50 protein-coding genes and 1 tRNA gene (2 of these 51 cut by a window edge) are annotated in these 57,671 nt (G+C 70.8%); 39 read left to right on the top strand and 12 right to left on the bottom strand.

Annotated elements, in window-relative coordinates; all coding sequences use genetic code 11:
* On the bottom strand, positions 1 to 504 hold the 5' portion of the coding sequence (locus HF995_RS10960) for a GDSL-type esterase/lipase family protein (protein WP_350308854.1). It extends 102 nt beyond the left edge of the window; 504 of the gene's 606 nt are visible here — the first part of the coding sequence; the start codon lies at positions 502 to 504; the stop codon falls past the left edge of the window.
* A gap of 98 nt (positions 505 to 602) precedes the next feature.
* Here HF995_RS10960 and HF995_RS10965 point away from each other — a divergent pair, with 98 nt between their 5' ends.
* Positions 603 to 1,583, top strand: a complete 981-nt coding sequence (locus tag HF995_RS10965) for an aldo/keto reductase (RefSeq protein ID WP_168447831.1) — start codon at positions 603 to 605, stop codon at positions 1,581 to 1,583.
* A 76-nt stretch (positions 1,584 to 1,659) separates the two neighbouring features.
* Here the strand turns inward: HF995_RS10965 and HF995_RS10970 are convergent, their stop codons facing one another.
* The 5 genes from HF995_RS10970 to HF995_RS10990 all read right to left on the bottom strand — a co-directional run bounded on the left by HF995_RS10970 (position 1,660) and on the right by HF995_RS10990 (position 9,620).
* Entirely contained in the window at positions 1,660 to 5,487 is a 3,828-nt protein-coding gene (locus HF995_RS10970; protein ID WP_350308855.1) for a multifunctional oxoglutarate decarboxylase/oxoglutarate dehydrogenase thiamine pyrophosphate-binding subunit/dihydrolipoyllysine-residue succinyltransferase subunit, read from the bottom strand.
* 343 nt (positions 5,488 to 5,830) lie between these two features.
* Positions 5,831 to 6,622, bottom strand: coding sequence for an ABC transporter permease (locus tag HF995_RS10975; RefSeq protein ID WP_168447833.1), 792 nt, complete (start codon positions 6,620 to 6,622; stop codon positions 5,831 to 5,833).
* The gene (locus HF995_RS10980) at positions 6,619 to 7,584 is read right to left on the bottom strand and encodes an ABC transporter ATP-binding protein (RefSeq protein ID WP_168447834.1); all 966 of its coding nucleotides are present in this window, start codon (positions 7,582 to 7,584) and stop codon (positions 6,619 to 6,621) included. The genes HF995_RS10975 and HF995_RS10980 overlap by 4 nt, the downstream gene beginning before the upstream one ends.
* Positions 7,585 to 7,627: 43 nt before the next feature.
* A complete protein-coding gene (locus tag HF995_RS10985) occupies positions 7,628 to 8,860 on the bottom strand; it encodes a HAMP domain-containing sensor histidine kinase (RefSeq protein WP_168447835.1) in 1,233 nt (410 codons plus the stop codon).
* Positions 8,861 to 8,864: 4 nt separating this feature from the next.
* The gene (locus HF995_RS10990) at positions 8,865 to 9,620 is read right to left on the bottom strand and encodes a response regulator transcription factor (RefSeq protein WP_168447836.1); all 756 of its coding nucleotides are present in this window, start codon (positions 9,618 to 9,620) and stop codon (positions 8,865 to 8,867) included.
* 140 nt (positions 9,621 to 9,760) lie between these two features.
* Here HF995_RS10990 and HF995_RS10995 point away from each other — a divergent pair, with 140 nt between their 5' ends.
* The 3 genes from HF995_RS10995 to HF995_RS11005 all read left to right on the top strand — a co-directional run bounded on the left by HF995_RS10995 (position 9,761) and on the right by HF995_RS11005 (position 14,010).
* A complete protein-coding gene (locus tag HF995_RS10995; RefSeq protein ID WP_350308856.1) occupies positions 9,761 to 11,116 on the top strand; it encodes a hemolysin family protein in 1,356 nt (451 codons plus the stop codon).
* Positions 11,113 to 12,177: a hemolysin family protein gene (locus tag HF995_RS11000; protein ID WP_168447837.1), complete on the top strand. Its 1,065-nt coding sequence runs from the start codon at positions 11,113 to 11,115 to the stop codon at positions 12,175 to 12,177. Before HF995_RS10995 ends, HF995_RS11000 begins: the two co-directional genes overlap by 4 nt.
* A 219-nt stretch (positions 12,178 to 12,396) precedes the next feature.
* Positions 12,397 to 14,010 (top strand): D-alanyl-D-alanine carboxypeptidase family protein, encoded by a 1,614-nt coding sequence (locus HF995_RS11005; protein ID WP_168447838.1) that lies wholly within the window; start codon positions 12,397 to 12,399, stop codon positions 14,008 to 14,010.
* Between the two features lie 124 nt (positions 14,011 to 14,134).
* On the opposite strand, the gene adhE is transcribed toward HF995_RS11005, so the two are convergent.
* The 3 genes from adhE to HF995_RS11020 form a co-directional block, all read right to left on the bottom strand.
* Positions 14,135 to 16,888: a bifunctional acetaldehyde-CoA/alcohol dehydrogenase gene (gene adhE / locus HF995_RS11010; RefSeq protein WP_168447839.1), complete on the bottom strand. Its 2,754-nt coding sequence runs from the start codon at positions 16,886 to 16,888 to the stop codon at positions 14,135 to 14,137.
* Positions 16,889 to 17,056: 168 nt separating this feature from the next.
* Positions 17,057 to 17,455 (bottom strand): hypothetical protein, encoded by a 399-nt coding sequence (locus HF995_RS11015; RefSeq protein WP_168447840.1) that lies wholly within the window; start codon positions 17,453 to 17,455, stop codon positions 17,057 to 17,059.
* A gap of 87 nt (positions 17,456 to 17,542) precedes the next feature.
* Positions 17,543 to 18,934 carry a TrkH family potassium uptake protein gene (locus tag HF995_RS11020; RefSeq protein ID WP_168447841.1) on the bottom strand — a complete coding sequence of 464 codons (1,392 nt, stop codon included), beginning with the start codon at positions 18,932 to 18,934 and terminating at the stop codon, positions 17,543 to 17,545.
* Positions 18,935 to 19,140: 206 nt separating this feature from the next.
* Here HF995_RS11020 and HF995_RS11025 point away from each other — a divergent pair, with 206 nt between their 5' ends.
* The 4 genes from HF995_RS11025 (at position 19,141) to HF995_RS11040 (ending at position 22,654) form a co-directional block, all read left to right on the top strand.
* Entirely contained in the window at positions 19,141 to 20,286 is a 1,146-nt protein-coding gene (locus HF995_RS11025) for a sensor histidine kinase (protein WP_350308857.1), read from the top strand.
* Complete coding sequence (locus tag HF995_RS11030) at positions 20,283 to 20,957, top strand: response regulator (protein ID WP_168447842.1); 675 nt, start codon at positions 20,283 to 20,285, stop codon at positions 20,955 to 20,957. The genes HF995_RS11025 and HF995_RS11030 overlap by 4 nt, the downstream gene beginning before the upstream one ends.
* A gap of 265 nt (positions 20,958 to 21,222) precedes the next feature.
* Entirely contained in the window at positions 21,223 to 22,179 is a 957-nt protein-coding gene (locus tag HF995_RS11035; RefSeq protein WP_286189535.1) for a metalloregulator ArsR/SmtB family transcription factor, read from the top strand.
* Positions 22,180 to 22,207: 28 nt separating this feature from the next.
* A complete protein-coding gene (locus HF995_RS11040; RefSeq protein WP_168447844.1) occupies positions 22,208 to 22,654 on the top strand; it encodes an arsenate reductase ArsC in 447 nt (148 codons plus the stop codon).
* Positions 22,655 to 22,828: 174 nt separating this feature from the next.
* Here the strand turns inward: HF995_RS11040 and HF995_RS11045 are convergent.
* Positions 22,829 to 22,904 (bottom strand) — tRNA-Arg (locus HF995_RS11045).
* Positions 22,905 to 23,013: 109 nt separating this feature from the next.
* Positions 23,014 to 23,670, bottom strand: coding sequence for a FadR/GntR family transcriptional regulator (locus HF995_RS11050; RefSeq protein WP_168447845.1), 657 nt, complete (start codon positions 23,668 to 23,670; stop codon positions 23,014 to 23,016).
* A 155-nt stretch (positions 23,671 to 23,825) separates the two neighbouring features.
* Between HF995_RS11050 and HF995_RS11055 the strand changes: the two genes are divergently transcribed.
* The 7 genes from HF995_RS11055 to rho all read left to right on the top strand — a co-directional run bounded on the left by HF995_RS11055 (position 23,826) and on the right by rho (position 33,389).
* Entirely contained in the window at positions 23,826 to 24,500 is a 675-nt protein-coding gene (locus HF995_RS11055; RefSeq protein ID WP_168447846.1) for a hypothetical protein, read from the top strand.
* A gap of 29 nt (positions 24,501 to 24,529) precedes the next feature.
* Positions 24,530 to 26,209 carry an arginine--tRNA ligase gene (gene argS / locus HF995_RS11060; protein WP_168447847.1) on the top strand — a complete coding sequence of 560 codons (1,680 nt, stop codon included), beginning with the start codon at positions 24,530 to 24,532 and terminating at the stop codon, positions 26,207 to 26,209.
* Entirely contained in the window at positions 26,206 to 27,612 is a 1,407-nt protein-coding gene (gene lysA / locus HF995_RS11065) for a diaminopimelate decarboxylase (RefSeq protein ID WP_168447848.1), read from the top strand. Before argS ends, lysA begins: the two co-directional genes overlap by 4 nt.
* A 198-nt stretch (positions 27,613 to 27,810) precedes the next feature.
* Positions 27,811 to 29,100 carry a homoserine dehydrogenase gene (locus HF995_RS11070; RefSeq protein ID WP_168447849.1) on the top strand — a complete coding sequence of 430 codons (1,290 nt, stop codon included), beginning with the start codon at positions 27,811 to 27,813 and terminating at the stop codon, positions 29,098 to 29,100.
* Complete coding sequence (gene thrC / locus HF995_RS11075; RefSeq protein ID WP_168447850.1) at positions 29,100 to 30,170, top strand: threonine synthase; 1,071 nt, start codon at positions 29,100 to 29,102, stop codon at positions 30,168 to 30,170. Before HF995_RS11070 ends, thrC begins: the two co-directional genes overlap by 1 nt.
* Positions 30,171 to 30,173: 3 nt before the next feature.
* Positions 30,174 to 31,094, top strand: a complete 921-nt coding sequence (gene thrB / locus HF995_RS11080; protein ID WP_168447851.1) for a homoserine kinase — start codon at positions 30,174 to 30,176, stop codon at positions 31,092 to 31,094.
* A 312-nt stretch (positions 31,095 to 31,406) separates the two neighbouring features.
* Entirely contained in the window at positions 31,407 to 33,389 is a 1,983-nt protein-coding gene (gene rho / locus HF995_RS11085; RefSeq protein WP_168447852.1) for a transcription termination factor Rho, read from the top strand.
* Positions 33,390 to 33,466: 77 nt separating this feature from the next.
* Here rho and HF995_RS11090 read toward each other — a convergent pair whose 3' ends face one another.
* Positions 33,467 to 34,603: a glycosyltransferase family 4 protein gene (locus tag HF995_RS11090; RefSeq protein ID WP_168447853.1), complete on the bottom strand. Its 1,137-nt coding sequence runs from the start codon at positions 34,601 to 34,603 to the stop codon at positions 33,467 to 33,469.
* Positions 34,604 to 34,807: 204 nt separating this feature from the next.
* Here HF995_RS11090 and rpmE point away from each other — a divergent pair, with 204 nt between their 5' ends.
* The 24 genes from rpmE to HF995_RS11210 all read left to right on the top strand — a co-directional run.
* Complete coding sequence (rpmE, locus tag HF995_RS11095; RefSeq protein ID WP_168447854.1) at positions 34,808 to 35,023, top strand: 50S ribosomal protein L31; 216 nt, start codon at positions 34,808 to 34,810, stop codon at positions 35,021 to 35,023.
* Positions 35,024 to 35,168: 145 nt separating this feature from the next.
* The gene (gene prfA / locus HF995_RS11100; protein WP_168447855.1) at positions 35,169 to 36,272 is read left to right on the top strand and encodes a peptide chain release factor 1; all 1,104 of its coding nucleotides are present in this window, start codon (positions 35,169 to 35,171) and stop codon (positions 36,270 to 36,272) included.
* A complete protein-coding gene (prmC, locus tag HF995_RS11105; protein WP_168447856.1) occupies positions 36,272 to 37,195 on the top strand; it encodes a peptide chain release factor N(5)-glutamine methyltransferase in 924 nt (307 codons plus the stop codon). The genes prfA and prmC overlap by 1 nt, the downstream gene beginning before the upstream one ends.
* Positions 37,192 to 37,884: an L-threonylcarbamoyladenylate synthase gene (locus HF995_RS11110; RefSeq protein ID WP_434060857.1), complete on the top strand. Its 693-nt coding sequence runs from the start codon at positions 37,192 to 37,194 to the stop codon at positions 37,882 to 37,884. Before prmC ends, HF995_RS11110 begins: the two co-directional genes overlap by 4 nt.
* Positions 37,881 to 39,017: an MraY family glycosyltransferase gene (locus HF995_RS11115; protein ID WP_168447857.1), complete on the top strand. Its 1,137-nt coding sequence runs from the start codon at positions 37,881 to 37,883 to the stop codon at positions 39,015 to 39,017. The genes HF995_RS11110 and HF995_RS11115 overlap by 4 nt, the downstream gene beginning before the upstream one ends.
* On the top strand, positions 39,007 to 39,453 hold the full coding sequence (locus tag HF995_RS11120) for a Cg1360 family ATP-synthase-associated protein (RefSeq protein WP_168447858.1): 447 nt from the start codon (positions 39,007 to 39,009) through the stop codon (positions 39,451 to 39,453). The genes HF995_RS11115 and HF995_RS11120 overlap by 11 nt, the downstream gene beginning before the upstream one ends.
* A gap of 276 nt (positions 39,454 to 39,729) precedes the next feature.
* Positions 39,730 to 40,512, top strand: coding sequence for a F0F1 ATP synthase subunit A (atpB, locus tag HF995_RS11125; RefSeq protein ID WP_350308858.1), 783 nt, complete (start codon positions 39,730 to 39,732; stop codon positions 40,510 to 40,512).
* Between the two features lie 96 nt (positions 40,513 to 40,608).
* Positions 40,609 to 40,830: an ATP synthase F0 subunit C gene (gene atpE, locus HF995_RS11130; protein WP_434060860.1), complete on the top strand. Its 222-nt coding sequence runs from the start codon at positions 40,609 to 40,611 to the stop codon at positions 40,828 to 40,830.
* A gap of 2 nt (positions 40,831 to 40,832) precedes the next feature.
* Positions 40,833 to 41,393 (top strand): F0F1 ATP synthase subunit B, encoded by a 561-nt coding sequence (locus HF995_RS11135; protein WP_350308860.1) that lies wholly within the window; start codon positions 40,833 to 40,835, stop codon positions 41,391 to 41,393.
* Positions 41,393 to 42,208, top strand: coding sequence for a F0F1 ATP synthase subunit delta (locus HF995_RS11140; protein ID WP_168447860.1), 816 nt, complete (start codon positions 41,393 to 41,395; stop codon positions 42,206 to 42,208). The genes HF995_RS11135 and HF995_RS11140 overlap by 1 nt, the downstream gene beginning before the upstream one ends.
* Before the next feature lie 97 nt (positions 42,209 to 42,305).
* Entirely contained in the window at positions 42,306 to 43,937 is a 1,632-nt protein-coding gene (gene atpA, locus HF995_RS11145; RefSeq protein WP_168447861.1) for a F0F1 ATP synthase subunit alpha, read from the top strand.
* A 4-nt stretch (positions 43,938 to 43,941) separates the two neighbouring features.
* Positions 43,942 to 44,838, top strand: coding sequence for a F0F1 ATP synthase subunit gamma (locus HF995_RS11150; RefSeq protein ID WP_168447862.1), 897 nt, complete (start codon positions 43,942 to 43,944; stop codon positions 44,836 to 44,838).
* 76 nt (positions 44,839 to 44,914) lie between these two features.
* On the top strand, positions 44,915 to 46,396 hold the full coding sequence (gene atpD / locus HF995_RS11155; protein WP_168447863.1) for a F0F1 ATP synthase subunit beta: 1,482 nt from the start codon (positions 44,915 to 44,917) through the stop codon (positions 46,394 to 46,396).
* 46 nt (positions 46,397 to 46,442) lie between these two features.
* Positions 46,443 to 46,712 carry a F0F1 ATP synthase subunit epsilon gene (locus HF995_RS11160; RefSeq protein ID WP_168447864.1) on the top strand — a complete coding sequence of 90 codons (270 nt, stop codon included), beginning with the start codon at positions 46,443 to 46,445 and terminating at the stop codon, positions 46,710 to 46,712.
* Between the two features lie 21 nt (positions 46,713 to 46,733).
* A complete protein-coding gene (locus HF995_RS11165; protein ID WP_168447865.1) occupies positions 46,734 to 47,147 on the top strand; it encodes a DUF2550 family protein in 414 nt (137 codons plus the stop codon).
* 31 nt (positions 47,148 to 47,178) lie between these two features.
* On the top strand, positions 47,179 to 47,874 hold the full coding sequence (nucS, locus tag HF995_RS11170; RefSeq protein WP_168447866.1) for an endonuclease NucS: 696 nt from the start codon (positions 47,179 to 47,181) through the stop codon (positions 47,872 to 47,874).
* A 207-nt stretch (positions 47,875 to 48,081) separates the two neighbouring features.
* Positions 48,082 to 49,101 (top strand): LacI family DNA-binding transcriptional regulator, encoded by a 1,020-nt coding sequence (locus tag HF995_RS11175; protein WP_168447867.1) that lies wholly within the window; start codon positions 48,082 to 48,084, stop codon positions 49,099 to 49,101.
* Positions 49,102 to 49,174: 73 nt separating this feature from the next.
* A complete protein-coding gene (locus HF995_RS11180; RefSeq protein WP_168447868.1) occupies positions 49,175 to 50,482 on the top strand; it encodes an ABC transporter substrate-binding protein in 1,308 nt (435 codons plus the stop codon).
* A gap of 102 nt (positions 50,483 to 50,584) precedes the next feature.
* Positions 50,585 to 51,562 carry a carbohydrate ABC transporter permease gene (locus HF995_RS11185; protein ID WP_168447869.1) on the top strand — a complete coding sequence of 326 codons (978 nt, stop codon included), beginning with the start codon at positions 50,585 to 50,587 and terminating at the stop codon, positions 51,560 to 51,562.
* A gap of 1 nt (position 51,563) precedes the next feature.
* On the top strand, positions 51,564 to 52,439 hold the full coding sequence (locus HF995_RS11190) for a carbohydrate ABC transporter permease (RefSeq protein ID WP_168447870.1): 876 nt from the start codon (positions 51,564 to 51,566) through the stop codon (positions 52,437 to 52,439).
* A 151-nt stretch (positions 52,440 to 52,590) separates the two neighbouring features.
* On the top strand, positions 52,591 to 53,811 hold the full coding sequence (locus HF995_RS11195) for an N-acetylglucosamine-6-phosphate deacetylase (RefSeq protein ID WP_168447871.1): 1,221 nt from the start codon (positions 52,591 to 52,593) through the stop codon (positions 53,809 to 53,811).
* 188 nt (positions 53,812 to 53,999) lie between these two features.
* Positions 54,000 to 55,028: a LacI family DNA-binding transcriptional regulator gene (locus tag HF995_RS11200; RefSeq protein ID WP_168447872.1), complete on the top strand. Its 1,029-nt coding sequence runs from the start codon at positions 54,000 to 54,002 to the stop codon at positions 55,026 to 55,028.
* A gap of 43 nt (positions 55,029 to 55,071) precedes the next feature.
* Entirely contained in the window at positions 55,072 to 57,336 is a 2,265-nt protein-coding gene (yicI, locus tag HF995_RS11205; RefSeq protein WP_168447873.1) for an alpha-xylosidase, read from the top strand.
* Positions 57,337 to 57,537: 201 nt separating this feature from the next.
* Positions 57,538 to 57,671, top strand: partial view of a GH1 family beta-glucosidase gene (locus HF995_RS11210; RefSeq protein WP_168447874.1) — the beginning only. The gene runs 1,312 nt beyond the window's last position; only the first 134 of its 1,446 coding nucleotides appear in the window; it begins with the start codon at positions 57,538 to 57,540; its stop codon lies off the right edge, out of view.

A 57,671-nucleotide genomic window follows, 5' to 3' on the forward strand; every position in this document is an offset into this window, starting at 1 on the left:
CCGCGTCGCGAGGTCGGCGTGCCACTGGTCGTGCGTCTCGAGGGGGGCGAACGTCTCGACGTAGGTGACGCGGCGGCGGTGGGTCACGTCGGCGAACGCGCGGGAGAGCTCGCCGAGGCGCGCGTTGTCCGTGCGTTCGCCCGGCGGAGGCCCGACGACGAGGGTGGGCAGGTTGCGGGACTCGGCGACGTCGAGGATGTTCGCGAGGTTGAGGCGGCTCCGCGCGACGGAGAGGCCTGCTGCGACGTCGTGCCGTCCGAGCGCGACGACGAGGCGGTCGTCGACGTCGGGGGAGTGGGCGAGCCGCCGGTCGACCTCGCCCTCCCAGCGTGCGCTGAGCGCGGTCGTGGTCTCGCCGGGCACGGCGAGCACGTGGTGCGAGAGCGTCCCGGGCGCCTGCGTGCGCGCGACGACGCGGCCGACCCAGCCGAGGGCCTTGGGGTCTCCGGTGCCTGCCGCCAGCTCGTCGCCGACGACGCAGATCCGCACTTCCTGCCCGCTCACGTGTCCTCGTTCCTCTGGTGGTGCATCCTGCCCATTGTCCGCCACGTCGCTCACGCGGAAGGGCAACACGCCGGGGTTTCGATGGCTAGGCTGGGGCGATGGACATGAAGCGATGGAGCGACGGACGCACGGTGTCGTGCGTCGGGCTCGGGACGTGGCAGCTGGGTGCGGACTGGGGCGAGGTCAGCGAGGCTGACGCCCACGCGGTGATCGACGCCGCGGTGGGGGCGGGCGTGACCTTCCTCGACACCGCGGACGTGTACGGCGACGGGAGGTCCGAGCAGATCATCGGGTCCTACCTCGAGGAGAACCCTGGGCTGGACCTCTTCGTCGCGACGAAGATGGGCCGCCGGGTCGACCAGGTGCCCGAGGCGTACAACCTCGAGGCGTTCCGTGGGTGGACGGACCGCTCACGTCGGAACCTCGGCGTCGAGCGCCTGGACCTCGTGCAGCTGCACTGCCCGCCGTCCGCCGTGTTCGAGGACGACGAGGTGTTCGACGCGCTCGACACCCTCGTCGAGGAGGGGGTCATCAAGCAGTACGGCGTGAGCGTCGAGAAGCGCAGCGAGGCGCTGCGCGCGCTCGAGCGCCCGGGCCTGGCGAGCATCCAGATCATCGTCAACGCGTTCCGGCTCGCGCCGCTCGACGACGTGATCCCGGCGGCAGCCGAGCGCGGCGTGTCGATCATCGCGCGGGTCCCGCTCGCGTCGGGGCTGCTCTCGGGCCGGTACACGCTCGACACGACGTTCGCCGCGGACGACCACCGCACGTACAACCGGCACGGTGAGGCGTTCGACGTCGGCGAGACGTTCGCGGGCGTCGACTACGCACGCGGGGTGGCCGCAGCGCAGGAGCTCGCGGCTGCGGTGCCCGCAGGGATGACGCTCGCGCAGGCGTCGATCGCATGGCTGACGGAGCAGGCAGGCATCACGACGGTCATCCCGGGCGGGCGTTCGCCCGAGCAGGTGCGCGCGAACGCTGCGGCGGGCGAGCTCGGACCGCTGCCGACGTCGTTCGACGCCGCGGTCCACGACGTCTACGACCGGCTCATCCGGGCTGACGTGCACGACCGCTGGTGAGCATCTCGCAGCGCTGACAAGACACGGAGGGCCGCCCGATCTGGGCGGCCCTCCGTGTCTTGCGCGTGCGTGACGCTCAGCGGGCGAAGGCTGCCGTGAGCAGCTCTTCCTGCTGGCGCAGGTGCTTCTTGGACGTGCCGGCCGACGGCGACGCGGACGCGGGCCGGGAGACGACCCGGATCTCGCGGCCGAGCTCACGGGTGGCGTGCACGTGCATGAACGGCCACGGGCCCTGGTTCTCGGGCTCGTCCTGGACCCAGACGACCTCGGCGTCCCCGAATGGCGCGAGCGCCTCACGCAGGGCGTCGCCCTCGAGCGGGAACAGCTGCTCGACGCGCACGATCGCCGTGCGGTCGTCCTCGAGCTTCGTGCGGCGCGCGAGGATGTCGTAGTAGACGCGACCCGAGCAGAGGATGACGCGGTCGACGCCGCCGCGAGCGGCAGCCTCGGCGTCGCCGATGACTGGCTGGAACGAGCCCGTCGTGAACTCCTCGACGGGCGAAGCCGCGGCCTTGAGCCGGAGCAGCTGCTTGGGCGTGAACACCACGAGCGGGCGGCGCGGCCGGAAGTACGCCTGGCGGCGCAGCAGGTGGAAGTGCGACGAGGGCGTCGATGGCTGCGCGATGAACATGTTGTCCTGCGCGGCGAGCTGCAGGAAGCGCTCGATGCGGGCCGACGAGTGGTCGGGTCCCTGGCCCTCGTAGCCGTGCGGGAGCAGCATGACGAGCGACGAGCGCTGGCCCCACTTCTGCTCGGACGAGGAGATGAACTCGTCGATGACGGTCTGCGCGCCGTTGACGAAGTCGCCGAACTGCGCCTCCCACAGCACGAGCGCGTCCGGGCGCTCGACGGAGTAGCCGTACTCGAACGCGAGGGCCGCGTATTCGCTCAGCGAGGAGTCGTAGACCCAGAACTTCGCCTGGTCACCCGTGAGGTAGAGCAGCGGGGTCCACTCGGCGCCCGTCTCGCGGTCGTGCATGACGGCGTGGCGCTGCACGAACGTGCCGCGACGGGAGTCCTGGCCGGCGAGACGCACCGGTGTGCCCTCGACGAGGAGGGAGCCGAACGCGAGCAGCTCGCCGAAGCCCCAGTCGATGCCTCCCTCGCGGGACATCTGCTCCCGCTTGGCGAGCAGCTGCTTGAGCTTGGGGTGGACCGTGAACCCCTCGGGCGGGTTGACGTGCGAGCGGCCGATGAGCTCGACGATCGACGACGGAACCGCGGTCTGCCAGCCGACCATCGTGCCGGCGTCCTCGCGCTGCGACTCGGGGCGCTCGAGGCCGCGGACCGACTCGGTGTCGGTGGGCGGCATGAAGCCGCCCTCCTTGGTCTCGGTAAAGACGCGCTCGAGCTGCGACTGGAAGTCCTGGAGGACCTGCTCGGCCTCCTCGAGCGTGATGTCGCCGCGGGCGACGAGGTTCTCCGTGTAGATCTTGCGCACGGAGCGCTTCGCCTCGATGAGGTTGTACATGAGCGGCTGCGTCATCGAGGGGTCGTCACCCTCGTTGTGGCCGCGGCGGCGGTAGCAGACGACGTCGATGATGACGTCGCGGTCGAACTCCTCGCGGAACGCGAACGCGAGCTCGGCCACGCGGACGACAGCCTCGGGGTCGTCGCCGTTGACGTGGAAGATCGGGACCTGGAGGCCCTTGGCGACGTCGGTCGGGTAGAGCGTCGAGCGCGACGACGCCGGGCCGGTCGTGAAGCCGACCTGGTTGTTGATGATGACGTGGATCGTGCCGCCGGTGCGGTACCCGCGCAGCCCTGCGAGGTTGAGCGTCTCGGTGACGACTCCCTGGCCCGCGAAGGCCGCGTCTCCGTGGATGAGGATCGGCAGCACGGAGAAGCCGTCGCCGCCGAGGTCGATGCGGTCCTGCTTGGCGCGGACGACGCCCTCGAGGACGCCGTCGACAGCCTCGAGGTGGGACGGGTTCGCAGCGATGTAGACGCTCGTCTGCTCTCCGGTCTCCGACGTGAACGTGCCCTCGGTGCCGAGGTGGTACTTCACGTCGCCGGAGCCCTGGACGGTGCGCGGGTCGAGGTTGCCCTCGAACTCGGCGAAGATCTGCGCGTAGCTCTTGCCCGCGATGTTCGCGAGGACGTTGAGGCGGCCGCGGTGGGCCATGCCGATGCAGACCTCGTCGAGGCCGCTCTTGGCGGCCTTGTTGAGGACGGCGTCGAGCAGCGCGATGACCGACTCGCCGCCTTCGAGCGAGAAGCGCTTCTGGCCGACGAACTTCGTCTGCAGGAACGTCTCGAACGCCTCGGCGGAGTTGAGGCGGCGCAGGATGCGCAGCTGCTCCTCGCGCGGGGTGCGCTCGTAGCCGGCCTCGAGGCGCGCCTGGAGCCACTTGCGCTGCGTGCGGTCGGCGAGGTGCATGTACTCGGAGCCGATCGAGCGGCAGTACGAGTCGCGCAGGAGGCCGAGGATGTTGCGCAGCGTGTCCTTCGGCTTGCCACCGAACCCGCCCGTGGGGAAGGTGCGGTCGAGGTCCCACAGCGTGAGGTCGTGCGTCTGGACGTCGAGGTCCGGGTGCCGGCGCACGCGGTACGCGAGCGGGTCGGTGTCAGCCATGAGGTGGCCGCGCGAGCGGAACGAGTGGATCAGCTCGGCGATGCGGGCGGGCTTCGCTGCCTCGACGTCGTCGTCGACCGTGTTGTCCTGGACCCAGCGCACGGGCTCGTACGGGACGCGCAGAGCCGCGAAGATGCGGTCGTACAGGCCGTCGAGACCGAGGAGCTTGTTGGCGAGGATCCGGAGGAACTCGCCCGAGTGCGCGCCCTGGATGATGCGGTGGTCGTAGGTCGAGGTGACCGTCAGGACCTTCGAGATGCCCATGCGTGAGAGTCGCTCGGGGGATGCGCCCTGGAACTCGGCCGGGTAGTCCATCGCGCCGACGCCGATGATCGCGCCCTGGCCCTGCATGAGGCGCGGCACGGAGTGCACCGTGCCGATCGTGCCGGGGTTGGTCAGGGAGATGGTGACGCCCGCGAAGTCCTCGACGGCGAGCTTGCCGCCGCGTGCACGGCGCACGACGTCCTCGTAGGCGGCCCAGAACTGCGCGAAGTCCATCGCCTGAGCGGCCTTGATCGCCGGGACCAGGAGCTGGCGCGTACCGTCCGGCTTGGGCAGGTCGATCGCGAGGCCGAGGTTGACGTCCGCCGGGTGGTGGACGCTCGGCTTGCCGTCGACGAGCGTGTAGGCGGCGTTCATCGCGGGCATCTCGGCGAGGGACTCCACGAGCGCGAAGCCGATGATGTGCGTGAAGGAGATCTTGCCGCCGCGCCCGCGGGCGAGGTGGTTGTTGATGACGATGCGGTTGTCGACCATGAGCTTGGCCGGGACCGCACGCACCGAGGTCGCCGTGGGGACCTCGAGGCTCGCTTCCATGTTCTTGACGACGCGCGCGGCGGGGCCGCGGAGCTTCTCGACGTTCTCGGTGCCGCCGGCGACGGCGGCGTCGGTGCGGGTCGCGGGCTTCTGTGCGTAGACGGCGGTCGGTGGCTGCGCGATGACGGCGGGTGGCGGCGTGTGCGTGCCGTGGCCGCCGGGCGCTGCCGGCGCGGGAGCGACGGGCGGCGTGGCCTTCGGCGTCGGCTGGGCGGCGGCTGCGCGCGGTGCGGGAGCCGGGGCAGCAGCGGGCGTGGCCTGTGGCGCAGGCTGCGCGGCGGCGGGCTGCGCCGCAGGCCTCGCGGCGTCGGCGGGCTTCGCGGCGTCGGCGGGCTTCGCGGTGGCGTCGTCGGTCTCGGCCGGCTTGTAGTCGGCGAAGAAGTCCCACCACGCAGCGTCGACGGAGTTCTTGTCCTTGAGGTACTGCTCGTAGAGCTCGTCGACGAGCCACTCGTTCGCCCCGAAGGACGCGTTCGCGGGGCTGATCGGCTTTGATTCAGCGTTCGGGGCCACTCGGCGCTCGCCTCTTTCACACGATGTTCGTGATCTTGGTGATGTGATCGGGTTCCTCGACCACCTCAACCCTACGGTGCTAGAGCCTCCCTGGGGGCTCGGATCAGGCCGTTGGACCCAGGTGCTCCCGGCATCGTCGTGCCCCGCCCCGGGGATGGCAAACGACGGGCAAGGAGGTGGCCGTCGGGCACCCAAAGAGGTCTGACGAACTGCCATCAAACGGTAGAGGCGGGACGTCACTGTGACGAACATCACTCCCAGGTGTGGTGTGTGCCTCGACACCCATCGTCGTGACGCTGGGGGACGGCGGCCCGCACCCGCCGGGCCGCCGTCCTCGCGCAGGTCAGCCGACGTCGCGCCGGAAGGTCGTCACGCGGCCGACCACGGCGAACAGGAGCGCATAGCCGACAAGGACGAGCGCGCCCTGCCACCACTCGAGGATCCCGCCCATGGACAGGGCGTTGAAGAGGCTCGCACCCGTCATCGCCTCGCCGGCCGCGCCGGGGAGGAAGGACGCGACGCGCGAACCGGCGTCGTCGAGCACGGCCGGCAGCGCCATGCGGGCGACCGGTTCGACGAACTGCGTGAACGCGAGGAGCGTCACGAGCGACGCGACCTGGTTCGGCAGCATCGCGCCGAGACCGACGCCGACGACCGACCACACGGTCAGCGCGGCGACCGACAGCGCCGCAGACCGCCACACCTCGGGCGAGCCGAGCAGCGGGTCGACGTCGCCGAGAGCGAACGCGCCAGCGCCCGCGCCGAGGCAGGCGACCGTGCCGACGATGCCGAAGAGGAGGCCGATCGGCACGGCGGCGATCATCTTCGCCGTGAGCAGGCGCGTCCGGCTCGGATCTGCGAGAAGGGTCGGCACGATCGTGCGGTGCCGGAACTCGCTCGTCACCGCGAGCGTCCCGACGATCGCGGGGAAGACGTACCCGAGCGACGTCGCGACCGTGTAGATCGAGCGGACGACGTCGATCTTGTCGCCCTGGAACTCTTGCGGCGTCGCCGTGATCGAGAAGGCGAGGACCGCGGCGAGGAACGCCATGTAGCCCGCCATGATGAGGAGCAGGACCCACCAGAGCCGGGTCGAGAAGAACTTGCGCATCTCGGTGCTGACGGCGGTGCTCATGAGCGGCCCTCCTGGTCGGTCGTCGGCGCGGCGGCGTGGCGCTGGAGCGGGGGAGCCTCGCCGACGAGGCTCAGGAAGACGTCCTCGAGACCCGGGGACTCGCCCCGCAGCTCGTGAAGCTCGAGGTGTGCTGCGTGGGCCGCAGCGCCGACGGCGCTCGTCGTCGTACCGACGAGCGTGATGCTCGCGCGGGTCTCGTCGGCCGTTGCGGTCGGGGTGGCTGGCCAGCCGTGGGCGGCGACGAGCCGGGCGAGTCCCGCGGCGTCGGGGCTCGTCACGTGGACGGCAGGGGTCGCGAGGTCGGCGAGCGCCGCGAGCGGCGAGGCGTGGACCATGCGGCCGCGCGCGATGACGACGACGTCGTCGACCGACTGCTGGACCTCGGACAGGACGTGGCTCGACACGAGGACGGTGCGGCCGTCGGCCGCGAAGCCGCGCAGGAAGGACCGCAGCCAGGCGATGCCGCCGGGGTCGAGGCCGTTGGTCGGCTCGTCGAGGATGAGGACCTGCGGGTCGCCGAGCAGGGCGGTCGCGAGCCCGAGGCGCTGGCGCATGCCGAGCGAGAAGCCCCCGACGCGACGGCCGGCGGCCTCGGTCAGCCCGACGAGGCCGAGCAGCTCGTCGCACCGCGCCCGAGACGCGCCTGCGGCCGGTGCGAACAGGAGGAGGTGCTGGATCGCGGTGCGTCCGGGGTGGAAGCTCGAGGCCTCGAGGACGGCGCCGACCTCGCGGGCGGGCTGGGGGATGTCCGCGTAGGCGCGGCCGCCGATCGTCGCGGTCCCCGCGTCGGGGCGGGCGAGGCCGAGGATCATCCGGAGCGTCGTCGTCTTGCCTGCGCCGTTCGGCCCGAGGAAGCCGGTGACGCGGCCGGGGGCGACGTCGAAGCTGAGGTCGTCGACGGCGAGCACCTGGCCGAACCGGCGGGTCAGGCCGTGGACGGTGATGGGGGTTCCTGGGGTCATGTCCTCACCCTACTTCCCCCCATAGTTCTAGATCAACTAGAACTTATGCACCGCCCGCGGTGGGAGGCGTGACCGCCGTCGGCGCCGTACCCCGCACGTCGGGATCGACCTCGTCTTCCTCGCGCACCTCCGCGGTGTCCACGCGCGGCGTCCCCTCAGGTGCGGGGACCGCCGGGGTGGGGCCCGTCGCCGGGCGGCCGAGCCCACGCACGCCAGGCTGCGGCGCCGGGAGCGTCACCCGGAACGTCGCGCCACGCTCGGAGTCCACCACCTCGACGTGCCCGCCGTGCAGCGCCACCGCCCACCGCACGATCGCCAGCCCGATCCCCGTGCCACCGCCAGCCGTCCCCGGCCCGACCTGCACCGGAGACGTGCCGTGCACGAAGCGCGCGAAGATCCGCTCCCGGTCCTCCGGGGCGATACCCGGCCCCTCGTCCGCGACCTCGACGAGGACCTTGTCCCCGCGGCGCCGCGCGCGCAGCCGGATCGTCGACCCGTACGGAGAGTGCCGGATCGCGTTGTGCAGAAGGTTCAGCACGACCTGCTGGAACCGGTCACGGTCGAGCGCGACCGTGAGGTTCTCAGGGTGCACGTCCACGACGAACTCGAGCTGCTTGCCAGCCTCGAGCATCTCGACCTCGTCGACCGCGTCGTCCAGGAAGTCCTGCAGGTTGACGGGCGTCGGGCGCAGGTCCGTCGCACCGGCCTCGATCCGCGAGAGGTCCAGCAGGTACGTCACGAGACGCGTCAGACGCTCCGTCTGGTGCAACGCCGAACCGAGCGCCGCAGGCGTCGCGGGAGTCACGCCGTCCACCAGGTTCTCGAGCTGTGCCTGGAGCGCAGCGACGGGCGTGCGCAGCTCGTGGGACACGTTCGCGATCAGCTCGCGACGCTGGAGGTCGCCCGTCGCGAGGTCCTCCGCCATCGAGTTGAACGTCGCCGCGAGCTGCCCCACCTCGTCGCGGCTCGTCGCCCTCACGCGGCGCGTGTAGTCGCCGTCGGCCATCGCACGAGCCGCGCTGCGCATCTCGCGCAGGGGAGAGGTCATGCCCTTGGCGAGCAACCACGTCATCGCGATCGACAGGACGATCGCGAACGGGAACGTTCGGGTCGGCCCGAACCCGATCTGCAGACCGGTCCACGTCACGAGGACGGACAGGAAGTTCGTCGCGACGACGAGGACGCCCAGCTTGATCTTGAGCGACCGGAACCGGTCGAGCGGGCGCACGTCGGGTAGGTGCGGACGCGGGATCGACCCGTGCCGGGGCTGGTCCACGTGCTCAGGCGCCTGCAGCCTCGTCGGGCGGGGTCGGGGGCTCGAAGGCGTACCCGACGCCGTGGACGGTGCGGATCAGCTCCGGACCGAGCTTGCGTCGCACCGCCTTGATGTGGGAGTCCACCGTGCGCGTGCCGCTCGCGTCAGCCCAGTCCCACACCTCGGCGAGCAGCCGCTCGCGGGTGAGCACCGTGCGCGGGGTGCTCGCGAGCATGACGAGGAGCTCGAACTCGGTCGGAGTGAGGTGCACCTCCTCGCCGGCGCGCATGACGCGCCGCTGGGCGCGGTCGATCACGACGTCGCCCGCGACGATCGGCGGCTCGCTCGACGGCGTCGCCGCCGCCTGCGCGGCACGGTCGACGCGCCGCAGGAGCGCCTTGAGCCGCGCGACGAGCTCACGCATCGAGAACGGCTTCGTCATGTAGTCGTCGGCGCCGACGCCCAGACCCACGAGCATGTCGGTCTCGTCGTCGCGCGCCGTGAGCATGAGGACAGGGACCGGGTTCTCCGCCTGGAGCCGGCGGCACACCTCGAGCCCGTCGATGCCCGGGAGCATGACGTCGAGCACGACGGCGTCCGGGCGCAGCCGCTCGGCGGCGCTCACGGCGGTCAGGCCGTCGCGAGCGACCTCGACCTTCCACCCCTCCGCCGTCAGACGCTGCGCGATCGCGGTCGCGATCGTCGACTCGTCCTCGACGACGAGCACCGTGGTGGCTCGCGGCGCGGCGCCGCCTGTCGTTGCTGGTGACGTGTGTGCCATGCGTCAAGCGTGGCACACGCCACCTCCCCGGGCACCTGACATCGGCGACCTGTGCTGTGGAGAGAAGGTGGGGAGAGCGCGACGACGATACGATCCGAGACGATGAGACCTCGACGAACCCCGACGGCGGTGGCCGAGACGTGCTAGCCGACTGGCTGATGATCCTCCTCGGTGTCGCCCTCACGGCGGGCACCGCAGTCTTCGTGGCGAGCGAGTTCGCGCTCGTCACTCTCGACCCGGGCGTCATCGAGGGGGGCTCCGGCGACGGCGGGCCGACGAAGGTCCTCGACCGCCGCACCCGCTCGGTGGTGCGTGCGCTGCACGAGCTGTCGACCGAGCTCTCGAGCGCGCAGGTCGGCATCACCGTCACGACGATCCTCCTCGGGTACACGGCGCAGCCTGCGCTCACGCGGATCTTCGAGGGCCTCCTCGAGAACCGTGCGTGGGCCGCGGCGGCCGGGTCCGCGCTCGCGGTCACCCTGACGCTCGTCGTCGTCAACGTCTTCTCGATGCTCTTCGGCGAGCTCATCCCCAAGAACTTCGCGCTGAGCCGGCCCCTCGAGACCGCTCGCCTGGCGGTACCGCTGCAGCGCGTCTTCACCATGGCGCTGCGGCCTGTGATCACCGTGCTCAACGGTTCCGCGAACGCGCTCCTGCGCCGCATGGGCATCGAGCCGCGCGAAGAGCTGTCGGGGGCCAGGTCGGCACCCGAGCTCGCGGCGCTCGTGCGGCGCTCGGCCGAGCAGGGGACGCTCGAGGCGTCGACCGCGCGGCTGCTGACGAACTCGCTCGAGCTCGAGGACCTCTCGGCCGTCGACGTCATGACGGACCGCACGCGGCTCGCGGTCGTCGACCGCGACGACACGGCGGCAGACGTCGTCGCGCTCGCCCGCCGGACCGGTCATTCGCGGTTCCCCGTGATCGGGGACTCGCGCGACGACATCATCGGGTTCGTGCACCTGCGCCGGGCCGTGGGCGTGCCGCGCGAGCGGCGTGGCGACGTCCCCGTGGTCGCACTCATGGTCGAGGCGCCGACGGTCCCCGAGACCGTCCGCCTGGGACCTCTCCTCGTGACGCTGCGCGGCCTCGGGCTGCAGATGGCTGTCGTGCTCGACGAGTACGGCGGCACGTCCGGCGTCGTCACGCTCGAGGACGTCGTCGAAGAGCTCGTCGGCGAGGTCGCCGACGAGCACGACACCCGCCGCGTGGGCGCCGCGCGCCAGACCGACGGCTCGTGGACGCTGCCGGGCCTCCTGAGGCCCGACGAGCTGACCGAGGCCACCGGGCTCGCGGTCCCCGACTCGCCCGCCTACGAGACGCTGGGAGGCCTCGTGATGGCACGCCTGGGGCGCGTGCCCGAGGTGGGGGACACGGTCCACGTCGACGACGTCGTGCTCACCGTCGTCGCGATGCAAGGCAGGCGCGTCGACCGGCTTCGGCTGGAGCAGGCCGGCGACCGGCCTGACGGTGACGAGGACCCGGAGGTGAACCGATGAGCACCGGGACGGCACTCGTCGTCGGGCTCGTGCTGCTGCTCGCCAACGCATTCTTCGTCGGAGCGGAGTTCGCCGTCCTCTCCGCGCGGCGCAGCTCGATCGAGCCTCTCGCCGAGGCCGGCGACCGCCGCGCGCGCACGGTCCTGTGGGCGATGGAGCACGTCTCCCTCATGCTCGCGGCAGCCCAGCTCGGCGTCACGGTGTGCTCGATCGGGCTCGGAGTCGTCGCCGAGCCTGCGGTCGCGCACCTGATCGAGGTGCCCTTGCGCGCCGCAGGTGTCCCCGACGGGTGGCAGCACCCGATCGCGCTCGTCGTCGCCCTGTCGATCGTCGTCTACCTGCACGTCGTGCTCGGCGAGATGGTCCCCAAGAACATGGCGGTCTCCGGGCCCGACAAGGCTGTCATGTGGTTCGGCCCACCGCTCGTGTGGGTCGGGCGCGTCCTGAAGCCGGTGATCGTCGTCCTCAACTGGATCGCCAACCAGGCGGTGCGGCTGTCCGGCGTCGACCCGAAGGACGAGGTCGCGTCCGCGTTCACCGCCGCCGAGGTCCAGTCGATCGTGCTGCGCTCCCAGAAGGAGGGCGTGCTCGTCGACGAGCAGGGCCTGCTCTCCGGAGCGATCGAGTTCTCGGAGCGCCTGGCCGGCGAGGTGATGGTCCCCCTCGAGGACCTGGTGACGACTGCGCCGGACGCGACGCCCGACGACGTGGAGGGCCTCGTCGCGCGGACAGGCTTCTCCCGGTTCCCCGTCGCGTCCCCCGGCGTCGGGGCGGACGGCGAGGCGCGGCCGAGAGTCGTGGGCTACCTGCACCTCAAGGACGTGCTCTATGCGCACGGCCCCGAGCGGGCGACGCCCGTGCCGGGCTGGCGCGTGCGTGCGCTCGCGGGCGTCGGGCCGCACGACGAGATCGAGGCGGTGCTCGCCGCGATGCAGAGGTCGGGCGCGCACCTCGCGATCGTCGAGGAGGGCGGGGAGCAGCAGGGCGTCGTCTTCCTCGAGGACATCCTCGAGGAGCTCGTGGGCGAGGTGCGCGACGCGATGCAGCGGCGCGGGATCTGAGCCGCGACCTGTGACACCTGGTGACAAATGAGACATACGTCGTACTTCCTGGCCAGGTCTTGGATCCGGACCCCGGGTGACGTTATGGTTCCGTTATCGTCCATGAGGTGAACGGACGATCCCGTCCTGCCGACACACAAGAGACAGGACGTTTCTGTGCCCGCTCGGCTTGCGCCGACGGGACCTGAGTCAGGCAGTGCGAGGACGCGAGGAGGTGTGATGGAGTCGCAGGACCAGGCCACGGCGCCGACCCTCCAGACGCGCCGCGCACGCCGCGAAGCGGCACTTGCAGCCCTCGAGTCCTCGCCCGTCACGATGTCGGTTCCCGACAGCTCCGTCCCTGGAGCTGTCCGCACACCCGCCCCCCACGCCGCTCCGTCACGGCCCGACGGCACGTTCCCGCCGGCGCTCGACGCGCGCCGCGAGTCGACCGTGTCGCCGCTGCGCACGACCAGCGGTTCCCGGATGACCGGACCGGCCCCCCACGCTGCGCTTGGGCGCCCCGCACAGCGCGCGGCCGCGCCGCACGCCTCGTCGCCGTCCGTCGTCGCGGACCCCGAGAGCCTTGCTCGGCTCGCGGCGTTCAGCGAGATCGCCGAGCTCCGCCGTGCGCGCGAGAGCCGGACCCGCGACCTCGCGCCTGCGGCCCACCAGTCCACGCCGCGTAGCAGCGCGGCCTCGCGTCCCGGTGTTGCGGCAGCGGCACGTCCCGTCGTTCCGCAGCCCATCGTCGTCCCGTCGCTCGAGCCCGACGAGCAGCCGGTCGCCCTGCGCCCCGCTGCTCCCGTCACGCAGTCCCGGCCGACCGCGCCAGCCGCCGCCCCGCTCGCCCGGCCGCAGGTCGCCGCGACCTTGGCGCAGCCCGTCCTCGCGGACCCGGTAGCAGCGGCCCCGGCGAGCGGTGCCCTCGCGGCCCCGGTCCTCGCAGCAGCCACCCCCGCAGCAGCGACCACGTCCGATGTCCCGGCCGGTCCGCTCGCCGCGCCTGCCGAGACGCCGGGCGATCCGGTGGTCACCCCCAGCGCCGCCGCCTGTGCGCCGATGAGCCGGCGGGCGACCGTCGAGGCACGTCGCGCTGCCGCGGGCAAGAAGCCGCGCTCCGCAGGGTCGTCGTTCCACCGGCCCGCTGGACGCGCGCACAAGGGCGGCTGGGTCGCTCGCGCAGGCATCCTCGCGGCACTGGGGATCACGACGATCGCCGTGCCCCTCGCGAACGCCTCGCAGCAGGGCGCTTCGGCGACGTCCGTCCCGCTCGTCGCCGAGGGGCGCAGCACGCTCGACGTCATCACCTCGAGCTCGAGCTCCGCCGCCGCGACCGAGGCGGTCATCGTCGCCGAGGGCGGCACGCTCGCCGGGCGCGACGCAGCTGTCGCCTCACGCGCCTCCGCCCGTGACACCCTGGCGGGTTGCGACCTGACCACGACGGTCCGCAGCGAGAACGGTCACCTGCGCAACGACGAGCTGTGCGACCTGACGCAGTCCGGACACCGTCTTCAGCCGTACGCAGCCGTCGCGTTCGACGCGCTCAACGAGGCCTACCGCGCGAAGTTCGGCACGGACATCTGCCTGACCGACTCGTACCGCAGCCTCGCGGGCCAGTACTCGGTCGCTCGGACCAAGCCGGGCTTGTCGGCCCGCCCGGGCACCTCGCAGCACGGCCTCGGCCTCGCGGTCGACATGTGCAAGCCGGCGTACTCGTCGACCCAGCGCTGGAACTGGTTGAAGGCCAACGGCCCGACGTACGGCTGGGACAACCCGGCATGGGCCCGGGCCGGATCTTCCGGCAAGTACGAGCCCTGGCACTGGGAGTACTTCCCGCTCGTCGAGTACTGAGCACCCCCACACCTCACGAGAGGCCCCGCCCGATGGGCGGGGCCTCTCGTCGTCGTGGGGCACGGCGCGTCCCGGGTACGCAGAAGGCGCCCCGTCGGTGACGGGGCGCCTTCTGGTGCGCGAGCTACTTCTTGGCGGCCTTGCGGGGCGCCTTGCCCTTCGGGGTCTCGTCAGAGCCGCTCTCGACCGCAGCAGCGGTCACGGAGCGACGTCCGGCGCGGACCTCCTCGAACGAGGTGCCGTAGTACGCGGCCTCCATGAGGGTCTTCATGTCCTCGAGCATCGGCATGCGCGGGTTGGCCGGCGCGCACTGGTCCTCGTAGGCACCCATGGCGAGCTTGTCGAGGCTGCCGATGAAGTCCTCCTCGGCGACACCCTGAGCCTGGAACGAGCGCGGGATGCCGACCTTGTCGCGGAGCTCCTCGACGGCGCGTGCGTAGGACTCGACGCCCTCCGCGGGGGTGCTCGCGGGGAGACCAAGGTGCTTGGCGATCTCCTGGAAGCGCTCCGGGGCGACGTAGTGCTCGTACTTCGGCCAGCTCGTGAGCTTGGTCGGGACAGTGCCGTTGTAGCGGATCACATGCGGCAGGTACGTCGCGTTGGTGCGTCCGTGGATCAGGTGGAACGTCGACCCGGTGACGTGAGCCATCGCGTGCACGATGCCGAGGAACGCGTTGCCGAACGCCATGCCGGCGATCGTCGCGGCGTTGTGCATCTTCTCGCGCGCCTTGACGGTGCGCTCGTCGGTGGCACCCGGGCCGCCGACGACCGACGCCTCGATGTTCTCGAAGATCAGCTTGATCGCGTGGAGGCACAGACCGTCGGTGTAGTCGTTCGCGTAGACGGAGACGAACGCCTCGGTCGCGTGCGTCAGAGCGTCGAAGCCCGAGTCGGCAGCGAGGAAGCCGGGCATCATCGCGGTCAGGGCCGGGTCGACGATCGCGACGGTCGGCGTGAGCGCGTAGTCGGCGAGCGGGTACTTCTTGCCGGACTCCTGGTCGGTGATGACCGCGAACGGCGTCATCTCCGAGCCGGTGCCCGAGGTGGTCGGGATGCAGACGAGCTTCGCCTTGTCGCCGAGCTCGGGGAACTTGAACGCGCGCTTGCGGACGTCGAAGAACTTCTCCTTCATGTCGGCGAAGTTGATCTCCGGGTGCTCGTAGAGCAGCCACATGACCTTGGCGGCGTCCATGGGCGAACCACCACCGAGCGCGATGATCGTGTCGGGGGCGAACTGGCGCATGAGCTCGGCGCCGTGCTGGACGGAGTCGACGGTCGGCTCGGGCTTGACGTCGTCGATGATCTGCAGCGCGATGCGCTGGCCGCGACGGTTGAGCACGTCGAGGATCTTGTCGACGAAGCCGAGACGGGTCATCGTCGTGTCGGTGACGATCGTGACGCGCTCGATGCCGCGCATGTCCGTGAGGTAGCGGATGGCGTTCGGCTCGAAGTACGTCTTCGCGGGAACCTTGAACCACTGCAAGTTGTTGTTCCTCCGCCCGATGCGCTTGATGTTGACGAGGTTGATCGCGGACACGTTGTTCGAGACCGAGTTGTGGCCGTACGAGCCGCAGCCGAGCGTCAGGGACGGGATGAACGCGTTGTAGATGTCACCGATGCCGCCGAGCGAGGACGGGGCGTTGGTGATGATGCGGACCGCCTTGATGCGCGACCCGAACTCGTCGATGATCTCCTTGTTCTCGGAGTGGATCGAGCCCGAGTGGCCCAGACCGTCGAACTCGACCATCTGCTCGGAGAGGCGGATGCCCTCCTCGGCGCCGTCGGCGCGCAGCACGGCGAGGACGGGGCAGAGCTTCTCGCGGGTGAGGGGCTCGTTCACGCCGACCTCGGACACCTCGGCGAGGATGATCGACGTGTCCTCGGGGACGGAGAAGCCGGCGTTCTCGGCGATCCACTGCGGGGTCTTGCCGACGACGGTCGGGTTGAGCTTCGCGCCGGCGCAGTTCTCGCCACCGGCGGTCACGCCGAAGATGAACTCCTCGAGCATGGCCTTCTCGGCGGGGGTCGCGCGGTAGGCGTGGAGGGTCGCGAACTCGGCCATGGCCTCGTCGTAGATGGGGGCGTCGAGGATGACGGCCTGCTCGGAGGCGCAGATCATGCCGTTGTCGAACGCCTTGGAGAGGACGACGTCGTTGACGGCGCGCTTGAGCTTGGCGGAGCGCTCGATGAAGGCGGGGACGTTGCCCGCGCCGACGCCGAGGGCCGGCTTGCCGCACGAGTAGGCGGCGCGGACCATCGCGTTACCACCGGTCGCGAGGATGAGCGCGATGCCGGAGTGGTTCATGAGGAGGTTGGTGGCCTCGAGGGACGGCTCCTCGACCCACTGGATGCAGTTCTCCGGGGCGCCGGCGGCGATGGCTGCGTCGCGCACGACCTTGGCGGCGGCGACGGAGCACTGCTGCGCGCTCGGGTGGAAGCCGAAGACGATCGGGTTGCGGGTCTTCAGGGCGATGAGCGCCTTGAAGATCGCGGTCGACGTCGGGTTGGTGACCGGCGTGACGCCGCAGATGACACCGACGGGCTCGGCGATCTCGGTGATGCCCGTGATCTCGTCGCGGTTGATGACGCCGACGGTACGCAGGCTGAGCATCGAGTTGGTGACGTGCTCGCACGCGAAGATGTTCTTCACGGCCTTGTCCTCGAACACACCGCGGCCGGTCTCGGCGACGGCCTTGACGGCGAGCTCGCCGTGCTCGGAGAGGGCGGCGACCGAGGCCTTCTTGACGATGTGGTCGACCTGCTCCTGGTCGAGCTTGAGGAAGGCGGTCAGCGCCTCCTGGCCGCGGGCGACGAGTGCGTCGATCTTCGCGGCGACCGACGACTGCTCGGCGGCGGGCGTGGCCTGGGTGGTACTCATCTGAGGTCCCCTTCGATGTCGGGTTCGCGTGCCTTGTTGTGGTGCGCTTGTGATCTTGTGCACAAGGCTACGGCGCATCTCGGGCCCGGTCCCATGCCAAAGGTCCCACCTTTTGTCCTGTATTTCCGCAGGTCAAAGGCGGTGTAGAGGCAAACGTCCCAGACGGGTCTAGCGCTGCTCGCCGCTGGTCCCTGCGACGCGACGTCGAACACGCTCACGGCGGACAGCCTGAGCCATGATCGAGGCGACGACGAGGGACGCCGCGTTCTGAGCGGACGCCGCCACGACGAGCTGGGCGCGTGACACCTCGATGCAGCGCTTCGCCATGGGCTGCGCCGTGGGCTCGAACGCGCTCGGGCTCCAGTCCTGGACGACGTCGAGCGCCGATGGCCCGCACGGTTCCCCGGCCAGGTTCCCCCCGGCGACCAGACCCCCTGTGGCGATCAGGACGAGGAGGTACACGACGCCGGTCCGCACGACGACCGGGCGTCGCTCCGGCGCGGCAGCCCGGTGCAGGAGCACGGTCGCGCCGATGATGACGGCCGAGATCACGGAGGAGATCCCCATGTAGACCTGTATGCCCGTCGCCCCCATGCAGCGAGACGCTACCGCGTCGCCAGCGACGACGGCGCCCCCGGCGTCGGGCCGCGGCGGTCAGCCGATGAGCGGGCGCCCCTCGGGCCGACGGACGAGTCGCTGACGCTCACGCAGCACCAGCGCCGAGGCGAGCGTGACGGGGCCGAGGCGGCCCGCGAACATCAGGACGACGAGGAGGAGCTGGTGCCCTGCTGCCAGCTGTGCCGTGATGCCCGTGGACAGCCCGACGGTCGCGAATGCGGAGACGACCTCGTAGAGGACCTGGTCGAGCGTGTAGGTGCTGGTCATGGCGATCACCATCGTGGACACGACGACGACGGCGACGCTGAGGAGAGCCACGGCGAGCGCCTGGCGGATGACCGCGGGGGAGAGGCGCCGGTCGAACAGGTCGACGTCGGGGTCGCCTCGCAGCTCCGCTGTGATCGCGAGCAGCAGCACGGCGAAGGTGCCGACCTTGATCCCGCCTGCGGTCCCGGCGCTACCTCCTCCGATGAACATCAGGACGTCGCTGCCCAGGAGCGTCCCGGTGTTCATCGCGGAGATGTCGACGCTGTTGAAGCCAGCAGTCCGTGGCATGACGGCCTGGAAGAAGCCCGCAAGCACGCGACCTGGTGCATCGAGCGTGCCGAGCGTGCCCGGGTTGGTCCATTCTGCGGCGGTGACGAACACGGTCCCACCGCCGAGCAGGATGGCGGTCATGAGCAGGGTGAGCCTCGTGTGGACGCTCCACCTACGGGGGCGGCGATGCTGCCGCATCACCTCCATGATCACGGGGAACCCGATGCCGCCCAGGATGACTGCAACGGCGATCGGCAGGCAGATCCACGGGTCGGTGACGAACCCAGCGAGGTTGTCGCTGAACAGCGCGAAGCCAGCGTTGTTGAAGGCGGAGACGGAGTGGAAGACGCCCAACCACACGCTCGAGCCCAGGGATTTGTCGTAGGCGATGGCAAATCGGACGGCGAGCACGACCGCAGTGAGCGCTTCGACGGTGAGGCTGATCCGGGCCACCCCGAGAAGAACCGTCCGGACGTCGCCTAGGCCGACGCTCTTGGTCTCCGCAGCGGCGACGATCCGTGAGCTCAGGCCGAGCTGCCGGGAGATGAGGAGCCCGAGGAGCGATGCGAGAGTCATGATCCCGAACCCGCCCACCTGGATGAGGGCGAGGATCGTCGCCTGCCCGAAGGCGGACCAGTCTGTCGCGGTGTCCACGACCGCGAGCCCGGTCACGCAGAGAGCCGACGTGGCGGTGAACAGCGCCTCGAGCGCCGTTGCGCCACCAGGACCCGGGGTGGCCACCGGGAGCATCAGGAGCCCAGTGCCGATGGCGATCCCGGACGCGAAGCCTACGACGACGGTGCGACCAGGGTTGTGGCTCCACGTACGTCGCCAGTCCCGGGCCTGCCGGGGATGACGGCGTACCGGCGGGCGTGGTGTCCAGATGCTCATCGACGTGCTGTGCCTCGGTCGGGGGCGCGGATCGGGGGCGTCCGCGGCACCAGCATTCGCCAGTGCCGTACGAGCCTAGGTTCTGCGTGCCGGAAGAAGGTGACGAGCGGGGCTCGTCCGACATCAAGATTTCGTAAGGAGGCCGCGGGTCGTCACCGGCGGCGATCGGTGTGCGTGGGCGGGCCGCGCTGTGGGACCGTGTCAAAGTGGTTCGGTGGAAGATCTCGTGGCAGCACGCTCAGCGTCGTGCTCGCGGAGGGGTCGCGACCCATCGGCAGGTCGTTGGCCTGATCCTCTCGCTGCTCGTCCCGCCGGGGGGCAGCGCGTTGCTGCTGCTCGCCCGGGACGACCTGGCGCTGGGCAGCGTCCTGCTCCTCTACCTCCTCGGCGTCGTCGTCATCTCGGCCGTGGGCGGCCTGATCCCGGGTCTCGTCGCAGCGACGCTGTCGTTCGGCCTCGCGAACTGGTTCTTCGCCCCGCCGTTCTACACGCTCGCCGTCGAAGGGCGGGACATGGTGATCGAGCTCGTGGTGTTCGCTGCCGTCGCTCTCGTCGTCGCCACGACGGTCGAGGTCGCGGCCCGCGATCGTCTCCACTACCAGCGCGACCTTGACGTGCACCTGGCTCGCACGCGCGACCTCGCCGCGCAGGACAAGGTCCGTGCCGCGCTCCTGGCCTCTGTCGGTCACGACCTGCGAACGCCGCTGGCGAGCGTCAAGCTCGCCGTCAGCAGCCTTCGACAGACGGACGTCGCGTGGTCGGGCGCAGCACGGGCGCAGCTGTTGGAGACGATCGAGGACTCGACCGACCGGCTGTCTCGACTGGTGGCGAACCTCCTCGACATGACCAGGCTGCGCTCGGACGCGGTCACGGTCGCGCTCGCTCCGGTCGCGCTGGACGAGGTCGTCCTCGGGGCGCTGCGGACGGAGGACCGGAGTCGCGTCGAGGTGTCGCTCGACGACGGCCTTCCGCTCGTGCTCGTGGACCACGGTCTTCTCGAGCGGGTCGTCGAGAACCTGGTGGACAACGCGCTTCGCTTCAGCCCTCCCGACGCGCGCGTCGAGGTGTGCGCGCGGGAGCGTGCCCGCGCGACGGAGGGCCACGCTGCCGGGAAGGTGGCGACGATCGACCTGAGCGTCGTCGACCACGGGCCGGGGATACCCCCTGATCGCTGGGACGAGGTGTTCGTGCCGTTCCAGCGTCTGGACGACCGGGACAGTCGATCGCACGTCGGTCTGGGCCTGGCGATCGCGCGCGGGTTTGCCGAGGCGATGTCGGGCGAGCTGAGCCCGTCGACGACGCCCGGCGGAGGCCTGACGATGACGCTGCGACTGCCGGTGGCGGGGACATGACCAGGCTGCTCCTCGTCGAGGATGACCAGTCCCTGGTCCGGACCCTCGACCTGGCTCTGACCGCGCACGGCTTCGACGTGCGGGCGGCGGCTCAGGGTGAGCGGGCGCTCGTGCTCGCCACCACCTTCCAGCCTGCGGTCGCGATCGTCGATCTCGGCCTGCCCGACGTCGACGGGCTCGCCGTGGTGAGGCAGCTTCGCGCGTGGTCGGACCTGCCGGTGATCGTCCTGTCGGCACGCGACGCCCAGCGTGACAAGGTCGCGGCCCTTGACTCGGGCGCGGACGACTACGTGACCAAGCCCTTCGGGATGGACGAGCTCTTGGCGAGGCTGCGTGCGACGCTGCGTCGTGCCTCTGGCGGTGATCGCCTGCCGGTCTTCGAGTCAGGGCACCTGCGGATCGACCGCACCGCCCGACGCGTCGAGCGCGACGGCGACCGTGTCCATCTCACCCCGACAGAGTGGAGCCTGCTGGAAGTGCTCCTGTGCTCGGCCGGGCGCGTGGTGACCCAGCGTGACCTGCTCAGCGAGGTGTGGGGGCCGCAGTACGTCGACGAGGTCACCTACCTCCGCGTCTACGTCGCCCAGCTGCGCCGCAAGCTCGAGACGGACCCGGCCTCGCCCCGCCACCTGCGGACCGAGCCCGGAGTGGGGTATCGGTTCGAGCCGTAGCGGGCCCTGGCGCGCGGCGTGCCTTTGGAGCGGGGGCTCGGTGCTGCTGTCCTGGCGCCCCTTGGCGTCCACTCTCTGTTCATCCGGAGTTGGTTCGGGAATGCCTCGACACCTGTCAATATAGATCGACATCGATACAGGTGGGCGTTCATCGCGGCCGGCAACAACGTCGGGCGGGCGATCGCTGTCCGATCGCCACGTCCGGGAGGGCATCATGACCGCGTCACGCGAGGAGTGTCCGACGAGTCCGCCTGTGGCTCACAGCATGAGCCTGGATGCCGCGACCCAGGTCGCGGCCGTCCTGCGAGCGCTGGCCGAGCCGCTCCGCCTGCGGATGCTCTCATTCATCGCGACCGAGCCCACCGGCGAGGCTTGCGTCTGCGACATCGCGACGGTCGCCGACGTCGCACAACCCACCGTCTCCCATCACCTCAAGGTGCTCAAGAGCGTCGGAGTCCTGGTCTCCGAGCGGCGCGGCACCTGGGTCTACTACCGGATCGCTCCCGACCTGCGGGGCGCGGTGAGCACTCTGCTCGATGCCTTTGCCCCGGCCGTGCTCGAGATCGCGCAGGCAACCCGCGGCAGCGACGGACTCAGCGATGTCGACGACGTGCTGGCACGTATCGCGGGCCAGCTGGCCGCCCGCTTCGGGAACATCGACTCCGCCCTCGTCACGGCCACGGTCCGCGAGTCCTACACCGCGCTCGCGCGGAGCGCCGGGGTCCGGGCTCATCTCGTTGCGACGGCGGAACGCTTCGCCCGTCAACGCCTCGAGGACATCACCCGCACGAGCCAGCCGACCGTGAAGGTCCCACAGGTGCTGTTCGTCTGCGTCGCCAACGCGGGGCGCTCGCAGATCGCCGCGGAGCTCGCGCGCCAGTACGCCGGGGATGCCGTCATCGTGCGTTCAGCAGGATCGGCGCCCGCCAGCGACATCCACCCTGGCGTTCGTACGGTGCTGGCCGCCATGGGGTCCAGCGGCGACGCCTATCCCAAGCCGCTCACCGATGACGCGGTGCGGGCGGCGGACGTCGTGGTCACCATGGGCTGCGGAGACACCTGCCCGGTGCTCCCCGGGATCCGCTACGAAGACTGGGTCGTCGGCGACCCGGCGTTCGCTTCGCACGACGGGGTCATGGCCATCACCGCCCAGATCGACGCTCACGTGCGCACCCTGCTCAACTCCCTGCTCCCCGATCTCGAGCTCCCGGAACCCCGGTGAGCTCTCCTACCAGCACCAGGAGAAACCCATGAACCCCACCGCCGGACACGCCTCGGCCAAGCCTTCTGTCCTGTTCGTCTGCGTCCACAACGCGGGTCGCTCCCAGATGGCCGCTGGCTATCTGCACGCTCTGGGGGCGGGGCGGGTCGAGGTCCGCTCCGCGGGGTCGCAACCAGCCGACCAGATCAACCCGGTCGCGGTCGCGGCCATGGCCGAGGACGATGTCGACATCACGTCCTTCACGCCCAAGGTCCTCACGACCGACGCGGTCAAGGCGTCCGACGTCGTGATCACGATGGGCTGTGGCGATGTCTGCCCGATCTTCCCCGGCAAGCGCTACGAGGACTGGAAGCTCGACGATCCTGCTGGCCAGGGCATCGACGCGGTCCGCCCCATCCGCGACGCCATCAAGGCTCGCGTGCGGGTGCTGCTGGACGAGCTCGGCATCGACCAGGTCGCGGAGACCCGTTCATGACGACGACGCCTTGCCGACGACCGGCAGGGCCAGGTCGCCCCCGGTAGCCAGCGTGTGGCGGCGTCGTCAACGGCTGGCCATGGCGGCGGGCTCGAAGCAGGGACGTCCACCGAGCACGACGTGGGCAGAACGATGAAGGCCGAGCACCTGTGCGGTGCTCGGCCTTCATTCGTGTGGTGCCCTCGACAGGATTCGAACCTACGACCTTCTGCTCCGGAGGCAGACGCTCTATCCACTGAGCTACGAGGGCGGGACCAGGACTGACCTGGAACCTGTGCCGGTCGCAGACGCGTCCAGCACGAGCACCGAGACTACCACCGCGGCGCTCCCGGTGCGCACGCGCGCCGGGCCTGGGCCGGTCAGCCGCGCAGCGGGGAGAGGTACTCCTCGAGGTAGCCGTAGATTTCGTGGGCCGCGCGGTCCTCGTCGCCGTCGGCGATCGCCTCGACGAGCGCGTCGTGCGTGTGGTCGGGGTGGTCGGTCTCGACGTTCGCGCGGATCGAGTCGCCGATCGCGTCGATGAGGTTCTCGTAGAGGTCGAGCAGCAGCGGGTTGCGGGCGGCCGCGACGATCGCGCGGTGCAGCGCGAGGTCGGTCGTGACCATCGCGTCGATCTCGCGGGCGGCGAACGACTCTCCGCGGTGCTGGTTGAGCGTGCGCAGCGTCGCGACGTCGCGATCGGTGCGGCGCTGCGCGGCGAGACGGGCAGCCTCGACCTCGAGGCTGCGGCGCACCTCGAGGATGTGCTGCTGGTGGACGTGGGCCATCTGCCGTCCGAGCGCGACGGTGAGCTCGGAGTCGGACAGGACGTAGGTGCCGGATCCCTGGCGGCGGGCGAGCAGCCCGGAGTGCACGAGCGACTGGACGGCCTCGCGGATGGTGTTGCGGCCGACGCCGAGCGTCGCAGCGAGGTCGGTCTCGGTGGGGATCCTGCTTCCGACGGGCCAGGTGCCGTTGACGATCGCGTCCCGCAGGTGGGACACGGTCCGGTCGATCAACCCGGTGCGCGTAGACATACGAACAGCTCCGTTCTCAGGGTGCTTGCCCACAGTCAACACCGCGGGCACCCGATCGGCCTAGCCGTCTCGCGACACCGCGGCTCAAGTCCGCCCCGCCGAGGCCGAAGTAGAGAGTGAGGGCAGCAGTCGTCCGACAGGGATGAGGTGGCGAGGTGGTCGTCGCACGAGGGCGTGAGATGTCGCGTGGCCTGGGCCGCGTGGCGCTGGCGCTCGTGGTGCTCGCGCTCGGCGTCTGGTTCGTCTTCGCGTGCGTCGCCGTGCGAGACGTGACTCACGCGCCGGAGGACGTCCAGCTCGGTGCTGAGGCCGCAGCGCCTGAGGTGACGGCTGCGGCTGACATGGACGCGCGGGCCAGCAGCAGCGCGGGCGACCGCGCGATGTCGGGGCTGGCGGACGCGGCTCCCGAGGCGGAGCCGAGCGGCGTCCCTCTCAGCGGTGAGAGCGCGCTCGAGGCCTCCCTTCCCGCGGACGTCCCAGGTTTCGGCACGGACGGGTTCTTCCCGGTGTCCGCGCCCGACGGCGTGCAGGCCTACCGGGCCGATTTCGTCCCCGTCGTCGCGACGGCGAAGGACGAGCCGGTGCACGTCGAGGTGTCGACGTGGCCCACGACGACGGCCGCGCTCAGCGCGGGCGACGACGCGATGCGTTCCGTCGTCGACCAGGGCGGCAAGGTCCGCAAGGTGCCCCGCGGCCTGCCGGAGGACGCGCGCAGGGCGGACGTCGACGGTCGGGCCACGGTCGTGTGGACGAGGTTCACGACGACGTTCGTCGTCGTCGGCACCCCCGGTCAGGCTGCGTCGCTCGCCCGCGAGCTCGACCTCGGCTGACGCCCTTCCCGCGCCGGTAAGATGGCCCGGTGACCCCTCTCGAGCTTTCTCACGCGATCAGTGCCGCCCTGGCAGCGGCCGTCTCCGACGGTGCGCTGGCCCTCCCTGTCGAGGACGTGCCGGAGTCCGTCCACGTCGAGCGTCCGCGTCAGCGCGAGCACGGCGACTGGGCGACGAACGTGGCGCTGCAGCTCGCCAAGAAGGCGGGCATCGCGCCGCGTGCGCTCGCTGAGGACCTCGCGGCGCGTCTCGCGTCGACGCCGGGCGTCGCGAAGGTCGACGTCGCAGGCCCGGGCTTCCTGAACATCACGCTCGACGCTGCCGCTGCGGGTTCGCTCGCTCGCACGATCGTCGAGGCGGGTGCCGCCTACGGGCGCGGCGACGCGGAGGCGGGGCGCCGCATCAACCTCGAGTTCGTCTCGGCGAACCCGACGGGCCCGATCCACATCGGTGGCGTGCGCTGGGCTGCCGTCGGTGACTCGCTCGCGCGGGTCCTCGAGGCTGCGGGCGCCGAGGTGACGCGCGAGTACTACTTCAACGACCACGGCGCGCAGATCGACCGCTTCGCTCGGTCGCTGCTCGCTCGTGCCAAGGGCGAGGCTGCGCCTGAGGACGGGTACGGCGGCCAGTACATCGAGGACATCGCCACGGCAGTGATCGCAGACGCCGTCGCCGCCGGTGATCCCGACCCGCGCACGCTGCCCGACGACGAGGCGCAGGAGGTCTTCCGTGCCCGCGGCGTCGAGCGCATGTTCGGTGAGATCAAGGAGTCGCTGCACGGCTTCGGCGTGGACTTCGACGTGTACTTCCACGAGGACGAGCTGCACGAGTCGGGTGCGGTCGACCGCGCGATCGAGCGGCTGCGCGCCGCCGGCCACATCTTCGAGGCCGACGGCGCGACGTGGCTGCGCACGACGACCTTCGGCGACGACAAGGACCGCGTCGTCATCAAGTCGGACGGCGAGGCCGCCTACATCGCGGGTGACATCGCCTACTACCTCGACAAGCGTGAGCGAGGTTTCGACGACGCGATCCTCATGCTCGGTGCCGACCACCACGGGTACGTCTCCCGGATGATGGCCGTCTGCGCGGCGTTCGGCGACGAGCCGGGTCGCAACCTGCAGATCCTCATCGGCCAGCTCGTCAACCTGGTGCGCGACGGCGAGCCCGTGCGCATGTCGAAGCGCGCCGGCACGGTCGTCACGCTCGAGGACCTGGTCGACGCTGTCGGCGTCGACGCTGCGCGCTACTCGCTCGCGCGCTCGTCGAGCGACTCGACGATCGACCTCGACCTCGGCGTCCTCGCGAGCGCGACGAACGAGAACCCCGTCTACTACGTGCAGTACGCGCACGCGCGCACCGCGAACGTCGCGCGCAACGCGGCCGAGCACGGGGTGCGCCGCGAGGACGGGTTCGACCCGTCGCTCCTCACCCACGAGACCGAGGCGGCCCTGCTGGGCATGCTCACGGACTTCCCGCGCGTCGTCGCGCAGGCTGCGCAGCTGCGCGAGCCGCACCGTGTCGCGCGGTATGCGGAGGCGCTCGCGGGCAGCTACCACAAGTGGTACGGCGAGTGCCGCGTGACGCCGCTCGGCGACGCGCCCGTCGAGGACGTGCACCGCACGCGCCTGTGGCTCAACGACGCGACGCGCCAGGTCCTGGCCAACGCTCTGGGCCTCCTCGGGGTCAGCGCGCCGGAGCGGATGTGAGCGCGGCGCCCGCAGGCGCCGCGGTCCCCGGGTACCCCGCGGGCGGGACGACGATCCCGGGCGAGCCGTGGTCGCGCGGTGTGGAGCGTGGCCCTGACGGCGCGGCGAGCGTCGGCGGGGTGGACGTCCGCGACCTCGCGGCGCAGCACGGCACGCCCGCGTACGTCGTCGACGAGCGGGACGTGCGCGAGCGTGCGCGGGCCTACCGCGAGGCGTTCGAGATGGCGTTTGCCGAGATCGGTGCGGGCGTCGACGTCTACTACGCGGGCAAGGCGTTCCTCTCGGTGGGCTTCGCCCGCTGGGTGCACGCGGAGGGTCTGCGCATCGACACCGCGTCGGGCGGCGAGATGGAGACGGCGCTGCGCGCCGGCGTCCCGGGCAGCGACCTGGGCCTGCACGGCAACAACAAGTCGGACCAGGAGATCGCTCGCGCGCTCGAGGTCGGCGTCGGGCGGATCATCGTCGACTCGCTCGTCGAGATCGAGCGCGTGGCCGACGCCGCCGCTGCGGCGGGCGTCCGCGCGCCGGTCATGGTGCGCGTGACGACGGGCGTCCACGCGGGCGGGCACGAGTACATCTCGACCGCGCACGAGGACCAGAAGTTCGGCCTGTCGATGGCGCCGGGGGAGGGCGGCCAGGACGCGTCGGCGATGGTCGCGCTGCTCGCTGTCCTCGCGCGTCCCGAGCTCGAGCTGCTCGGTATCCACTCGCACATCGGCTCGCAGATCCTCGACCCGTCGGGCTTCGAGGTCGCGGCTGAGAAGGTTCTCGGTCTTCGCGCCGAGCTCGCGGAGCGCACGGGCGTGCTGGTCCCGGAGGTCGACCTCGGCGGGGGCTACGGCATCGCGTACCTCCCGGGCGAGGTCGCGCTCGACCCGGCGCGCATCGCGAAGGACGTCGCGGCGTCGGTCGCGCAGTCCGCGGCGCGCCTCGGCACGCCGCTGCCGCGCTTCTCGATCGAGCCCGGGCGCTCGATCGCGGGCCCGGCCGGCCTGACGCTCTACACGGTCGGCACGGTCAAGCCCGTGCGCACCGACGACGGCGTGCGCACGTACGTGTCCGTCGACGGCGGCATGAGCGACAACATCCGGCCTGCCCTGTACGGCGCGGCGTACCACGCCGAGATCGTGGGGCGGCTCTCGGTCGCGGAGCCGGTGCTCGCGCGCGTCGTCGGCAAGCACTGCGAGTCGGGCGACATCGTCGTCCACGACGTCTACCTGCCGGGTGACGTCGCGGCAGGCGACCTGCTCGCCGTCGCAGCGACCGGCGCGTACGGACGGTCGATGGCCTCGAACTACAACATGCTCACGCGGCCCCCCGTCGTCGCGGTGCGCGACGGCGCGAGCACGGTGCTCGTCCGGCGCGAGACGGTCGACGACCTGCTCGCCCTGGACGAGGGCTGAGCACCCGTATCCTGAGACGGTCGGCCTCGGGCTGACCGCACGCGGGAGGATCGTGGCGCCGGCGAGGACGCGAACGGCCCGCACGGGTCCCGTCACGCCGGCTCTGACGCATGACAGGCAGGACGTGCGCCCCGGCGGTCGACGGCGCGGCGCACGACGGCCGCGCGCACGCGCGGCACGGACGAAGGGTGTGGTCACGTGGTGGCACCGAAGGAGGCGCTCCGCGTCGGCCTGCTCGGGTGCGGGGTCGTCGGATCGCAGGTCGCACGCCTGCTCGTCGAGCAGGCGGGGGACCTCGCGGCGCGCGTGGGCGCCCCGCTCGAGCTCGTCGGCGTCGCGGTGCGTGACACGACGAAGCCGCGTGACGGCGTCGCCCCGGAGCTCCTGACGGACGACGCGCACGGCCTGGTCGCGCGGTGCGACATCGTCGTCGAGGTGCTCGGCGGCATCGAGCCCGCGCGCTCCCTCATCCTCGAGGCGTTCGCCGCCGGCGCGAGCGTCGTGACCGCGAACAAGGCGCTCCTCGCCCAGGACGGCCCCACCCTGTACTCGGCTGCCGACGCCGCGGGCGTCGACCTGTACTTCGAGGCTGCGGTGGCCGGGGCGATCCCGCTCGTGCGGCCCCTGCGCGAGTCGCTCGCAGGCGACCGCGTCACGCGGGTCCTCGGCATCGTCAACGGCACGACGAACTACATCCTCGACGAGATGACCACGAAGGGCCTCGCGTTCGACGAGGTGCTGCGCGCGGCGCAGGAGCTCGGCTACGCCGAGGCCGACCCGACGGCGGACGTTGAAGGGCACGATGCCGCGTCGAAGGCTGCGATCCTCGCGTCGCTCGCGTTCCACACGCGCGTCTCGCTCGACGACGTCGCGTGCGAGGGCATCACGAAGATCTCCGCCGACGACGTCGCGTGGGCGACGGAGACCGGTCACGTCATCAAGCTGCTCGCGATCGCCGAGATGACCGAGGCAGGCGTGTCCGCCCGCGTGCACCCTGCGCTGCTGCCCGCACGCCACCCGCTCGCGGGTGTCCGCGGTGCGTTCAACGCGGTGTTCGTCGAGGCGGCGGCAGCCGGGCCGCTCATGTTCTACGGCCAGGGCGCGGGCGGCGCCCCGACCGCGTCGGCCGTCATCGGCGACGTCGTCTCGGTCGCCCGCCACCGCGTGCTCGGCGGCAAGGGCCCCGACGAGTCGAGCTACGCGTCCCACCCGCTCGCCCCTGCGGACGCCGCGGTGACGAGCTACCAGTTCCGCCTGCGCGTCGAGGACCAGCCCGGCGTGCTCGCACGTGTCGCGCAGGTCGTCGCGGAGCACGGCGTGTCGATCGAGGCGATGCGCCAGCAGGGCACGCCTGCTGGCGGCGTCGCGAACCTCGTGCTGACGACGCACCGCGCTCCCGAGGCCGCGCTCGCCGCGACGGTCGCGGCGGTCGCCGAGCTCGACGTCGTCCAGGAAGTCACCTCCGTTCTGAGAGTCGAGGGAGCCTGATGGCCCACCAGTGGCAGGGAATCATCCGCGAGTACGCCGACCGGCTGCCCGCGCACGTGCAGTCGTCGATCGTCACGCTCGGTGAGGGCGGCACGCCGCTCGTCCCGGCACCGGCGCTGTCGCGCCGCACGGGCGCGGACGTGTACGTGAAGTTCGAGGGCATGAACCCGACGGGCTCGTTCAAGGACCGTGGCATGACGACGGCGATCTCGGCTGCCGCCGGCCGTGGTGCGAAGGCGGTCGTGTGCGCCTCGACGGGTAACACGTCGGCGTCGGCCGCGGCCTATGCGACCGCTGCGGGCATGACCTGCGCGGTGCTCGTCCCGGACGGCAAGATCGCGATGGGCAAGCTGAGCCAGGCGGTCGCGCACGGCGCCCGCCTCCTGCAGGTCGACGGGAACTTCGACGACTGCCTCGTCGCGGCGCGCAAGCTCGCCGAGGTGTACCCGGTCGAGCTCGTGAACTCCGTGAACCCCGACCGCATCGAGGGGCAGAAGACCGGCGCGTTCGAGATCGTCGACGCGCTCGGCGACGCCCCTGACATCCACGCGCTGCCCGTCGGCAACGCCGGCAACATCACGGCGTACTGGAAGGGCTTCGTCGAGTACGAGCAGGACGGCCCCGCGACGCGCCGCCCCCAGATGTGGGGCTTCCAGGCCGCAGGTGCTGCGCCCATCGTGGCCGGCCACCCGATCACCGAGCCGGAGACGATCGCGACCGCGATCCGGATCGGCAACCCCGCGTCGTGGCAGCAGGCCGAGGAGGCCCGTGACACGTCCGGCGGCGTGATCGAGGCGGTGACCGACGAGGAGATCCTCGCGGCGCACCGCATCCTGTCGTCCGAGGTCGGCATCTTCGTGGAGCCCGCGTCCGCCGCGGGCGTCGCGGGCGTCCTCAAGCGTGCCGAGGTGGGTCTCGTCCCCGCCGGGGCGCGCATCACGATCACGGTCACGGGCCACGGCCTGAAGGACCCGCAGTGGGCCTTGCGCACCGCGGACGGTTCCGAGATCGAGCCGCAGAAGATCTCCGCCGACGTCGTGTCGATCGCGGCCGCGCTCGGTCTCGACTGAGCCATGCGTCTGGGAGCTGACCACGTCCGGGTGACCGTGCCCGCGACGAGCGCGAACCTGGGGCCCGGTTTCGACGCGCTCGGGCTCGCGCTCGGGCGGCACGACACCGTCGAGGTCCGTGCTATCGGTGCCGCCGAGACGGTCGTCGAGGTGATCGGCGAGGGTGCGGGCGAGGTCCCGCTCGGCGAGGACCACCTCGTCGTGCGCGCGCTGCGCGCGGCGATCGACCTGGTCGGCGCGCCGCAGACCGGCCTGCACATGGTCTGCCGCAACGAGATCCCGCACGGCCGGGGCATGGGCTCGTCCGCCGCGGCCGTCGTCGCGGGCATCGTCGCAGCGCGTGCCCTCATCGCGGACCCCGAGGCGCTCGACGACGACGCGGCGCTCGCGCTCGCGACCGAGTTCGAGGGGCACCCGGACAATGCAGCGCCTGCTCTCGTGGGCGGCGCGACGATCGCGTGGTCGGGCAGCGAGGGCCCGCGCTCGGCGCGGCTCGAGGTGCACGCCGACGTCGAGCCGTGGGTCTTCGTCCCGACGGTCCGCCTCGCGACGAAGAAGGCGCGCGGTGTGCTGCCCGCGCAGGTCCCGCACGCGGACGCGGCGTTCAACGCGGGCCGCGCGGCCCTGCTGGTCGAGGCGCTCACCCGCCGCCCGGACCTGCTCTTCGAGGCGACCGAGGACAGGCTGCACCAGGACTACCGCGCCGAGGTCATGGCGAGCTCGACCGAGCTCGTGCGCGGTCTGCGGGGTCTCGGCCTGCCGGCCGTCGTCTCGGGCGCGGGCCCGACGGTGCTCGTGCTCGGCCGGGCGAGCGAGGGCGACCGCGTCGCGCAGGCGGTTGCCGAGCTGCTCGGCGACGATGGCCCGTTCGACGTGCTGACGCCGGGGCTCGACCTCGTCGGTGCGCGCGGCGAACGCCTCTGAGACACCGGTCGCGGACTGTGTCGGGGACCTCGGGTGCGATGCTACGATTGCCGTGGTTCCCCGCAGCAGAGCGAATCCGCTCTCGCGACGCCGTGAGCATCCCGCGCGTCAGAGCTCGACTCGACACGTCCGCGGTCGGGGGAGTCAATCCAGGTCACGTGAGTCAGCCCGCGCACACCGTCGTCGGTGTCGCTCGGCGGCACGCGCGATCGTCGGGAGCCCACCGCGAGAACGCTCGCGGGTCCGGGCCCCGGCTCCACCCGCGGTCGGCCCACGAGCCGTCTCGCACAACCCCCAGGGGAAGGGTCCTTCGTGACTAACACCATCGATGCCCCCACCGGCGCTATCTCCGCGATGCGCCTCCCCGAGCTGCAGGCCGTCGCCGCGCAGCTCGGCGTGAAGGGCACGTCCAAGATGCGCAAGAGCGATCTGGTGGACGCCATCAACTCCGCGCGTTCCGGCTCGGGCGCACCTCGCGGCGCGGGCAACGCCCGCAAGAGCACCTCTGCGGACAAGCCCGCGCAGGCCCCCGCGGCGGAGCAGCCGCGCGATGCCGCCCGCGGCACCGACGACCAGCCTCGCAGCGAGGACCGCCGTGGCGGCGCCAGCTCGGAGGACGCGGCAGTGGCCCGCGAGGAGGCCGCCCGCAAGCGTGCCGAGGCACGTCTCGCCGCCAAGGAGCGCCGTCGTGCCGAGCAGGGCGACCAGCGCGGCCAGGCCGAGCAGGGCTCGGGCCAGGGCGAGGTCAAGGGCCGCGACGCCGTCGCAGCCGACCTCGCCTCGATCGAGCGTGGGCTCGAGCGCGGGCAGCGCTCCCGCCGCGCGGGTCGTGACGCCGGTGCCCCCCAGCAGGACGGCGAGCGCACCGACAAGGTCGGCGGCGACGAGCGCCGTCGCGAGCGCAACGACCGCCAGGACCGGCAGGAGCGCCAGGACCGCCCGCAGCGTGCCCAGGGCGAGCCGCGCCGCCAGCAGCAGGAGAGCCAGGACGACGACGAGCGCGGCGGTCGTCGTCGCCGCGGGCGCGACCGCTACCGCGACCGGGACCGCAAGCGCGGCCGCACGCCGCGTGGCGCCGCTGACATGGGCGCCGAGGACTTCGAGGTCCACGAGGACGACGTCCTGCTCCCCGTCGCGGGCATCCTCGACATCCGCGACAGCTACGCGTCGATCCGCACGACCGGCTACCTGCCGGGTGCGAGCGACGTCTACGTGTCCCTCGCGCAGGTCAAGAAGAACGGCCTTCGCCGCGGTGACGCGATCACAGGTGCTGTCCGCCAGCCTCGCGAGGGCGAGCAGCCGCAGGTGCACACGGCCCGCAGCAAGGTGAACCCGCTCGTCCGCCTCGACACGGTCAACGGCATGTCGCCCGCCGAGGCCATGGACCGCCCGGACTTCGCGAAGCTCACGCCCCTGTACCCGCAGGAGCGCCTGCGCCTCGAGAACGTCGGCGCGACCAAGCTCACGCCGCGTGTCATCGACATCGTCGCCCCGATCGGCAAGGGCCAGCGCGGCCTCATCGTCGCGCCCCCCAAGGCGGGCAAGACGATCATCATGCAGCAGATCGCGAACTCCATCACGGCGAACAACCCTGAGGTGCACCTCATGGTCGTGCTCGTCGACGAGCGGCCTGAAGAGGTCACCGACATGGAGCGGACGGTCCAGGGCGAGGTCATCGCCTCGACGTTCGACCGGCCGGCGTCCGACCACACGATCGTCGCGGAGCTCGCGATCGAGCGCGCGAAGCGTCTCGTCGAGCTCGGCCAGGACGTCGTCGTGCTGCTCGACTCGCTCACGCGTCTGTCGCGCGCGTACAACCTCGCGGCGCCCGCGTCGGGCCGCATCCTCTCCGGTGGTGTGGACGCCTCGGCGCTCTACCCGCCCAAGCGGTTCTTCGGCGCGGCGCGCAACATCGAGAACGGCGGCTCGCTCACCATCCTCGCGTCGGCGCTCGTCGAGACCGGCTCGAAGATGGACGAGGTGATCTTCGAGGAGTTCAAGGGCACGGGCAACATGGAGCTGCGCCTGTCCCGCTCGCTCGCCGACAAGCGGATCTTCCCGGCGGTCGACGTCAACGCGTCGGGCACACGTCGCGAGGAGATCCTCATGGGCTCCGACGAGCTCAAGATCACCTGGAAGTTGCGTCGTGTGCTCGCCGCGCTCGACCAGCAGCAGGCGATCGAGCTGCTCCTCGGCAAGTTCAAGGAGACCAAGTCGAACGTCGAGTTCCTCCTGCAGGTGCAGAAGACGACGCCGACCGGTCCGCACGACGACGACGCCGGCAAGACGGTCTGACCGTCACCTCCCGGCATGACGAAGCCCCCGCGACCTCGTGGTCGCGGGGGCTTCGTCGAGTGTGCGCCGCGCGCTGATCAGCGCGGCAGGCCCAGGTAGCCGTGGAGCGTCGTCGCGACCTCGTCCCACGTCCAGTCGCGCGCGACGCGCTCGCGCCCTGCGGCGCCCATGCGTCGTGCCTTCTCGGGATCCTTGAGGAGCTCGACGAGCCGCGCCGCGATGTCGGCGGGATCGCGCGGGTCGACGACGTAGCCGGTCACGCCTTCCTCGATCGCGTCAGGAGCGCCGCCGGAGCGGCCCACGATGACGGGGAGCGCGGTGGCTGCGCCCTCGAAGAACGCGAGCGGCAGGCCCTCGGGCTCGAGACCCATGAGGCGGGTGCGCGACGGCATGGCGAACACGTCGCCGGCGTCGACGTACGGCGGGACGTCGGTCCAGGGCAGCGGACCGGTGAAGACGACCGAGTCTGCGACGTCGTGCTTGACGACGAGCCTGTCGAGGCGCTTGCGGGCGGACCCGTCGCCGACGATGAGGAGGATCGCGCCGGGCACCTCCGCGCGCACGCGCGGCCAGGAGGTGATGAGCATGTCCTGGCCCTTGCGCGCGACCACGCGCGCCGCGCAGACGACGACGGGCGCGTCGGCCGCGATCCCGAGCCGGTCGCGCACGGCGTCGCCGCCGTTGTCGGGCTTGAAGCGCGTGACGTCTGCGCCGGGGTGCAGGCGGCGCATGCGCTCGCGCGCGGCCGGTGTCATGGGCCGGGCGATGATGTCACGGCACCAGTCGTTGATGAACGTGACGTGGTCGGTCGCCTCGCCCGCGGTGCGGATGACGCGGCGGACCCCGGGGACGCGCGCCCACCAGGTCTCGGCGGAGTGCGTGATGCCGACGATCTTCTGGGCGCCTGCGGCGCGCAGCGCCGGGGCGAGGAGAGCGAGCGGCGCGGAGGCGCCGAAGACGACGCGGTCGCAGTCGTAGCGCCGGAACGTCTCGAGCACCTCGCGACGAACACGTCGGGTCGGCAGGAGCGTCGTGCGGCGGTCGCGCACGACGGGGTAGGGGAGCGTCGCGTCGAGCTCGCTGGCGCCGGGCATCGCGGCGGTGTGCACGACGACCTCGTCGGCCGGGAAGCGCGCCGCGACGGCGCTCACGAAGGCCTCGATCCCTCCCTGTCGTGGCGGGAAGTCGTTCGTGACGATCAAGGTGCGGGGCACCGTTCCTCCTGTGGATCGGCCAGCCGGGTCGCAGGCGTGCCCATCGTAGCGGCGCGCCCTCGCGGGGCCGTGCGTCACCGTGAGGAGCGCCACGTCCTCGCCCTGGTCACACGGTCTTGACGGGCGTGGCAGAATAGATCGCTGGTATCCGGTTCACGGCCGCGGAACGTGGGCGACCCGGGTCCGTTCCCCTCAAGGAGAATCATGAAGAAGGACATCCACCCCGAGTACGTCGAGACGACGGTCACGTGCACCTGTGGCAACTCGTTCACGACCCGGTCCACGCAGACCTCTGGTGAGATCCGCGCGGACGTGTGCAGCGCCTGCCACCCGTTCTACACGGGCAAGCAGAAGATCCTCGACACCGGCGGCCGCGTCGCCCGCTTCGAGGCTCGCTACGGCAAGAAGGCTGCCAACTAGCGACTTTCCAGCGCCGGCGGAACCGTGCCGACAACCTCTCCAGGGGCAGTCGGGGAAGCGGTCCCGCCGGCGCTGTCGTGTCTCCGGCGTGCTGCGGTGCGCCGGTCCCTGAGCAGACCCGGCCCCAGCGCACCGAAGGAACCCGATGAGCAAGCCCGACGACGTCTCCGAGAGCTTTGCCGCGGTCGAGCCGCTGCTCGCCGAGCATGCGCAGATCGAGCGACAGCTCGCGGAACCGGGGATCCACGCGGACGCGGGCAAGGCCCGCACGCTCGGCCGTCGCTATGCCGAGCTCGGCCAGGTCGTCGGCGCCTACCGCACGTGGCGCACGGCAGCCGACGACGTCGAGGCGGCCCGCGAGATGGCGTCCGAGGACGCGTCGTTCGCCGCCGAGGTCCCGGCGCTCGAGGAGGCGGAGTCTGCCGCCCGTGAGAAGCTGCGCCGCGTCCTCGTGCCGCGCGACCCGGACGACGGCCGCGACGTCATCCTCGAGATCAAGGCAGGGGAGGGCGGTGAGGAGTCCGCGCTCTTCGCGGGTGACCTCTTGCGCATGTACCTGCGGTTCGCGGAGCGCCAGGGCTGGAAGACGGAGATCATCGAGGCCACGGCCTCGGACCTCGGCGGGTACAAGGACGTGCAGGTCGCCGTGAAGGCGAAGGGTGCGGTCGCGCCCGAGGACGGCGTGTGGGCGCAGCTCAAGTACGAGGGCGGCGTGCACCGCGTCCAGCGCGTCCCGGTGACGGAGTCGCAGGGACGCATCCACACCTCGGCGGCAGGTGTGCTCGTGTTCCCCGAGGTCGAGGACGCGGGCGAGATCGTCATCGACCCGAACGACCTGCGGATCGACGTCTACCGCTCGTCCGGGCCGGGCGGGCAGTCCGTCAACACGACCGACTCGGCCGTGCGCATCACGCACGTCCCGACGGGGATCGTCGTGTCGATGCAGAACGAGAAGTCGCAGCTGCAGAACCGCGAGCAGGCCATGCGTGTCCTGCGCGCCCGGCTCCTCGCCGCGCAGCAGGAGGAGGCCGCCGCGGCGGCCAACGACATCCGGCGGTCGCAGGTCCGTACGGTCGACCGTTCCGAGCGCATCCGCACCTACAACTTCCCGGAGAACCGGATCGCGGACCACCGCACCGGGTACAAGGCGTACAACCTCGACGCGGTGCTCGACGGCGACCTGGGTCCTGTCGTGCGCTCGGCGATCGAGGCGGACGAGGCTGCCCGTCTCGCCGCGGCCGGCAGCTGATGGGCGAGGGCGTCGCGACGCGCGATCTCCTCGGCCGGACCGCCGCGACCCTCGCGGGCGCGGGAGTGCCCTCCCCGCACGCGGACGCCGAGCTGCTGCTCGCGCACGCGTGGGGCGTCGACCGTGGAGAGGTCGCGACCGCAGCCGTGCTCGGCCGTGAGGTCCCGGCCGACGTCGTCGCGTCGCTCGCGGACGCCATCGCACGGCGCGCGCGTCGCGAGCCGCTCCAGCACATCGTGGGGAGCGCGCCGTTCCGCCACCTCGAGCTCGCCGTCGGCCCGGGCGTGTTCGTGCCCCGCCCCGAGACCGAGGAGGTCGCGCAGGTCGCGATCGACGAGGCCCGCCGTGTCGCTGCAGCCGGCGCGCAGCCGGTCGTGGTCGACCTGTGCACCGGCTCGGGCGCGATCGCGCTCGCCCTGGCGACCGAGGTCCCCGAGTCGCGTGTGCACGCCGTCGAGCTCGACGCGGACGCGTACGCGTGGGCCGAGCGCAACGTCCGCGCCGTCGGCGCGGCTGCGGGGCGTTCCGACCTGGTGACTCTCGTACGGGGCGACGCGCGCACCGCCGTGCGGGACCTCGACGGGACCTGCGACGTCGTCGTCTCCAACCCGCCGTACGTCCCGCCTGGCGCGGTGCCCGTCGATCCCGAGGTCGCCGACCACGACCCGCAGGTCGCGCTGTACGGCCTCGGCCCCGACGGGCTCGAGGTCCCGCGCGGCATCGCCGCGGCAGCCGCGCGTCTCCTGCGTGCGGGCGGCCTGTTCGTCATGGAGCACGCCGAGGTGCAGGCCGACGCCGCGCGCGCACTCCTCGAGGCGACCGGGAGCTTCACCGCCGTCGAGACCCGGGCCGACCTGACCGGGCGACCACGCATGGTGGTCGGCCGCCGTGCAGCGCGCGACGTGGCAGGATCGACGTCGTGAACGCGATCCTGAAGGTCGACGATCCGCAGTCCTGGGGACCGTCGCTCGACGAGGCCGTCGCGGCGCTGCAGCGCGGCGCCGTCGTCGTCCTGCCCACCGACACCGTCTACGGCATCGGCGCCGACGCATTCGACGCCGACGCGGTCGCCGCGCTCCTCGCGGCCAAGGGCCGCGGCCGACAGATGCCGCCGCCCGTCCTCGTCCCGGACGTCCGCACGCTGGACGGCCTCGCGACCGACGTGACCGACGACGTCCGCGCGCTCGTCGAGCGCTTCTGGCCCGGCGGCCTCACCGTGATCCTCACGGCGCAGCCGATGCTCGCGTGGGACCTCGGGGAGACCCACGGGACGGTCGCGCTGCGCATGCCCGACCACCCGGCCGCGCTCGCGCTCCTGCGCCGGACGGGGCCGCTCGCCGTGTCGAGCGCGAACCGCACCGGACAGCCTGCGGCGATGAGCGCCCAGGAGGCGCACGACCAGCTCGGCACCTCCGTCCAGGTCTACCTCGACGGAGGAGAGGCCCCCGGTGGTGTCGCGTCGACGATCGTCGACGCGACCGGTCCGCGGATGCGCGTGGTGCGCGCGGGCGCGATCACGGTCGACGACCTGCGTTCCGTCGTCCCGGGCGTCCTCGACGTCGGCGAGGACGATGCCGCGTCCGCCCCTGACGGCGCGGCGGGAAGCGCGTGAGGGTCTACCTCCTCGTCGCGCTCGTCGCGGCGTGCGTCACCCTGCTCACCACGCCGCTCGCGCGGTGGGTCGCGATGCGCACGGGCGCGATGACGGCGGTGCGTGCGCGTGACGTGCACCAGGTCCCGACGCCGCGGCTCGGCGGCATCGCGATGCTCCTCGGGCTGTGGGCCGCGTTCGTGCTCGCGTCGCGGATGCCCTTCCTCGCTGGCGTGTTCACCGCGTCGAACGAGGCGTGGGCGATCCTCCTCGGCGCGACGATGGTCTGCCTGCTCGGTGTCGCGGACGACATCTGGGACCTCGACTGGATGACGAAGCTCGCGGGCCAGGTGCTGGCCGCGGGTGTCATGGCGTGGCAGGGCGTCCAGCTCATCACCGTGCCGATCGCGGGCGTGACGATCGGCTCGAGCCGTCTCTCGCTCTTCGCGACCGTGCTCGTCGTCGTGGTCGCGATGAACGCCGTGAACTTCGTCGACGGTCTCGACGGTCTCGCTGCCGGTCTCATCGCGATCGGCGGGACGGCGTTCTTCGGGTACACGTACCTGCTGACCCAGGACACGAACCCGACCGACTACTCCGACCTCGCGAGCCTCGCGACGGTCGCGCTCGTCGGCGCTTGCCTGGGGTTCCTGCCGCACAACTTCCATCCGTCGCGCATCTTCATGGGCGACTCGGGCTCGATGCTCATCGGACTCGTCATCGCGGCTGCCGCGATCGTCGTGACGGGCCGGATCGACCCGGCACGGCTGTCCGAGGGGCAGGCGGTCCCGGCGTTCCTGCCGATCCTGCTCCCGCTCGCGGTGCTCGTCCTCCCGCTGCTCGACATGATCCTCGCGGTCGTGCGACGCGTCAGCCAGGGCAAGTCGCCGTTCCACCCTGACCGGATGCACCTGCACCACCGCCTGCTCGCGCTCGGGCACACGCACCGGCGCGCGGTCGTGCTCATGTACCTGTGGACCGCGGTGTTCGCGTTCGGAGCCGCGTCCCTCATCACGTTCACCGTCGCGCAGGCTGCCGTCGGGCTCGGCGTAGGGGCGCTCGTCGCGCTCGCGCTGACCCTCGGGCCCTTGCGCCCGCAGCGCTCCCGGCCGGGAGCGTCCACCACCGCCGTTGAGGAGAAGCATGTCGTCTGAGCCCGCCCCGTCCTCCGCCGTGCGCACCGCGTTCGGTGCCGTGCTGCGTGACGTCGTCGTCCTCGTGGGAGTCCTCACCGTGCTCGGCGGCCTCGTCGGGTTCCTCGTCCGCGGCACCGAGGGCCTGTGGGGCGCGCTCATCGGCGCGGCCATCGCGGCACTGTTCACGCTCACGACCGCGGTGATCATGTACGCGACGGCCGACAAGCCGATCCACGTGACGACGGCGTCGGCAGCGGGTGCGTGGCTCGGGAAGATGGTCGTGCTCGTGGTGGTGCTCGCTGTGCTCAGGGACCAGGACTTCTACGACAAGGTCGTGCTGTTCGTCGTCCTGACGCTCGCGATCCTCGGGTCGCTCGTGGTCGAGATGCGTGGCCTCGCGGCGGCGCGCGTGCCCCACGTCGAGCCGGGTGCGGGGGCGCGCGCGGACGACTGACGGTCAGGGCTGCAGGGCCACGACCGGCCCCCAGTTGCCGTAGGACCTACGTCCTGAAACCGGTGTGCACCGATGTGCTCGCGAAAATGTCGCCCACGTCACACCGTGCGCCCCTCATGCGGTCCTGCGGGACGACCCCATGGGTTAGTCTTGGACCCGATTCCGACAATGTAGTCCGACGGACGTGCGACGAGCCGGGACCGGCTCGTTCAACTGTGCGTCGACGCGAAAGCTTGGGAGCTCATCCTGTCCGCCCTGAACCACCTCGGTGCCACTGTGCTCGCCGCTGGCGACGGGGGCTTCCACGTCCCCACGCTGGCCGACTTCTTCCCGGAAGCGATCCTGTTCGAGGGCACGATCTTCGAGTTCAACCGGATCACGATGGTCCGCGTCATCGCGACGCTCGTCCTCGTGACGATCTTCGCGATCGGTGCTCGCCGGGCGCGGCTCGTCCCCGGACGCTTCCAGGGCGGCCTCGAGATGATCCTGGACTTCGTCCGCGTCTCCATCGCTGAGGACATCATCGGGAAGAAGAACGCGCGCAAGCACGTCTCCCTCCTGACCATCATCTTCCTCGCGGTCTTCGCGATGAACATCACCGGCATCGTCCCCGGCCTCAACATCGCCGGCTCGTCGCTCATCGGCTTCCCGCTCGTGCTCGCGCTCGTCTCGTACGTCGCGTTCATCGCTGCCGGCGTGCGCAAGCAGGGCGGGCTGCACTACCTGAAGAGCTCGCTCTTCCCGTCGGGCGTGCCGTGGCCGATCTACTTCATCCTGACGCCGATCGAGATCATCTCGACGTTCATCCTGCGGCCGGCGACGCTCGCGGTCCGTCTCCTCGTGAACATGGTCGCCGGGCACCTGCTCCTCGTCCTGTGCTTCGCTGCCACGCACTTCCTCTTCCTCGAGGCGGCCGGCGCGATCAAGGCGGTCGGCGCGGTCACTCTCGCTGCCGGGCTCGCCTTCACGGGCTTCGAGCTCTTCATCGCTGCGCTGCAGGCGTACATCTTCACGCTGCTCACGGCGGTGTACATCAATCTGTCCGAGGAAGCCCACTGAGGGATCCCTCGTTCCGACGGGCCGCGGACCGGCTCGTCGTCAACACCATGGGTGGGGGTTCTCCCGCCCACGATGGAAGGAAGCAATTCGGTGGAAATCTCGAACCTCGCTGAGCTCACGGGCAACATCGCCACGATCGGCTACGGCCTCGCGGCGCTCGGCCCGGGCATCGGCCTCGGCATCATGGTCGCCAAGACGCAGGAGGCCACGGCTCGCCAGCCTGAGGTCGCCGGCGCGCTGCGCACCAACATGTTCATCGGTCTGGCCACGATCGAGGCGCTCGGCCTCATCGGCTTCGCCGCTGGCTTCGTCTTCTGATCGTGCTCACCGCAACGATCCTGGCAGCCGAGGAGGCGGAGCACTCGATCCTGCTCCCCGCCACCTACGACATCATCTGGTCGGCCGTCTGCTTCGTCATCATCGCCTTCGTCCTCGGCAAGCTCGTCCTTCCGGTGTTCAACCGGATCCTCGACGAGCGCACCGAGAAGATCGAGGCGGGCCTCGCCTTCGCCGACACGGCGAAGGAGCAGGCCGAGGCCTCGGCCGCCGAGCAGGAGCGACTGCTCCTCGAGGCGCGCACCGAGGCTGCTCGGGTGCGTGACGACGCCCGCAGCGAGGCGAACCAGATCGTCGTCGAGGCTCGTGCCAAGGCCTCGCAGGAGGCTGAGCGTCTTCTCGAGAACGCCAAGCGGCAGATCGAGGCCGAGCGGCAGGCGGCCTCCGTCTCGCTCCGTGCCGACGTCGGTGCGCTCGCGACCGAGCTCGCCTCGAAGATCGTCGGCGAGTCGCTCGACGACGTGGCGCGCCAGTCGCGTGTCGTCGACCGCTTCCTCGACGAGCTCGAGTCGTCTGCTCTGTCCGGAACCGTCAAGGAGAAGTGATGCGGGGTACCAGCCAGCGATCGCTGTCGACCGTGTGGTCGGGCTTCGAGCCCGTCCTCCAGGCGGCCGGCGACGATGCGAGCGTGATCGGGGAGCAGCTGTTCGCCGTCCTCGACGCGCTCGACTCCTCGAAGGCGCTCGTGCGCGCTCTCGCTGACCCGGCACGCTCGGGTGACAGCAAGGCCGCGCTCGTCCGCCAGATCCTCGGCGGCAGTCTCGACCCCCGTGTGGTCGACGTCGTCGCGGGACTCGTCGTGGAGCGCTGGACGGCTGACGCCGACCTCGTGGAGGCCGTCGAGCATCTCGCGGTCGCCTCCCTGCTGGTCTCGGCCCGTTCCCGGGGGCAGCTCCAGGTGGTCGAGGACGAGCTGTTCACGATCATGCGGTCGCTGCTCGGCTCGCGCGAGGCACGCTCGGCGCTCAGCGCACCGGGCGTGACGGTCGAGGACCGCCTGCGGCTCCTCGACAGCGTCCTCGCTGGCCGTGGCGACGAGGTAACCCAGCAGCTCGCTCGTCGAGCCACGAGCCACCCGCGCGGACGTCGCTTCGTCGCGGCGCTCACGTGGTACTCGAGCATCGCTGCAGAGCTCCGCGACCGCCTCGTGGCGCTCGTGACCGCGAGCCAGCCCTTCTCCGAGGAGCAGCTCGACCGGCTCGGCCGCATCCTCGCGCAGGCCTACGGCAAGGAGCTGCAGCTCAACTTCACGGTGGATCCCGCCGTGCTGGGTGGGCTGCGGATCCAGGTCGCGGACGACGTCGTGGACGCGACCGTCCTGAGCAGGATGACCGACGCGCGACGCCGGATGGCGAGCTAGTCAAGGCGCCCCCGGCGCACCGATCGCACCTGCGGCCCTCACGGGTCGCGCACAGATGAACGTGAGACCGCACGGCGGTCATGACAGGAGACAAGCAATGGCTGAGCTGACGATCCGGCCCGAGGAGATCCGGGCTGCGCTGGACAGCTTCGTGAAGTCCTACGAGCCCCAGAAGACCGTGACCGAAGAGGTCGGCCGCGTCACCCTCGCCGGTGACGGTATCGCCCAGGTCGAAGGCCTCCCCGGCGTCATGGCGAACGAGCTCGTGCGATTCGAGGACGGGACGCTGGGCCTCGCGCTCAACCTCGACGTCCGCGAGATCGGTGTCGTCATCCTCGGTGAGTTCACCGGCATCGAGGAGGGCCAGACGGTCCACCGCACCGGCGAGGTCCTCTCGGTCCCCGTGGGCGAGGGCTACCTGGGTCGAGTCGTCGACCCGCTCGGCAACCCGATCGACGGGCTCGGCGACATCGCGACCGAGGGCCGCCGCGCCCTCGAGCTCCAGGCTCCTGGCGTCATGGCCCGCAAGTCGGTCCACGAGCCGCTGCAGACTGGCCTCAAGGCGATCGACGCGATGATCCCGATCGGGCGCGGCCAGCGCCAGCTCATCATCGGCGACCGCCAGACCGGCAAGACGGCGATCGCGATCGACACGATCATCAACCAGAAGGCCAACTGGGACTCGGGCGACCCCGACAAGCAGGTCCGCTGCATCTACGTCGCGATCGGCCAGAAGGGCTCGACCATCGCGTCGGTCCGTGGCGCCCTCGAGGACGCAGGCGCGCTCGAGTACACGACGATCGTCGCGGCCCCGGCGTCCGACCCGGCCGGCTTCAAGTACCTCGCCCCGTACACCGGCTCGGCGATCGGCCAGCACTGGATGTACCAGGGCAAGCACGTCCTCATCGTCTTCGACGACCTGTCCAAGCAGGCCGAGGCATACCGTGCCGTGTCGCTCCTCCTGCGCCGCCCGCCGGGCCGCGAGGCCTACCCCGGCGATGTCTTCTACCTGCACTCCCGTCTGCTCGAGCGCTGTGCCAAGCTCTCGGACGAGCTCGGTGCCGGGTCGATGACGGGTCTGCCGGTCATCGAGACGAAGGCCAACGACGTCTCGGCGTACATCCCGACCAACGTCATCTCGATCACCGACGGTCAGATCTTCCTGCAGTCCGACCTCTTCAACGCGGACCAGCGCCCGGCTGTCGACGTCGGCATCTCGGTCTCGCGAGTCGGTGGCTCTGCGCAGATCAAGGCCATGAAGAAGGTCTCGGGAACGCTCAAGCTCGACCTCGCGCAGTTCCGCTCGCTCGAGGCCTTCGCGATGTTCGCGTCCGACCTCGACGCGGCGTCCAAGGCGCAGCTCACCCGGGGCGCCCGCCTCATGGAGCTGCTCAAGCAGGGGCAGTACTCGCCGTACCCGGTCGAGGACCAGGTCGCGTCGATCTGGGCCGGCACGAAGGGCAAGCTCGACGACGTCCCGCTTGAGGACGTCCGCCGCTTCGAGGCGGAGCTGCTCGACCACCTGCGCCGCAACACCGACGTCCTGACGACCATCGCGACCACGGGCAAGCTCGAGTCGGACACCGAGGACGCCCTCTCCGCGGGCGTCGACGCGTTCCGTGAGGGCTTCCTCAAGGCCGACGGCACGCCGCTCCTCGGCCAGGCCGAGGACGAGGACCAGGCGGCGCCGGTCGAGCAGGAGCAGATCGTCCGCCAGAAGAAGGCCTGAGCAGATGGCGGGTCAGCAGCGCGTCTACCGGCAGCGGATCCGGTCGACCCAGTCGCTGAAGAAGATCTTCCGCGCGATGGAGCTCATCGCGGCATCCCGCATCGGCAAGGCGCGTCAGCGCGTCGCGGCGGCGACTCCGTACTCGGAGGCGCTCACGCGCGCGTTGTCGGCCGCGGCGACGCACGCTCGCGTCGACCACCCGCTCCTGTCGGAGCGGACCGACACGAACCGCGTCGCGGTCCTCCTCGTCACCTCGGACCGCGGCATGGCGGGCGCCTACTCGGCGAGCGTCATCCGTGAGGCCGAGTGGCTCATGGAGCGGCTGAAGGCGGAGGGCAAGGAGATCGACCTCTACGTCTCCGGTCGCCGTGGTCTCCAGTACTTCTCGTTCCGCGGTCACACGCTCGCGGGCGAGTGGTCGGGCGACTCGGACGCCCCGACCGTCGAGGTCGCCAACGACATCGCCGACCGGCTCCTCGCGGCGTTCCGCGCGCCGGCCGACGAGGGCGGTGTCGGCGAGCTGCACGTCGTGTACACGCAGTTCGTCAACATGGTGACGCAGCGTCCGCGTGTCATCCGGCTGCTTCCCCTCGAGGTCGTCGAGGGTGTGGTCGAGGCCGGCGAGCACGACGCGCTCCCGCTCTACGAGTTCGAGCCGTCCGCCGATGCGGTGCTCGACGCGCTGCTCCCGCGGTACGTCCGGCGTCGGATCTTCGCGGCCCTGCTTCAGGCAGGTGCTTCCGAGCTGGCGGCACGTCAGAGCGCGATGCACACCGCGACCGACAACGCCGAGGACCTGATCCGCACCTACACGCGCCTCGCGAACTCGGCCCGTCAGGCGGAGATCACGCAGGAGATCTCCGAGATCGTGTCCGGCGCAGACGCACTGGCGGCCTCGTGATGGCGCCGCTCACCCCCGTAGCAAGCAACGTCCCCGCCGGAGCGACCTCCGGCCTTGTGAAGCGAGGCAAGAAGTCATGACTGCCACCACTGTTGAGAACGGTGCCGCAGGCGCCAAGGCGCCCGGAGTCGGTCGCGTCGCCCGTGTCATCGGCGCGGTCGTGGACATCGAGTTCCCCGCGGACCAGCTCCCCGAGATGTACAACGCGCTCCAGGTCGACATCGACCTGTCCGCGCAGGGTGAGGGCGAGAAGAAGTTCACGCTCAACCTCGAGGTCGCTCAGCACCTCGGCGACTCGATGATCCGCGCGATCGCCCTCAAGCCGACGGACGGTCTGGTCCGCGGCGCTCAGGTCCGCGACACGGGTGCGCCGATCTCGGTCCCCGTCGGCGACGTCACGAAGGGTCACGTCTTCGACGTGACGGGCGAGGTGCTCAACGCCAAGCCGGGTGAGACCATCGAGGTGACCGAGCGCTGGCCGATCCACCGCACCGCTCCGAAGTTCGACCAGCTCGAGTCCAAGACGCAGATGTTCGAGACGGGCATCAAGTCGATCGACCTCCTGACCCCGTACGTCCAGGGTGGGAAGATCGGTCTCTTCGGAGGCGCTGGCGTCGGCAAGACGGTCCTGATCCAGGAGATGATCTACCGCGTCGCGAACAACCACAACGGTGTCTCCGTGTTCGCCGGCGTCGGTGAGCGCACGCGTGAGGGCAACGACCTCATCGAGGAGATGACCGAGTCGGGCGTCATCAAGCAGACCGCGCTCGTCTTCGGTCAGATGGACGAGCCGCCGGGCACGCGTCTGCGCGTCGCCCTCTCGGCCCTCACGATGGCCGAGTACTTCCGCGACGTGCAGAAGCAGGACGTGCTCCTGTTCATCGACAACATCTTCCGCTTCACGCAGGCGGGCTCCGAGGTCTCGACCCTCCTGGGCCGCATGCCCTCGGCGGTCGGCTACCAGCCGAACCTCGCCGACGAGATGGGTCAGCTCCAGGAGCGCATCACGTCGACCCGTGGTCACTCGATCACGTCGCTGCAGGCCATCTACGTGCCTGCTGACGACTACACCGACCCGGCCCCGGCGACGACCTTCGCGCACCTCGACGCGACGACCGAGCTGAGCCGTGAGATCGCCTCGCGCGGTCTCTACCCGGCCATCGACCCGCTCGCGTCGACGTCGCGCATCCTCGACCCGCGCTACGTGGGCCAGGAGCACTACGAGGTCGCGACGCGCGTGAAGTCGATCCTGCAGCGCAACAAGGAGCTCCAGGACATCATCGCCATCCTCGGTGTCGACGAGCTCTCTGAAGAGGACAAGACGGTCGTCGGGCGCGCCCGGCGCATCCAGCAGTTCCTCTCGCAGAACACCTACATGGCCGAGCAGTTCACGAACGTGCCCGGTTCCACAGTCCCGCTCTCGGAGACGATCGAGGCGTTCAAGAAGATCGCCGACGGCGAGTTCGACCACATCTCCGAGCAGGCGTTCTTCAACATCGGTGGCCTCGAGGACCTCGAGCGCAACTGGGCACGGATCCAGAAGGAGTACGGCGTCTGACGCCGTACCCTGACTGACCAGCCGACACATCAGAGTAGGAGTCCCAGTGGCAGAGCTCACCGTCGACATCGTCGCGGCTGACCGACACGTGTGGTCGGGCACGGCGCGCAGCGTCGTCGCGCCGGCGCACGACGGCGAGGTCGGCATCCTTGCCGGTCACACGCCTCTCCTCGCGCTGCTCACGAGCGGCACCGTGCGAGTGACGCCCACGTCCGGGAGCGCGGTCGCCATCGCGGTGACCGGCGGATTCGTCTCGGTCGACTCCGACCAGGTGACGGTCGTCGCGGACTCCGCCGAGCAGCCGGTCTCCGGCTGACGACACGAGGCGATCATCAGGATGGATCTTGTCGGTTGGATCGCTGCGATCCTCGCGGCGCTCGTCCTGGTGGTCGCCTCTGTCGTCGTGTCGCGGCTGCGGTCGCTCGGGCACAGGGTGGGGTCGTTCGAGTGCGCGGTAGTACCCGTCGGCCCCCATCACCCCGCCCCGGTCAAGGGCATCGCGCACTACGCCGTCGGGCGGCTCGACTGGTGGCGGCGGTGGTCGCTGAGCCCGAAGCCTGCGGAGTCGTGGGCTCGGGGGGCTCTCGAGGTCGTGTCGCGTGACCATGTCGAGGGCGACGACGAGCTGTACGTCGTCCGCTGCAGCTATCAGGGCGACGAGCTCGTCCTCATCATGTCCGTCCAGGCCTACGCTGGCCTCACGTCGTGGCTCGAGTCGGCACCGCCGAGCTCGCACGGCGCCGTCGCCTAGGCGACCACGACCCACCTGGTAGGCAATTCTCGTGAGACTGGTGATCGCCGAGTGCTCGGCGCACTACACGGGCCGGCTCTCGGCCCACCTCCCGCTCGCTCGACGGCTCATCGTCGTGAAGGCCGACGGGAGCGTCCTGCTCCACTCGGACGGCGGTTCTTACAAGCCGCTCAACTGGATGAGCCCGCCGTGCGCGATGGCAGTCCGGCCAGCTGACGCGACCGAGGCGGAGGCAGGCGTCACCGAGATCTGGACCGTGCAGCACGCCAAGAGCGACGACCGCCTCGAGATCGAGCTCCATGAGGTCGTCCACGACTCGGCGCACGTGCTCGGGATCGACCCGGGGCTCATCAAGGACGGCGTCGAAGCGCACCTCCAAGCCATGCTCGCCGAGCAGATCGAGCTGCTCGGTGCCGGCCACACGCTCGTGCGGCGCGAGTACATGACGGCGATCGGGCCGGTCGACATCCTCGCGCGTGACCCGCAGGGTTCGGCGGTCGCGGTCGAGATCAAGCGTCGTGCCGAGATCGACGGGGTCGAGCAGCTCACGCGGTACCTCGATCTCCTCAACCGGGACCCGCTGCTCGCTCCTGTGCGTGGCGTGCTCGCCGCCCAGGAGATCAAGCCTCAGGCGCGCGTCCTCGCCGAGGACCGGGGGATCCGTTGCGTCGTCCTCGACTATGACGCGATGCGCGGCTTCGACGACGTGGACTCGCGTCTCTTCTGACCAGCCAAAGTGCCCGTCCAACGGAGGACGGGTCCCTGTGACGCCTGTGTGCGTGACCGTTCTGTAACCAGATCTCTTCCCCCACGCGGTTGACGGACTCGATTAGTTCAGTTGATACTCATAATCGAAGCGCTTCACGGAAGCGTTTCGACCACACCGCAACCGGCGCGGTGGGAGGGCGACGAGGCCTGACGAACGGGGCGAGACATGGTGACGATGGCGGACGTGGCGCGGCGCGCCAACGTGTCGTTGAGCACGGTCTCCTATGCCCTCAACTCGACCCGGCCCGTCGCAGTGGACACCCGCGAGCGCGTGTTCTCCGCGATGGCGGAGCTCGGCTACCACCGCAACGCGGCTGCGCGCAGCCTCGCGGCCCGCAAGAGCCACGTCGTCGCACTGATCTTCCCGGCCGTGGAGATCGGGATCGGCTCGACCATCGGCGAGTTCGTCGCCAGTGCCGCGGCCACGGCGCGGGAGCGCGGCTATCACCTCGTGCTCTGGCCGTTGCGCGCGGACGAGAGCGCCGACATGGTCGAGCTCGCCCGGCAGGGCCAGGCCGACGGGGTCCTGCTCATGGAGGTCACCCTCGAGGATGCCCGCGTCGCGGCGCTGCGCGACGCGGGCATCCCTGTGACGCTCATCGGACGCACCCGCGAGCCGGAGGGGTTGTCCTACGTGGACATCGACTTCGAGTGCACCGCCGCCGAAGCGGTCGCCCACCTGGCGGGGCTAGGCCACGAGCACATCGGCTTCGTCAACCACTCGGTGCGGACGCAGGAGGCCGGCTACGGCCCGACCGTGCGCATGTCGGCAGACCTCGCGACGAGCGCCGCCGCGCACGGCGTGCGCCTCGTGCAGACGCTGTGCGAGGAGACCCCGGTGGCCGGCCGGGCCGCCGTCCATGACCTGCTCGCCGCCGACAGCGAGCTGACCGCGATCATCACGATGAACGAGATGGCGACGTTCGGCGTCACCGCCGAGCTGGCTCAGCTCGGACGCCGGATCCCCGAGGACGTCTCCGTCCTCGCCGTCGTCACCTCGCCCGGCGTGGTTGCCTCCACCGTGCCCCCGCTGACCGTCCTGCTGTCGCCCGGCGCCGAGCTCGGTCGTCTGGGCACGCACTGCCTGATCGACCAGATCGAGGCGACGGTCCCCGTTCCCCGGCCCGTGCTCGTCCCCTGCGGCCTCGCCGCCGGAGGGAGCACCGCACCGGTCCGGCCGCACTGATGGCCCCTCGGCTCCGCGCAACCGCGCAAGCCGCCCTGTTGATCTGTCCGCACGTCTCGAAGAGGAGAACATGATGAAGAAGCTCAATCGCCGCGCAGGGCTGATCGCGGCCCTGGTCGCGGCGCCCCTCGCGCTGACCGCCTGCTCGGGCGGCTCGAGCGACGACCCGAGCAGCGACGGGGGATCTCTGACGGTCTGGCACTACGAGTCCGACACCTCGGCCATGGGCCAGGCGTGGGCGAAGGCCATCGAGATCTTCAAGGCCGAGCACCCCGGTGTGGAGGTCAAGGTCGAGAACCAGACCTTCGAGGCGATCCAGAAGAACGCGAAGATCGTGCTCACCGGCGACGACGTCCCTGATGTCATGGAGTACAACAAGGGCAACGCGACGGCTGGCCAGCTCGCCGCCCAGGGGCTGCTCAGCACCCTGACGGACGACGCCGAGGAGCTCGGCTGGAGTGACAAGCTCGCCTCGTCGCTGCAGACCACGGCGAAGTACGACGAGCAGGGACTCATGGGTTCGGGCGAGTGGTACGGCGTCCCGAACTATGGCGAGTACGTCTCGGTGTTCTACAACAAGGACATGTTTGCCGAGCAGGGGCTGGAGGTTCCCACGACCCTCGAGGAGTTCGAGAAGGTCATGGACGCCTTCGTCGCCAAGGGCATCACGCCGCTCGCCGAGGCCGGCGCCGAGTACCCGCTGGGGCAGCTCTGGTACAACCTCGTGCTCGCGAACGCTGACCGTCAGTTCGTCAACGACTACCAGCTCTTCGAGAACGACGTCGACTTCCAGGGTCCGGCGATGACCGCTGGCACCGAGAAGCTCGACGAGTGGATCAAGGACGGATACGTCGCGAACGACGTCGCCGGCCTCACTGCCGAGGACATGGGCACCGCGTTCATCTCGGGCAAGTACCCGATGATGGTCTCCGGCTCCTGGTGGTTCGGACGTCTCGTCGACGAGATCCAGTACGACTGGGGCCAGTTCCTGTTCCCGGGCAACACTCTCCACACGGGTTCCTCCGGCAACCTCTGGGTCGTCCCGGAGAACGCCAAGAACAAGGAGCTCGCGGTCGACTTCATCGACATCACGCTGCGCCCTGAGGTCCAGAACATCCTCGGCGAGAAGGGCGGCCTCCCGGTCGCCGGCGACCCTGCCGCGATCACCGATCCCAAGACGCAGGAGTTCACCAAGGCCTTCGCGGACATCAATGCCCAGGACGGCCTCGCGTTCTACCCGGACTGGCCCGTCGCTGGCTACTACGACCAGATCGTCAGCGCCCTGCAGTCGCTGGCCAACCAGTCGAAGTCGCCCGCCGAGGTTCTCAGCCAGCTGGAGACCCCGTACGTCGAGGGCAAGGCCGACCTGATCGAGGGCTGACGAGCCCCTGCGCAGGCCGCACACCCCGTCGGCCATCCGTCCGACCCCCTGCGGGCGGATGGCCGACGGCCCGCTTGACCGTTCCACCGAGAGAAGAGACCGATGCCAGCTTCTTCCTTGCCCACGGGCACGCGCGAGCTGCAGCCGACGGCCACCGCCGTCCGCTCCGCGCGGCGCCGCCCCTGGCGTGTGTCCCCCTACTGGTGGTACCTGCTGCCTGGCGGCATCGGGTTCGTGGCCATCATCGGCATGCCCTTCGTGCTGAACATCTGGTACTCCCTGCACCGGTGGAAGGGCGGCAACGCCCCGATGCGCTTCGTCGGGCTCGAGAACTACCAGAACCTGATGAAGGACGACCAGTTCTGGCACTCCTTCCAGAACTCCGTCTCGATGATCGTCGCGATGGTCATCGTGCCGACGCTCATCGGGCTCATCCTCGCCGCAGTGCTGTTCGACTACATCGGCAAGCACTTCGGCTCGCGCACGGCGTCGTTCCTCCGTGCCACCTACTACCTCCCGCAGATCCTCCCTGTGTCGGTCGCGGGCATCCTGTGGAACTGGGTGCTCAACTCGCAGACGGGTGCGGTCAACGAGATCCTGCGGGGCGTGGGCGTCGACAGCCCGCCGAACTGGTTGGGCGACCCGGGCACCGCGATGCCGTCCGTGATGCTCGTGCTCATCTGGATGCAGATCGGGTACCCGACGGTGATCTTCATGTCGGCGCTGCAGCGTGTCGACCCTGAGCTCTACGAGGCCGCCGAGCTCGACGGCGCCGGCTGGTGGCGCCGGTTCCAGGCGATCACGATCCCTCAGATCAAGCCCGAGACGTTCGTGGTGTCGCTGACGTGCACGATCGCCGCGCTCAAGGTCTTCGCTCCGATCTACGTGCTCACCCGCGGCGGGCCCGAGGGGTCCACCCTGGTCCCGTCGTACTACTCGTACCTCAACTTCTTCGACAAGTCGAAGGTCGGGTACGGCTCGGCGATCGCGACCGTGCTGACCGTCGTGATCATCATCGTGGCGTTCGGCATCCAGTACTTCCAGAACCGCAGCGCCAAGCGTGAAGAGGAGGGCCGCTGACATGGCCACCATGACCACCTCGCCGACCTCGGCGGTCGCGACGACGCAGCGGCGGCGTAAGACTCCCGGACAGTGGGTCGTGCTGGGCGTGACCGTCGTGTTCGGCGTGCTGATGCTCGCGCCGTTCCTCATCATGCTGCTCAACGCGTTCAAGTCCCCGGCGGACTACTCGGCGAACGGCCCGTTGTCGCTGCCCGAGAACCTCTACTTCGACGGCCTCGGGACGTTCTGGGAGCGGGTCGGTTTCGAGACAAAGCTGTGGAACTCGATCTGGACATCGGCCTTGGTGGCGTGCTTCGCGGTCATCGTCTCGCTGCTCAACGCCTACGCCCTCGGTGTCGGGCGGGTCAAGGGTCGTCTGTGGATCGTCGCCGTGTTCCTCCTGGCGAACATGCTCCCGCAGGAGATGCTCGTCTACCCGCTCTTCACGATGATGCAGAACATCGGGCTGAACAACTCACCGTGGTCGATCGTCCTGATCTTCACGGTGATCCAGTCGGCGTTCGGGACCTATCTGCTGGCCTCGGTGCTCGGTACCTTCCCGCCCGCGCTGCTCGAGGCGGCCGCCCTCGACGGAGCGGGACGCTGGCGGACGCTGTGGAGCATCGTCTACCCGGTGGTGCGCCCCACGATGAGCGTGCTGATGATCTTCTTCTTCATCTGGACGTGGAACGAGTTCTTCATCCCGTTGGTCATGCTCACGACGAATGACACCCAGACGGTCCCGATCGCGCTCGCGTCGCTCCAGGGTGACCGCATGCTCGACGTGCCTACGCTCAACGCGGGCACGCTGGTCTCGCTCGTACCGACGCTCGTGTTCTTCCTGCTGTTCCAGCGCACGCTGACGCGGGGCGTGACGGCGGGCGCGGTCAAGTAGCGGGCGGCGCGGTTCCCTGCCGTCGAGCGGCGTCTCGGCTCCCCGCCCTCACGGGGGAGCCGAGACGCGTCGGCGCGGGTCGTCGGCGCAGGTCGGCGCGTGCCCGGTGGGTCCTACGTGACCTGAGCCCGGGACACGAGACGATGGGGGCATGGTCGAGAACGAGCTCAGCGGGTGGGCGTCGCGTGGACGCGTGGTGACGGACGAGGGCGTCCTGGCGGACGGCGTCGTCGTGGTCGAGGGGGACCGGATCGTCCTGGTCGCACCGTGGGAGGACGCGCGTGCGTCGGCCTGGGCGGTGCACGTCGAGGGTCTCGGCGCGACGGACGAGACCCTGGTCCCGGGGTTGATCGACCTGCACTGTCACGGCGGTGGGGGAGCGAGCTTCCCCGACGCGCCCGACGTCGCGACCGCCGCCGTCGCGGCCCGTGAGCACCTGAGCGCAGGGACGACGTCGCTCGTCGCGTCGCTCGTGACGGCGTCGCCCGAGACGCTGCTCGAGCGGACGGCGGTGCTCGCGGACCTCGCGGACGCGGGCGAGATCGCGGGCATCCACCTCGAGGGGCCGTTCCTGTCGGCGGCGCGGTGCGGAGCGCAGGACCCTGACCTCATGCAGGCTCCCGACGCGGGGCTCGTGCGTGAGGTCGCGCGCGTGGCGCGGGGTCACCTCGTCACGATGACGGTCGCCCCGGAGGTGCCCGGCGTTGCAGGAGCGGGCGGGGTCGCGGACGTGCTCGCGGACGTGGGTGCGCTGCCGTCGTTCGGGCACACGGACGCGGCGGCGGGCGAGATGCGTGCGGCGATCGAGGAGTCGTTCGACAGGCTCGCGGCCGACGGCGTGCGTTCGCGGCGCCCGACGGTCACGCACCTCTTCAACGGCATGCGCCCGGTGGCGCACCGTGAGGCCGGGCCGATCCCGGACTGCCTCGCCGCGGCTGCGAAGGGGCGGGCCGTCGTCGAGCTCGTGGCGGACGGGACGCACGTGCACCCGGCGGTGGTGCGGGACGTGTTCGACATGGTGGGGCCGGGCAACGTGGTGCTCGTGACGGACGCGATGGCGGCTGCGGGCATGCCGGACGGCTCGTACCGCCTGGGGTCGCTCGACGTGCTGGTCGTGGACGGGGTGGCGCGTCTGACGCACGGCGGGGCGATCGCGGGCGGGACCGCGCACCTGTCGCAGGTGCTGCGGGTGACGGTCGAGGGCGGTGTGCCGCTCGTCGACGCGGTCCGTGCGGTGACGGCGACGCCGGCGGAGGTGCTGGGGCGCCAGGACCTGGGCCGGCTCGCGGCTGGGGCGCGTGCGGACGTCCTGGTGCTCGGCCCGGACCTCTCGGTGCGTCGGGTGGCGCGTGCCGGGACGTGGGTCGCGTGAGCGGGGCGGTCTGAGCCTGCACGGAGTGCGGCACGGCTCTTGAAGGCCGCGCGGCCGTCGCGCTTGACGTCGCGCCGGGCGCGTGTGCGATAGTTGGTCATCGAAGCGCTTCACCAGAGTGTTCTTCCAGTTCCCGCGCCACCGGCGCGACCCGCGCCACGCGCGCACGACGACGAGGTCAGGGACCCATGGCGACGATGCAGGACGTAGCACGGCACGCAGGCGTGTCGCTGAGCACGGTCTCCTACGTGATCAACAAGACGCGCCCCATCTCGGACGCGACGCGCGCCCGCGTCGAGGCCGCCATGGCCGAGCTCGGCTACCGCCGCAACGCCGCCGCACGCTCCCTCGCGAGCAAGCGCAGCCGCACGATCGCCCTCGTCCTGCCCTCGACCGAGAACGCCCTCGGCGGGACGCTCTCCGAGATCGTCACGCAGGCCGCCCGCGTCGCCCGCGCCCATGACAACCACGTCGCCGTCTGGCCCGGGCTCGGCTCCGAGGAGCAGGACGCCGCCGAGATCCACGACCTCGTGCTCGAGGGTGCCGTGGACGGCGTCGTGTTCCTCGAGGTCTCGCTCGACGACGCTCGCGTCGCGATGCTCGAGAAGGTCGACGTGCCCTTCGTGACGCTCGGCCGACCCGCGCGCACCGAGGGTCGCGCGTGCGTCGACATCGACTTCGAGGCGGCCGTCGACGAGGCCGTCGCGCTCCTCGCCGCCCAGGGGCACCGCGAGATCGGCTTCGTCAACCACTCCGAGGCGAGCAGGACGCGCGGCTACGGCCCCAGCGTCCGCGCGGAGGCCGCGTTCGCGGACGCCGCGCTCCGCCACGGCGTCTCCGGAACCCACACCTGGGCCGACGAGGACGCCGCAGGCGGCCGCGGCGCGCTCGACGCGCTGCTCGGTGCGGCACCCGCACTGACCGCCGTCGTCCTCATGAACGAGACCGCCGGCTTCGGCCTGCTCGCGCAGGCCCGTCGCCGCGGGCTCGACGTCCCCGCCGACCTGTCCGTCCTCGCGATCGCGACGTCCCGCGGCGTCGGCGCGCTCGCCGAGCCCCAGCTCACCTCGCTCGAGGTCCCCGCCGAGCGGCTCGCCCGCCACGCCGTGGAGACCCTGCTCGACCTCGTCGAGGGCCGCGAGGCCCCGTCCGAGCCCATCCTCGTCCCGTGCGCGCTCGCGCCGGGCGACTCCGTCGCGCCCCCGCGCGCCGGCTGAGCCGCGGGCCCCGCGCCCGACACGAACACCCGCAAGGAGTGCCATGAAGTTCACCGACGGCTACTGGTGCGTCCGCGAGGGCATGCACCCCCAGTTCGCTGCCCAGGCCTACGACGTCTGGCCGGGGGAGCGGACCCTCACCGTCCACGCCCCGACCAAGCGCATCGAGGGGCGCGGCGACGCGCTCAACCGCACCCTCCTGACGCTCGACTACTCGGCGCCGATCGCCGACGTCGTGCGGGTGCGCATCACGCACCACGCGGGCGCACGCGACGACGGCCCGCACTTCCAGGTCGCCGACGACGAGGGCTTCGCGCCGACGGTCGAGGTGACCGACGAGGCAGGCCTCCTCACGTCGGGCGCGCTGAGCGTCCGGGTGCACCGTGGCGACTCGTGGCGGGTCGACTTCGAGGCGGACGGTCGCGTCCTGACGAGCTCGCTGCCGAAGTCCGTCGGCGTCGTGACCGACGACGACGGCCGCACGTACGTGCACGAACAGCTCTCGCTGTCTGTGGGCGAGCACGTCTACGGTCTCGGCGAGCGCTTCGGACCGGTCGTCAAGAACGGCCAGACGGTCGACGTCTGGCAGGCCGACGGCGGCACGTCGTCCGAGCAGGCGTACAAGAACGTGCCGTTCTACCTGACGGACCGCGGCTACGGCGTGTTCGTCAACCAGCCCGAGCTCGTCTCGTTCGAGGTCGGTTCCGAGGTCGTGTCACGGACGCAGTTCAGCGTCGAGTCGCAGTCCCTCGAGTACTTCGTCATCTACGGCGAGACGCCCAAGGCGATCCTCGAGCGTTACACGGCGCTCACGGGACGGCCGGCGCGCGTGCCGGACTGGTCGTACGGGCTGTGGCTCTCGACGTCGTTCACGACCGACTACGACGAGGCGACCGTCACGAGCTTCATCGACGGCATGGCCGAGCGGGACCTGCCGCTGAGCGTGTTCCACTTCGACTGCCACTGGATGCGCGAGTTCAACTGGTGCGACTTCGAGTGGGACCCGCGGACGTTCCCCGAGCCTGAGGCGATGCTCGCGCGGCTCAAGGCGAAGGGGCTGCGGATCTGCGCGTGGATCAACCCGTACATCGCGCAGCGCTCGCCGCTGTTCGCGGAGGCGGCGGCGAAGGGCTTCCTCGTCAAGCGCGCGGACGGTTCCGTGTGGCAGTGGGACCTGTGGCAGGCGGGCATGGGCCTCGTCGACTTCACCAACCCGGATGCGACCGCCTGGTACACGAGCAAGCTCTCTCGTCTTCTCGACCAGGGCGTCGACGCGTTCAAGACGGACTTCGGCGAGCGGATCCCGACGGACGTCGTCTGGCACGACGGGTCGGACCCGGCGCGGATGCACAACTACTACGCGCAGGCGTACAACAAGGCGGTGTTCGACCTGCTCGAGGAGCGTCGCGGCGAGGGTGAGGCGGTCGTGTTCGCGCGGTCGGCGACCGCGGGCGGCCAGCAGTTCCCCGTGCACTGGGGTGGCGATTGCTTCTCGACGTTCGAGGCGATGGGCGAGTCCCTGCGAGGCGGGCTGTCGCTCGCGTTCTCGGGCTTCGGCTACTGGAGCCACGACATCGGCGGCTTCGAGGGCACGCCTGACCCGGCGGTGTTCAAGCGCTGGCTCGCGTTCGGCCTGCTCTCCTCGCACTCGCGGCTGCACGGTTCGTCGTCGTACCGCGTGCCGTGGGCGTTTGACGACGAGGCGGTCGACGTCACGCGTCTGTTCACGCGGCTCAAGCTGTCGCTCATGCCGTACCTCGCGGGTGCGGCCCGCGACGCGTACGAGGCGGGCACGCCGATGGCGCGGCCGATGCTGCTCGAGTTCCCCGAGGACCCGAGCGCGGCGACGATCGAGACGCAGTACATGCTCGGCGGGTCGCTCCTCGTGGCGCCCGTGTTCACGGCGGACGGCACCGTGACGTACTACGTGCCCGAGGGGACGTGGACGCACCTGCTCGACGGCCACCAGGTGACCGGGCCGCGCTGGGTCACGGAGCAGTACGGCTTCGACTCGTTGCCGCTGCTCGTGCGTCCGGGCACGGTGCTGCCCGTCGGGGCGGGGACCCGGTCGCCCGAGTACGACTGGGCGGATGGCGTCACGCTGCGGCTCTTCGAGCTGCCGGACGGGTTCTCCGCGACGATCGCCGTGCCCGCGGCTCAGGCCGTCGGCGGTCCGGACACGCTGTTCGACGTCGTGCGCGAGGGCGCGCAGGTGCGCGTCACGTCCGCGTCGACGAAGCCGTGGCGCGTGCAGGTCGGTGACCGTGCGGTCGACGGCGGCCCGTCCGGCGCCGTGATCGACCTGTAGTCCCCGGCTGTCCGCCGTCCGTGCCGTCGCGGCCCCGCCAGGGTCGCGGCGGCCGGTCGCGGCGGACGTGGCAGGCCTCTCGAGCGGGGTTCCCACCCCTCTGTCTCGAATCGATTCGAGATCCCTCTTGAATCGTCCCGTGGGGTGTGAGAGCGTTCCCACGGACACATCTCCCGCACTCCCGTCTAGAAAGCAGAGACGATGGCCGACGCCACCACCGCCCGCACGTTCCCCGAGGACTTCGTCTGGGGCGCCGCGACCGCCTCCTACCAGATCGAGGGAGCCGCCGACGAAGGCGGCCGCACCCCGTCGATCTGGGACACGTTCTCCCACAC

Origin of the sequence: Sanguibacter hominis ATCC BAA-789 (assembly GCF_012396185.1) — a bacterium.
GTDB classification, from domain to species: Bacteria; Actinomycetota; Actinomycetes; order Actinomycetales; family Cellulomonadaceae; genus Flavimobilis; species Flavimobilis hominis.

Bases quoted from the DNA above. Each gene is read 5' to 3' on its own strand.
- HF995_RS11150 (WP_168447862.1), top strand. From the start codon at position 43,942: ATGGCGGGTCAGCAGCGCGTCTACCGGCAGCGGATCCGGTCGACCCAG.
- HF995_RS10965 (WP_168447831.1), top strand. From the start codon at position 603: ATGGACATGAAGCGATGGAGCGACGGACGCACGGTGTCGTGCGTCGGG.
- prfA (WP_168447855.1), top strand. From the start codon at position 35,169: ATGAGCAAGCCCGACGACGTCTCCGAGAGCTTTGCCGCGGTCGAGCCG.
- HF995_RS11050 (WP_168447845.1), bottom strand. From the start codon at position 23,670: ATGTCTACGCGCACCGGGTTGATCGACCGGACCGTGTCCCACCTGCGG.
- HF995_RS11180 (WP_168447868.1), top strand. From the start codon at position 49,175: ATGAAGAAGCTCAATCGCCGCGCAGGGCTGATCGCGGCCCTGGTCGCG.
- HF995_RS11000 (WP_168447837.1), top strand. From the start codon at position 11,113: ATGAGCACCGGGACGGCACTCGTCGTCGGGCTCGTGCTGCTGCTCGCC.
- yicI (WP_168447873.1), top strand. From the start codon at position 55,072: ATGAAGTTCACCGACGGCTACTGGTGCGTCCGCGAGGGCATGCACCCC.
- HF995_RS11195 (WP_168447871.1), top strand. From the start codon at position 52,591: ATGGTCGAGAACGAGCTCAGCGGGTGGGCGTCGCGTGGACGCGTGGTG.
- HF995_RS10990 (WP_168447836.1), bottom strand. From the start codon at position 9,620: ATGGCACACACGTCACCAGCAACGACAGGCGGCGCCGCGCCGCGAGCC.
- thrC (WP_168447850.1), top strand. From the start codon at position 29,100: ATGGCCCACCAGTGGCAGGGAATCATCCGCGAGTACGCCGACCGGCTG.
- atpA (WP_168447861.1), top strand. From the start codon at position 42,306: ATGGCTGAGCTGACGATCCGGCCCGAGGAGATCCGGGCTGCGCTGGAC.
- HF995_RS11140 (WP_168447860.1), top strand. From the start codon at position 41,393: ATGCGGGGTACCAGCCAGCGATCGCTGTCGACCGTGTGGTCGGGCTTC.
- HF995_RS11020 (WP_168447841.1), bottom strand. From the start codon at position 18,934: ATGAGCATCTGGACACCACGCCCGCCGGTACGCCGTCATCCCCGGCAG.
- HF995_RS11015 (WP_168447840.1), bottom strand. From the start codon at position 17,455: ATGGGGATCTCCTCCGTGATCTCGGCCGTCATCATCGGCGCGACCGTG.
- HF995_RS10980 (WP_168447834.1), bottom strand. From the start codon at position 7,584: ATGACCCCAGGAACCCCCATCACCGTCCACGGCCTGACCCGCCGGTTC.
- HF995_RS11185 (WP_168447869.1), top strand. From the start codon at position 50,585: ATGCCAGCTTCTTCCTTGCCCACGGGCACGCGCGAGCTGCAGCCGACG.
- prmC (WP_168447856.1), top strand. From the start codon at position 36,272: ATGGGCGAGGGCGTCGCGACGCGCGATCTCCTCGGCCGGACCGCCGCG.
- HF995_RS11005 (WP_168447838.1), top strand. From the start codon at position 12,397: ATGGAGTCGCAGGACCAGGCCACGGCGCCGACCCTCCAGACGCGCCGC.
- HF995_RS11040 (WP_168447844.1), top strand. From the start codon at position 22,208: ATGAACCCCACCGCCGGACACGCCTCGGCCAAGCCTTCTGTCCTGTTC.
- HF995_RS11035 (WP_286189535.1), top strand. From the start codon at position 21,223: ATGAGCCTGGATGCCGCGACCCAGGTCGCGGCCGTCCTGCGAGCGCTG.
- thrB (WP_168447851.1), top strand. From the start codon at position 30,174: ATGCGTCTGGGAGCTGACCACGTCCGGGTGACCGTGCCCGCGACGAGC.
- HF995_RS11190 (WP_168447870.1), top strand. From the start codon at position 51,564: ATGGCCACCATGACCACCTCGCCGACCTCGGCGGTCGCGACGACGCAG.
- HF995_RS10975 (WP_168447833.1), bottom strand. From the start codon at position 6,622: ATGAGCACCGCCGTCAGCACCGAGATGCGCAAGTTCTTCTCGACCCGG.
- rpmE (WP_168447854.1), top strand. From the start codon at position 34,808: ATGAAGAAGGACATCCACCCCGAGTACGTCGAGACGACGGTCACGTGC.
- atpD (WP_168447863.1), top strand. From the start codon at position 44,915: ATGACTGCCACCACTGTTGAGAACGGTGCCGCAGGCGCCAAGGCGCCC.
- HF995_RS11200 (WP_168447872.1), top strand. From the start codon at position 54,000: ATGGCGACGATGCAGGACGTAGCACGGCACGCAGGCGTGTCGCTGAGC.
- HF995_RS11030 (WP_168447842.1), top strand. From the start codon at position 20,283: ATGACCAGGCTGCTCCTCGTCGAGGATGACCAGTCCCTGGTCCGGACC.
- HF995_RS11175 (WP_168447867.1), top strand. From the start codon at position 48,082: ATGGTGACGATGGCGGACGTGGCGCGGCGCGCCAACGTGTCGTTGAGC.
- HF995_RS11165 (WP_168447865.1), top strand. From the start codon at position 46,734: ATGGATCTTGTCGGTTGGATCGCTGCGATCCTCGCGGCGCTCGTCCTG.
- adhE (WP_168447839.1), bottom strand. From the start codon at position 16,888: ATGAGTACCACCCAGGCCACGCCCGCCGCCGAGCAGTCGTCGGTCGCC.
- HF995_RS11120 (WP_168447858.1), top strand. From the start codon at position 39,007: ATGTCGTCTGAGCCCGCCCCGTCCTCCGCCGTGCGCACCGCGTTCGGT.